Origin of the sequence: Chelatococcus asaccharovorans (assembly GCF_003201475.1) — a bacterium.
Taxonomy (GTDB): Bacteria; Pseudomonadota; Alphaproteobacteria; order Rhizobiales; family Beijerinckiaceae; genus Chelatococcus; species Chelatococcus asaccharovorans.
The window spans coordinates 115,344-173,014 of record NZ_QJJK01000005.1; the positions used below are offsets into that span (position 1 = coordinate 115,344).

General features: G+C 64.2%; 52 protein-coding genes (2 of these 52 cut by a window edge). 26 read left to right on the forward strand and 26 right to left on the reverse strand.

Going from position 1 to position 57,671, the window contains the following annotated elements; translation table 11 throughout:
• Both ffh and C7450_RS12765 read right to left on the reverse strand, forming a co-directional pair.
• On the reverse strand, positions 1-635 hold the beginning of the coding sequence (gene ffh, locus C7450_RS12760; RefSeq protein WP_110374840.1) for a signal recognition particle protein. Its footprint begins 931 nt before the window's first position; only the first 635 of its 1,566 coding nucleotides appear in the window; its start codon is at positions 633-635; the stop codon falls past the left edge of the window.
• 3 nt (positions 636-638) lie between these two features.
• A complete protein-coding gene (locus C7450_RS12765) occupies positions 639-860 on the reverse strand; it encodes a glutathione S-transferase (RefSeq protein ID WP_110374841.1) in 222 nt (73 codons plus the stop codon).
• 634 nt (positions 861-1,494) lie between these two features.
• On the opposite strand from C7450_RS12765, the gene C7450_RS12770 reads away from it, so the two are divergent.
• Together C7450_RS12770 and C7450_RS12775 are read left to right on the forward strand one after the other, a co-directional pair.
• Positions 1,495-3,648: a glycosyltransferase gene (locus C7450_RS12770; RefSeq protein ID WP_110374842.1), complete on the forward strand. Its 2,154-nt coding sequence runs from the start codon at positions 1,495-1,497 to the stop codon at positions 3,646-3,648.
• Positions 3,641-4,858, forward strand: coding sequence for a class I SAM-dependent methyltransferase (locus C7450_RS12775; protein ID WP_110374843.1), 1,218 nt, complete (start codon positions 3,641-3,643; stop codon positions 4,856-4,858). Before C7450_RS12770 ends, C7450_RS12775 begins: the two co-directional genes overlap by 8 nt.
• An 18-nt stretch (positions 4,859-4,876) precedes the next feature.
• Here the strand turns inward: C7450_RS12775 and C7450_RS12780 are convergent, their stop codons facing one another.
• On the reverse strand, positions 4,877-5,635 hold the full coding sequence (locus C7450_RS12780) for a GyrI-like domain-containing protein (RefSeq protein WP_245449682.1): 759 nt from the start codon (positions 5,633-5,635) through the stop codon (positions 4,877-4,879).
• A 263-nt stretch (positions 5,636-5,898) separates the two neighbouring features.
• On the opposite strand from C7450_RS12780, the gene dapF reads away from it, so the two are divergent.
• Both dapF and mtaB read left to right on the forward strand, forming a co-directional pair.
• The gene (dapF, locus tag C7450_RS12785) at positions 5,899-6,768 is read left to right on the forward strand and encodes a diaminopimelate epimerase (protein WP_110374845.1); all 870 of its coding nucleotides are present in this window, start codon (positions 5,899-5,901) and stop codon (positions 6,766-6,768) included.
• The gene (gene mtaB / locus C7450_RS12790; protein WP_110374846.1) at positions 6,768-8,030 is read left to right on the forward strand and encodes a tRNA (N(6)-L-threonylcarbamoyladenosine(37)-C(2))-methylthiotransferase MtaB; all 1,263 of its coding nucleotides are present in this window, start codon (positions 6,768-6,770) and stop codon (positions 8,028-8,030) included. Before dapF ends, mtaB begins: the two co-directional genes overlap by 1 nt.
• Before the next feature lie 15 nt (positions 8,031-8,045).
• Here mtaB and C7450_RS12795 read toward each other — a convergent pair whose 3' ends face one another.
• Positions 8,046-8,753 carry an RluA family pseudouridine synthase gene (locus C7450_RS12795; RefSeq protein ID WP_110374847.1) on the reverse strand — a complete coding sequence of 236 codons (708 nt, stop codon included), beginning with the start codon at positions 8,751-8,753 and terminating at the stop codon, positions 8,046-8,048.
• A 154-nt stretch (positions 8,754-8,907) separates the two neighbouring features.
• Here C7450_RS12795 and ftsY point away from each other — a divergent pair, with 154 nt between their 5' ends.
• On the forward strand, positions 8,908-10,152 hold the full coding sequence (gene ftsY, locus C7450_RS12800; RefSeq protein WP_110374848.1) for a signal recognition particle-docking protein FtsY: 1,245 nt from the start codon (positions 8,908-8,910) through the stop codon (positions 10,150-10,152).
• Positions 10,153-10,164: 12 nt separating this feature from the next.
• Here the strand turns inward: ftsY and C7450_RS12805 are convergent, their stop codons facing one another.
• From C7450_RS12805 to C7450_RS12815, 3 genes are all read right to left on the reverse strand, one after another.
• The gene (locus C7450_RS12805; RefSeq protein ID WP_110374849.1) at positions 10,165-10,497 is read right to left on the reverse strand and encodes a YnfA family protein; all 333 of its coding nucleotides are present in this window, start codon (positions 10,495-10,497) and stop codon (positions 10,165-10,167) included.
• 412 nt (positions 10,498-10,909) lie between these two features.
• Entirely contained in the window at positions 10,910-11,809 is a 900-nt protein-coding gene (locus C7450_RS12810; RefSeq protein WP_245449684.1) for a sigma-70 family RNA polymerase sigma factor, read from the reverse strand.
• Positions 11,810-11,816: 7 nt separating this feature from the next.
• The gene (locus tag C7450_RS12815) at positions 11,817-12,278 is read right to left on the reverse strand and encodes a carboxymuconolactone decarboxylase family protein (RefSeq protein ID WP_110374851.1); all 462 of its coding nucleotides are present in this window, start codon (positions 12,276-12,278) and stop codon (positions 11,817-11,819) included.
• Between the two features lie 254 nt (positions 12,279-12,532).
• On the opposite strand from C7450_RS12815, the gene C7450_RS12820 reads away from it, so the two are divergent.
• Positions 12,533-13,114, forward strand: coding sequence for a septation protein A (locus C7450_RS12820; protein ID WP_110374852.1), 582 nt, complete (start codon positions 12,533-12,535; stop codon positions 13,112-13,114).
• A gap of 116 nt (positions 13,115-13,230) precedes the next feature.
• On the opposite strand, the gene C7450_RS12825 is transcribed toward C7450_RS12820, so the two are convergent.
• From C7450_RS12825 to ccmA, 6 genes are all read right to left on the reverse strand, one after another.
• Positions 13,231-14,583 (reverse strand): adenylate/guanylate cyclase domain-containing protein, encoded by a 1,353-nt coding sequence (locus C7450_RS12825; RefSeq protein ID WP_110374853.1) that lies wholly within the window; start codon positions 14,581-14,583, stop codon positions 13,231-13,233.
• 67 nt (positions 14,584-14,650) lie between these two features.
• Positions 14,651-15,274, reverse strand: a complete 624-nt coding sequence (locus C7450_RS12830) for a DsbE family thiol:disulfide interchange protein (RefSeq protein ID WP_245449730.1) — start codon at positions 15,272-15,274, stop codon at positions 14,651-14,653.
• Positions 15,234-15,566: a heme exporter protein CcmD gene (locus C7450_RS12835; protein WP_110374855.1), complete on the reverse strand. Its 333-nt coding sequence runs from the start codon at positions 15,564-15,566 to the stop codon at positions 15,234-15,236. The genes C7450_RS12830 and C7450_RS12835 overlap by 41 nt, the downstream gene beginning before the upstream one ends.
• Positions 15,567-15,574: 8 nt before the next feature.
• Positions 15,575-16,384: a heme ABC transporter permease gene (locus C7450_RS12840; protein WP_425351187.1), complete on the reverse strand. Its 810-nt coding sequence runs from the start codon at positions 16,382-16,384 to the stop codon at positions 15,575-15,577.
• Positions 16,385-16,429: 45 nt separating this feature from the next.
• Entirely contained in the window at positions 16,430-17,098 is a 669-nt protein-coding gene (gene ccmB / locus C7450_RS12845; RefSeq protein ID WP_110374857.1) for a heme exporter protein CcmB, read from the reverse strand.
• Complete coding sequence (gene ccmA / locus C7450_RS12850) at positions 17,095-17,940, reverse strand: heme ABC exporter ATP-binding protein CcmA (RefSeq protein ID WP_425351188.1); 846 nt, start codon at positions 17,938-17,940, stop codon at positions 17,095-17,097. Before ccmA ends, ccmB begins: the two co-directional genes overlap by 4 nt.
• A gap of 89 nt (positions 17,941-18,029) precedes the next feature.
• Between ccmA and acnA the strand changes: the two genes are divergently transcribed.
• The 10 genes from acnA (at position 18,030) to C7450_RS12900 (ending at position 28,856) form a co-directional block, all read left to right on the forward strand.
• Positions 18,030-20,717 (forward strand): aconitate hydratase AcnA, encoded by a 2,688-nt coding sequence (gene acnA, locus C7450_RS12855; protein WP_110374859.1) that lies wholly within the window; start codon positions 18,030-18,032, stop codon positions 20,715-20,717.
• A 365-nt stretch (positions 20,718-21,082) separates the two neighbouring features.
• A complete protein-coding gene (locus C7450_RS12860; RefSeq protein WP_110374860.1) occupies positions 21,083-21,364 on the forward strand; it encodes an acyl carrier protein in 282 nt (93 codons plus the stop codon).
• A 96-nt stretch (positions 21,365-21,460) separates the two neighbouring features.
• Positions 21,461-21,934, forward strand: a complete 474-nt coding sequence (locus tag C7450_RS12865) for a 3-hydroxyacyl-ACP dehydratase FabZ family protein (protein WP_110374861.1) — start codon at positions 21,461-21,463, stop codon at positions 21,932-21,934.
• Complete coding sequence (locus C7450_RS12870; protein ID WP_110374862.1) at positions 21,924-23,063, forward strand: beta-ketoacyl-ACP synthase; 1,140 nt, start codon at positions 21,924-21,926, stop codon at positions 23,061-23,063. Before C7450_RS12865 ends, C7450_RS12870 begins: the two co-directional genes overlap by 11 nt.
• 14 nt (positions 23,064-23,077) lie before the next feature.
• Entirely contained in the window at positions 23,078-24,364 is a 1,287-nt protein-coding gene (locus tag C7450_RS12875) for a beta-ketoacyl-ACP synthase (protein WP_110374863.1), read from the forward strand.
• 10 nt (positions 24,365-24,374) lie between these two features.
• Positions 24,375-25,154, forward strand: coding sequence for an SDR family oxidoreductase (locus C7450_RS12880; protein WP_110374864.1), 780 nt, complete (start codon positions 24,375-24,377; stop codon positions 25,152-25,154).
• 93 nt (positions 25,155-25,247) lie between these two features.
• The gene (locus tag C7450_RS12885) at positions 25,248-26,270 is read left to right on the forward strand and encodes a zinc-binding dehydrogenase (RefSeq protein WP_110375119.1); all 1,023 of its coding nucleotides are present in this window, start codon (positions 25,248-25,250) and stop codon (positions 26,268-26,270) included.
• 176 nt (positions 26,271-26,446) lie between these two features.
• Complete coding sequence (locus C7450_RS12890) at positions 26,447-27,334, forward strand: lipid A biosynthesis lauroyl acyltransferase (protein WP_110375120.1); 888 nt, start codon at positions 26,447-26,449, stop codon at positions 27,332-27,334.
• A 49-nt stretch (positions 27,335-27,383) separates the two neighbouring features.
• Positions 27,384-28,151, forward strand: a complete 768-nt coding sequence (locus C7450_RS12895) for a DUF1223 domain-containing protein (RefSeq protein WP_110374865.1) — start codon at positions 27,384-27,386, stop codon at positions 28,149-28,151.
• A 60-nt stretch (positions 28,152-28,211) separates the two neighbouring features.
• Positions 28,212-28,856: a LysE family translocator gene (locus tag C7450_RS12900; RefSeq protein ID WP_110375121.1), complete on the forward strand. Its 645-nt coding sequence runs from the start codon at positions 28,212-28,214 to the stop codon at positions 28,854-28,856.
• 148 nt (positions 28,857-29,004) lie between these two features.
• Here the strand turns inward: C7450_RS12900 and C7450_RS12905 are convergent, their stop codons facing one another.
• The 3 genes from C7450_RS12905 to C7450_RS12915 form a co-directional block, all read right to left on the reverse strand.
• Entirely contained in the window at positions 29,005-29,319 is a 315-nt protein-coding gene (locus C7450_RS12905; RefSeq protein ID WP_110374866.1) for a hypothetical protein, read from the reverse strand.
• 121 nt (positions 29,320-29,440) lie between these two features.
• A complete protein-coding gene (locus C7450_RS12910; RefSeq protein ID WP_110374867.1) occupies positions 29,441-30,349 on the reverse strand; it encodes a DMT family transporter in 909 nt (302 codons plus the stop codon).
• 191 nt (positions 30,350-30,540) lie between these two features.
• Positions 30,541-31,047 (reverse strand): YciE/YciF ferroxidase family protein, encoded by a 507-nt coding sequence (locus tag C7450_RS12915; protein WP_110374868.1) that lies wholly within the window; start codon positions 31,045-31,047, stop codon positions 30,541-30,543.
• Between the two features lie 500 nt (positions 31,048-31,547).
• On the opposite strand from C7450_RS12915, the gene C7450_RS12920 reads away from it, so the two are divergent.
• Positions 31,548-32,357 carry an NAD-dependent epimerase/dehydratase family protein gene (locus C7450_RS12920; RefSeq protein WP_110374869.1) on the forward strand — a complete coding sequence of 270 codons (810 nt, stop codon included), beginning with the start codon at positions 31,548-31,550 and terminating at the stop codon, positions 32,355-32,357.
• Between the two features lie 60 nt (positions 32,358-32,417).
• The gene (locus C7450_RS12925; RefSeq protein ID WP_110375122.1) at positions 32,418-33,425 is read left to right on the forward strand and encodes a mannonate dehydratase; all 1,008 of its coding nucleotides are present in this window, start codon (positions 32,418-32,420) and stop codon (positions 33,423-33,425) included.
• Between the two features lie 205 nt (positions 33,426-33,630).
• Here the strand turns inward: C7450_RS12925 and C7450_RS12930 are convergent, their stop codons facing one another.
• From C7450_RS12930 to araD, 7 genes are all read right to left on the reverse strand, one after another.
• The gene (locus C7450_RS12930) at positions 33,631-33,918 is read right to left on the reverse strand and encodes a GIY-YIG nuclease family protein (RefSeq protein ID WP_110374870.1); all 288 of its coding nucleotides are present in this window, start codon (positions 33,916-33,918) and stop codon (positions 33,631-33,633) included.
• A gap of 90 nt (positions 33,919-34,008) precedes the next feature.
• Positions 34,009-35,268, reverse strand: coding sequence for a mandelate racemase/muconate lactonizing enzyme family protein (locus C7450_RS12935; RefSeq protein WP_110374871.1), 1,260 nt, complete (start codon positions 35,266-35,268; stop codon positions 34,009-34,011).
• A gap of 20 nt (positions 35,269-35,288) precedes the next feature.
• Positions 35,289-37,043, reverse strand: coding sequence for an ABC transporter ATP-binding protein (locus C7450_RS12940; protein WP_110375123.1), 1,755 nt, complete (start codon positions 37,041-37,043; stop codon positions 35,289-35,291).
• A gap of 29 nt (positions 37,044-37,072) precedes the next feature.
• Positions 37,073-38,239: an ABC transporter permease gene (locus C7450_RS12945; protein ID WP_410369471.1), complete on the reverse strand. Its 1,167-nt coding sequence runs from the start codon at positions 38,237-38,239 to the stop codon at positions 37,073-37,075.
• A 5-nt stretch (positions 38,240-38,244) separates the two neighbouring features.
• Positions 38,245-39,231: an ABC transporter permease gene (locus tag C7450_RS12950; RefSeq protein ID WP_110374873.1), complete on the reverse strand. Its 987-nt coding sequence runs from the start codon at positions 39,229-39,231 to the stop codon at positions 38,245-38,247.
• Between the two features lie 187 nt (positions 39,232-39,418).
• Positions 39,419-41,284, reverse strand: coding sequence for an ABC transporter substrate-binding protein (locus tag C7450_RS12955; protein WP_110374874.1), 1,866 nt, complete (start codon positions 41,282-41,284; stop codon positions 39,419-39,421).
• Positions 41,285-41,858: 574 nt separating this feature from the next.
• Positions 41,859-43,568 carry an L-arabinonate dehydratase gene (gene araD, locus C7450_RS12960; RefSeq protein ID WP_170147247.1) on the reverse strand — a complete coding sequence of 570 codons (1,710 nt, stop codon included), beginning with the start codon at positions 43,566-43,568 and terminating at the stop codon, positions 41,859-41,861.
• A gap of 379 nt (positions 43,569-43,947) precedes the next feature.
• Here araD and C7450_RS12965 point away from each other — a divergent pair, with 379 nt between their 5' ends.
• The 6 genes from C7450_RS12965 to C7450_RS12990 all read left to right on the forward strand — a co-directional run bounded on the left by C7450_RS12965 (position 43,948) and on the right by C7450_RS12990 (position 52,947).
• Positions 43,948-44,781 carry a DUF2092 domain-containing protein gene (locus tag C7450_RS12965; protein WP_170147233.1) on the forward strand — a complete coding sequence of 278 codons (834 nt, stop codon included), beginning with the start codon at positions 43,948-43,950 and terminating at the stop codon, positions 44,779-44,781.
• Between the two features lie 115 nt (positions 44,782-44,896).
• Positions 44,897-45,421: a hypothetical protein gene (locus C7450_RS34305; RefSeq protein ID WP_210206437.1), complete on the forward strand. Its 525-nt coding sequence runs from the start codon at positions 44,897-44,899 to the stop codon at positions 45,419-45,421.
• A gap of 300 nt (positions 45,422-45,721) precedes the next feature.
• Complete coding sequence (locus C7450_RS12975) at positions 45,722-46,900, forward strand: efflux RND transporter periplasmic adaptor subunit (protein ID WP_210206444.1); 1,179 nt, start codon at positions 45,722-45,724, stop codon at positions 46,898-46,900.
• Positions 46,901-46,924: 24 nt separating this feature from the next.
• Entirely contained in the window at positions 46,925-50,095 is a 3,171-nt protein-coding gene (locus C7450_RS12980; RefSeq protein ID WP_110374878.1) for an efflux RND transporter permease subunit, read from the forward strand.
• A gap of 1,256 nt (positions 50,096-51,351) precedes the next feature.
• Complete coding sequence (locus tag C7450_RS12985) at positions 51,352-52,056, forward strand: hypothetical protein (protein WP_110374879.1); 705 nt, start codon at positions 51,352-51,354, stop codon at positions 52,054-52,056.
• Positions 52,057-52,440: 384 nt separating this feature from the next.
• The gene (locus C7450_RS12990; protein ID WP_110375124.1) at positions 52,441-52,947 is read left to right on the forward strand and encodes a L,D-transpeptidase; all 507 of its coding nucleotides are present in this window, start codon (positions 52,441-52,443) and stop codon (positions 52,945-52,947) included.
• On the opposite strand, the gene C7450_RS12995 is transcribed toward C7450_RS12990, so the two are convergent.
• Together C7450_RS12995 and C7450_RS13000 are read right to left on the reverse strand one after the other, a co-directional pair.
• Positions 52,931-54,289 (reverse strand): SAM-dependent methyltransferase, encoded by a 1,359-nt coding sequence (locus C7450_RS12995; protein ID WP_110374880.1) that lies wholly within the window; start codon positions 54,287-54,289, stop codon positions 52,931-52,933. The two genes, C7450_RS12990 and C7450_RS12995, sit on opposite strands and share 17 nt — an antisense overlap.
• 83 nt (positions 54,290-54,372) lie before the next feature.
• Positions 54,373-55,038 carry a putative adhesin gene (locus C7450_RS13000; protein WP_110374881.1) on the reverse strand — a complete coding sequence of 222 codons (666 nt, stop codon included), beginning with the start codon at positions 55,036-55,038 and terminating at the stop codon, positions 54,373-54,375.
• A 266-nt stretch (positions 55,039-55,304) separates the two neighbouring features.
• On the opposite strand from C7450_RS13000, the gene C7450_RS13005 reads away from it, so the two are divergent.
• A complete protein-coding gene (locus C7450_RS13005; RefSeq protein ID WP_110374882.1) occupies positions 55,305-56,408 on the forward strand; it encodes a TRAP transporter substrate-binding protein in 1,104 nt (367 codons plus the stop codon).
• Positions 56,409-56,417: 9 nt separating this feature from the next.
• On the opposite strand, the gene C7450_RS13010 is transcribed toward C7450_RS13005, so the two are convergent.
• The gene (locus C7450_RS13010; protein WP_110374883.1) at positions 56,418-56,645 is read right to left on the reverse strand and encodes a DUF1674 domain-containing protein; all 228 of its coding nucleotides are present in this window, start codon (positions 56,643-56,645) and stop codon (positions 56,418-56,420) included.
• 169 nt (positions 56,646-56,814) lie between these two features.
• Between C7450_RS13010 and htpX the strand changes: the two genes are divergently transcribed.
• Positions 56,815-57,671, forward strand: the 5' portion of a protein-coding gene (gene htpX / locus C7450_RS13015) for a zinc metalloprotease HtpX (RefSeq protein ID WP_110374884.1). The gene runs 85 nt beyond the window's last position; the window shows 857 of its 942 coding nt (coding positions 1-857); its start codon is at positions 56,815-56,817; its stop codon lies off the right edge, out of view.

A 57,671-nucleotide genomic window follows, 5' to 3' on the forward strand; every position in this document is an offset into this window, starting at 1 on the left:
GCCACGGCCTTCACCTCCGCCGCCTCCAGCATCAGCGCCTCATCGAGCGTCACGCGGCCGGCGGTGTCGAGCATGACCACGTCGAAGCCGCCGAGGCGCGCCGCCTCCATGGCACGGCGGGCGATCTGCACGGCGGACTGGCCGGCGACTATCGGCAGCGTCTCGACGCCGACCTGCTTGCCGAGCACGGCGAGCTGTTCCATGGCAGCAGGGCGGCGCGTATCGAGCGACGCCAGCAGCACGCGGCGCTTGGCCTTTTCCGTCAGGCGCTTGGCGATCTTCGCCGTCGTGGTGGTCTTGCCCGAGCCCTGCAGGCCGACCATCAGGATACCGACCGGCGCCGGCGCCTCGAGATCGATGCCTTCGGCCTCGGCGCCGAGCATCGCCACCAATTCGTCGTGCACGATCTTCACGACCATCTGGCCGGGGGTCACCGACTTGATGACCTCGGCGCCGACGGCACGGCTGCGCACCTTGTCGATGAAGCTGCGCGCGACTTCCAGCGCCACGTCCGCCTCGAGCAGGGCGCGGCGGACCTCGCGGAGCGCGGCGTTGACGTCTTCCTCGGACAAGGCGCCGCGCTTGGTCAGCGCATTGAAAATGCCGGAGAGCTTATCGGAGAGATTGTCGAACAAAGTTCACTCCTCCATCTGTCCGGCGCGGGTCGCACGCCGAACGGCCAACGCCGCCGCGAAATGCTTGATGGCCGTCTCGAACTGGTCCCGGCTGTCGGGATTGCTGAAGCCGACGACCGCCCCCTCGTATCGGGTGAGGCTGTCAGCCGCGATCGGCTGCCCGGACCATGGGCACAGCGCGTTGATCGCGTCTTCAATCCTCAATGGCGTATCAGCCGATGCCATGCCTGCTCCTCGCGCAAGTCCGTCTGTTGCGGATTTGCTCCACTTAAAAATGAGCGAGCAAATTCACCGACGCGGACGGAGACAGATGCGTCCGTCCGCGTCGGATTTGCTCTCGTTCGCCCCGCCCCAAGACCGTCTTCAAGCGCGAACACGCCCGAGGGCGCACAGCGCTGTCGGACGTTGACCTCCGGTCTCTCGGACCAGTCGGCGGCTCTCGAACACGGCAAGGTTCGGGCAAATATGGGCGCCTTATGGGCCACGGGCACCGATGAGTCAAGATTTGCCGCTCGTTTCCCCCGTACGCCCTGTCCGCCATGGGCGCAGGGTGCACCCCTCGCCCGTGGATCCTGCATCCCACGCTGTCGCGGGCACGGCCGGCGCCCCATTTGTGGGTTAAGGTCTGGCGAGAATTTGCGCATTCCATCGCCCACCGCCATTGCCAAGATCAAAGAGCGCACCCGAGTTGGTTTACAAGAAACTCCACCGCGAAGCCCTCTTTTTTATATGTAATATTTTTCTATTATTTTCTGGATATAATATCCATTAAGTCACAATCATCGCGTAAAATTGACCACATCTCTGTGTTACGTTAGATCATCCGCGGAATTATGAATTTCTCTGAGGAAATATCATCGTGGAGCCTTTCCGGTCACTGGACGCGTCAATCATTCTGAATATCCATCGTGAAGCCGTCTTCCTGAAGCGCACCCTCCTGTCCTTGGATGCAGCACTTGCAGTCGCCCGCGCCGAGGGACTTGTCATCGAGCTCGTGGCCGTGCTCGATCGGAGCAACGATGCGACGCGCGCCGTTCTCGCTGGGCACGATCTTGGCAGCTACGGCCACGTAGAGATTATCGAAGTCGACAACGGTTCGCTTGGTTTGTCGCGAAATGATGGCATCGCACGAGCGCAGGGCGAACTGATTCTGACCGCCGACGCAGACGATCTCGTTTCGACCAACTTTCTGTTGGAGACCATTCGGGCAACGCGTCGCGCCGGCCCCGACTGTCTAATCTTTCCCGCATATCTCTTTGCCTTCGGCGCGAGCTATCATATCTGGGCTTATCGCGACCTGACCACGGTCACGCCGCTCGCCTTCGTCGATATGCATCCGTTCGTGTCCCGCGTTTGCGGACATCGTGAGATTTTCAGACAACTGCCGTTCGCGGATGTTCAGATCTCCGCGGGATATGCCTATGAGGATTGGCATTTCAACAGTCGGGCAGCGGCAGCAGGCTTTGACATGAGTGTTGCGCCGGGCACCATTCTTTTTTACCGGCAGCGGCCGGATAGCCTGCTCAGGCAGTCCGATGCCGGCTCCACGCGTCAGATTCCGCCGAGCCCGCTGTTCGATCCCAAAACCTATATCGAGATCTGCGCGCCCTATTACCGCGTTGTCGCGGATGCGCCAGGCGCCAGCAAGCCGGGAGACCCGCCCAACCGCAGCCTCGCCAGCCGCCCCGACATCAGCAGGGAAATCAACGCGGCCAACGCGATAGAACCCCTGATTGCGCTGCCCCATTTCGACGACTGCCCAATCGGCTCCAACTCGCTCCACGACCTGTCGGCAGGTGTCGCATATTACGAGCTATGTCAGGCGATCGGCGACACCTCTTTCGACGAAGTCTTTCTGCTGCCATTCATGGCGCGCGGCGGCGCTGAAAAATACGTCCTAGAGCTTCTCGATGCGATGTACACGAGCGATCCGCTCGCCAATACGCTTCTGATCTTCGGTGAGAATTGTCCGGCGCCTTCCTGGGAAGATCGCGTGCCACCCAACGCGACGATCCTGGATCTGGGAAGTCTGTGCAGTAAATTGTCACTGGATCAACGCTGCCTTCTGACGCTTAAGCTGCTGCAGTCACGGACGCCGAAGGCGCGTATTCACATGCGTGAATCAGCTTTCGTGGGGCAATTTCTCAAATATTTCGGACGCTTGGCTCGCAATTTCGAATGTATATACTATAATTTTACAGAAACTTATCAGGTGAGAAATGGCGAGATTTTCATCTGCCATAGCCCGCTCGACATGATTGCGCATAACTTCGACGCATTCTCGATGATCATCTGCGATAGCATGACGATGATCAACAACGATCGCCGCCGGGTGGGCTTTTGCGAGGACAAATGGCAATGCCTCTATGCCCCCGTCCGCGGACCCACCACCGCGGCTCCGCGGACCGCGGACGCGGCTTGCCATATTCTATGGGCATCGCGGCTCGATTCCCAAAAGCGTCCGGAACTTCTGCCGCTGATCGCCAGGCGTTTGGAGCGCCAGCTCCCCTCAGCGCATATCCACGTATACGGCGGCGCCGTCTTTGGCGGCCTCCCCCCGGCACGGCTTGAAGGGCTCAAGAACCTGACCTTCCACGGAGCCTACAACGGCTTCGATTCGCTCCCCACGAACAACTATTCGATATTCATGTATACGAGCTACTTCGACGGCATACCCAACACCATACTTGAGGCGATGAGCCATGGCCTGGCTGTGATCGCGCCCGCTGTAGGCGGCATTCCCGAGGTGGTGATCGATGGGGAAACCGGGCTCCTCCTGCCCAATATCGAGGACAACGAGGCCATGGCGGAGGCCTATGTCAGGGCATTGCTCCGTCTGCACCGTGATCCATCGCGGATCCAATCCTACAGCAATGGCGCTCTTGCGCTGATCGAGCGCCAGCATTCCTACAAGGCTCACCGCGCTCGCGTCGCCGAATTGTTCAGCCCTGCGCCGCGTCCTGCCCCGGCTGCATCGTCGGCTCGCCTCCCGGAGATCCTTTGTCATGGCTGAGCGATTGAGCTTCACCCCTGGAGCAATGCCCTACAACGCCATGCTCGCGGCAGAGCACGTGGCGCGCTACATCCTCGCGCAGCCATTGTGCGGTGGAAAGCGCGTGCTCGACATCGCCTGTGGCGAGGGCTACGGGACGAGCTTCCTGAAATCGTCCGGGGCCGCTTCGGTCGTTGGCATCGACATCTCCGGCGAGGCGATCGCTTCCGCCAAGGCACGCTTCGGACAAACAGGTGTCACATTCGCGGTCGGCGACGCGCTGAGCGCCAAAGCCGTGCGGCAGTTCGGACCGTTCGACCTTATCACCTGTTTCGAGACGATCGAACATGTGGCGGACCCCGGGCGTTTACTGGGCAATCTCCGTAACCTCATGGCGCCCGACGGCACGATCATCGTCAGTTGCCCCAATGACAGCCTCGAAGCGAGCCGCGGGATCAAGAACCCCTACCACCAGCGCACCTACACCCTGAAGGAGTTCAGGGAGACGGCGGAAGCCGTCCTGGGACCGGCGACCCAATGGCTTCTCGGAACGCCGCTGACAGGGCTCACGATCCTCGACTGTGACACGGACGAGCTGCGAAGCGCGGATACCGCTATGGACCTCGCCCTCCGGCCCGTGCCTCTCGAGCGCTCCTTCATGCTTCCTGCCCAGAAAGACCAGAGCGTCGAACCGGAAACTTCGACCTTCTTCGTCGGGCTATGGAACGCAACTGTGCCGACGACGCAGCTCGTGGCGCCGATATCGCGGCCGAGCTACCTTGAATACTGGCTCGAGGTCGAGCGCCTGCGGAAGGTCAATGCCGCGCAGAACGCGGAGATAGAGCATCTGCGGACTGCCGCGGCCGCCCAGAACGCAGAGATGGAACACCTGCGGGCGGCCGAGGCCGCGCGGAACGCGGAGATAGAAGGTCTGAAAAAGGTCGACGCGGAGCAGAAGGCAGAGATCGATTATTGCCGCGAACTCGCCCGCGTGTCGGAGGAGCGGGCCCGGGAAATCAGGCGCATCGCCGCCTTCGAGAAGGATACGCTCATCGCGGAGGTCACGAAGCTGCGGTATTTCCACGATGTCGCCTACCAGTCCCGGGCTCATCGCGCGGCCGCCGCTTATATCCGCCATGCAAGCGGCGACGGCTTCGTGGCGCGGATGCTACGGCTATTCCGCAACATCGCGGCCTCAGGCCGGCGCACGCTGCGCCGGCTGGCGCGGTGAGGTCAGCCGATCGCGCCCCTATTTGGGCTGCACGTAGACGTTGATCTCCAGGTCCGGATCATCCGGGTCCATGGTGCGCGACGAATATTCCTCGATGAAGGCATCCTTCGCGACCATGTTCTTCGAGTCGAGATAGGCGGTAATGGCCTCGTAGGTCGTATCGATTTCGTCGTAAGGGGCCTTGTGCACGAAGCGCAGGGCCCGTCCGGAAGGAGTCACGCCGGCCGTGATGCCGGGCGCGATCTCGCCTCCGCCGGGAAACGGCGCGGCCAAGGGCACCATGGCTTCGAAACGGAAATGCGTGTCGTCGGCCGACAGGAACACCGCGAGCGGTCGCCCAGCCGGCTTCAATCCCGCCTTCGCCAGAGCATCCTGAATGCGGGCAAAACTCTCGGTCAGATTCTTGAAGCCGTCGTCCCACGTGCTCTCACCGCCCCGCAGAACTGCGGCCGGCTTTTCCGGGAGCATCACGTCCTCCGCGTCGCCGCTGTTGCCCGTCAAGGGCACGAGGGCCGGCAAGTCCTCGGCGGCTCGTGACGCGGCCGGTGATCCGTCCGCCGGCGCCGGTGCAGGGGAGGACGTGGCGGGGGGTTGTGCGCCTCCTTGCGCAAAGGCACCGGGCGAAAGAGCCGTGGCTGCGACGAGGAGCGCCGCCATAACCAGCCCGGGCAAGATCCATGCGGCGACCGGCTTCGATGTTCCGGGTCGGCCAAGGCCACGCGCCTTGTGACGCGCACCCGGACGAGGCACGATTTGCGAGATTGTGACTTCTCCCAATGCCCGGCTCCCCATCATTGCCTGGCTCCTCGCCACCGCCGCGAATCGCAACCTCTTCGCTCGCCGCAACGATACGATTCTCCGCGTCCGCGAGCGAGAGATGCTTTGGTGGATGATCATCGCGATTTCGTGCTTATTTGCGGCAGAAGGCGTTATAGCTCGCAAATAACATAAAGCCATGACGCCACTGACGGATTGGCACCCTCTCGCAATCATTCTACAAGGCCCCTATCTCTCACCATGCTTGCACCACCGGCAAACCCATGAGCGCGCTCGCCAACCACCCCTTCGCCAAGATGAACGGCATCGGCAACGAGATCGTCGTACTCGATCTGCGCGGCGCGGGCCATGTCGTGACGCCGGCGGAAGCGCGGGCCATCGCCGGCCATCCCCGCTCGCGGTTCGACCAGCTGATGGTGCTGCACGCGCCCGTCACGCCGGGCACGGATGCCTTCATGCGCATCTACAACACCGACGGCTCGGAATCGGCGGCCTGCGGCAACGGCACGCGCTGCGTAGCCTGGCACCTCATGAAGGACGGCGACCGCGACAGCCTGACACTGGAGACCTCCGCCGGCCTCCTGCCCTCCACCCGCGTCGATGAACTCACCTTCACGGTCGACATGGGCGCGCCGCGGTTCGGCTGGGACGAGATCCCGCTGGCGGAGGCGTTCCGCGACACCCGAGCGATCGAATTGCAGATCGGGCCGATCGACGCGCCCATCCTGCATTCGCCGTCCGTGGTGAACATGGGCAATCCCCACGCAATCTTCTGGGTGGATGACGTGAAGGCCTATGACCTGCCGACCATTGGCCCGCTGCTCGAGAACCACCCCATCTTTCCCGAGCGGGCCAATATCTCGCTCGCCGCCGTGAAGGACCGTCGTCACCTCGACCTCTGGGTGTGGGAACGCGGCGCCGGCATCACGCGCGCCTGCGGATCGGCCGCCTGTGCCGCGGCCGTTGCGGCCGCGCGCAAGAACCTCACCGATCGTGAGGTTGTCGTCAGCCTGCCCGGTGGCGACCTCACGATCACCTGGCGGGAGAGCGACAGCCATGTCCTCATGACAGGCGCCGTCGCCTTCGAGTGGGAGGACCGCTTCCCACCGCAGCTCTTCGCGGGCGCCGCCTGATGGCGATCGACGTCGTCACCTTCGGCTGCCGGCTGAACACCTACGAAGCGGAGGCGATGAAGCGCCATGCCGACGCCGCCGGAGCCGACGACCTCGTCATCATCAACACCTGCGCGGTGACGGCCGAGGCGAGCCGTCAGGCCCGCCAGACCATCCGCAGGCTGCGTCGCGAACGGCCGGACGCCCGCATCGTCGTCACCGGCTGCGCCGCCCAGGTCGAGCCGGCGCGTTTCGCCGCCATGGCGGAGGTCGACCACGTCATCGGTAACGCCGAGAAGATGCAGGCCGGCACCTGGGCCGCGGTTGCTGGAACCTCTCTTGCCGGCGCAGTCCCCGCAGAGCGCATCCTGGTCGGCGACATCATGGCGGTGAAGGAAACCGCTGGCCATCTGGTCGATGGCTACGGGGGGCTGCCCCGCGCCTTCGTGCAGGTGCAGAACGGCTGCGATCACCGCTGCACCTTCTGCATCATTCCCTATGGCCGCGGCAACTCCCGCTCCGTCGCCATGGGCGCCGTCGTCGATCAGGTGCGGAGCCTCACGGAGAACGGCTGCGGCGAGGTCGTCGTGACGGGCGTCGACATCACGAGCTACGGCCGTGACCTCCCCGGCACGCCGACGCTCGGGCGCCTCGTCAAACAGATCCTCAAGCATGTCCCGGAGCTGCCGCGGTTGCGCATCTCGTCGATCGACTCCGTAGAGGCCGACGACGATCTGCTCGAGGCGCTCGCCACCGAGCCGCGCCTCATGCCGCATCTGCATCTCTCCCTGCAGTCAGGCGACGACCTCATCCTGAAGCGCATGAAGCGCCGCCACCTGCGCGACGATGCCATCCGCTTCTGCGCGGATATCCGCAAGCTGAGACCCGATGTGGTGTTCGGCGCCGACATCATCGCCGGCTTCCCGACCGAGACCGAAGAGATGTTCGCGCGCTCGCTCGCCATTGTCGATGAATGCGACCTGACACATCTCCACGTCTTCCCCTTCTCGCCCCGTCCCGGCACCCCGGCGGCGCGGATGCCGCAGGTCGACCGCTCCGTCGTCAAGGACCGTGCGCGCCGCCTCCGCGAAAAAGGCGCCGAGGCGCTCGCCCGCCATCTCGCGGGGGAGGTCGGCCGTCAGGTTCCGGTGCTCACCGAGAATGCAGAAATCGGCCGCACCGAGGGCTTCACGCTGGTGCGCCTCGCCGCCGCCGCCGTTCCCGGCCGCATCATGAACGTCACCATCGCCGGCCACGACGGGCACGAATTGCTCGCGGCCTGACCGGGGCGCCCCGCATCAATCCTCGTCCACGCCGAACTGCGCGAACTGCCGGCGCATGCGCAGCGGGATCGGCGCCTCCACGACGATCGGCGCACGCTTCGGGTAAAGCGGCACGCTCACGGCGCGGGCGTGGAGATGCAGGCGGCCGGCCGAGCGCGTTGCCCGGCCGTAGACACCATCGCCCAGGATCGGCCAGCCCATGGTGGCGCAATGCACGCGCAACTGGTGGGTGCGGCCCGTCAAGGGCTCCAGGGCGAGCCAGCTCTTGCCGTCGAGCCGCCCCAGCACGCGCCAGCGCGTGAGGGCCGGCAGGCCTGCGGGATCGACCTGCATGTTCCAGCCCTGGTCATGCTCGACCTGGCTTAAGGGAAGCGCGATCTCACCCGCGTCACCATCCGGCGTTCCCTCGACGATCGCCCAGTAGGTCTTCGTGACCTTGCCCTCGGCGAACAGCCGTCCGAGCCGCTCCAGTGCCTTGCGGTGGCGGCCGAGCACGAGACAGCCGGAGGTCTCGCGATCCAGCCGATGGGCGAGTTCCGGCCGGCGCGGCAGGCCGAAACGCAACACGTCGAGATGGTCGGAGAGGGTTTCACCCCCCTTGGAATCGCGATGAACGGCAAGACCGGCCGGTTTGTCGATGACGAGCATGAGCGCATCGCGGTAGAGAAGGCGGCGCATGATGTCCTGCGATGCATGCGTGCCGTCCGGCCTGTCTTCATTCATAACGTGGCTCCTGCTGTGGGCTAGCGTTTCAGGTGGCCCTCGGCAAGCGGTGTTTTTGCGGACGGGGCATGGATCCCAGTGTCATGGATCCCAGTGTCCGGGGCGGACGGCGGCGACATGTGCAGAATGGTGAGCAGTAGGGTAGAAGGCGACAATGGCTGAGAACGAGAAGCGGACGATGCTGGAGCGGCTGTTCGGCCGCCGCAAGGACCAGACCGGGCCGAATGTCGCCGATGTGCCGCCCGCACCGCAGGCGGACGATTCCCCCCTATCGCCGATCGTGCAGCCGCCGGCCGTGGCGGACACCCCGCCTGCCGGCGCGGCCGAACCCCGCCCCGTCGCGGAGACGGACGACACGCCGCCGGCGCCCTTTCTACCCGACGCGCCACGCGAGACCGCGCCCGAGGCTGCCGCGCCGGAATCCATGGAGCCAGAGCCTGAGCCCGCGCCGGCGGCCCCCGTCCCCGCTCCCGGGAAGCCCGCGAGCTGGTGGCAGCGGCTGACAGCCGGCCTGAAGCGGACATCCTCGTCGATCGGCACGGGGATCACCGATCTCTTCACCAAACGCAAATTCGACGCCGCCACCCTCGAGGAGCTGGAGGACATCCTCATCCAGGCCGACCTTGGCGTCGCCATGGCGGCACGCGTGACGGAGGCCATCGGCAAGGGCCGGCATGATCGCGCGATCGACCCGGACGAGGTGAAAGGCGTGCTTGCCCGCGAGATCGAAGCGGTGCTGGTGCCTGTCGCCAAGCCTCTCGTGGTCGCAGCGGACAAGAAGCCATTCGTGATCCTGATGGTCGGCGTCAACGGCTCCGGCAAGACGACCACCATCGGCAAGCTTGCCGCCAAATACCGCGCCGAGGGCCGCTCCGTCATGCTCGCGGCCGGCGACACCTTCCGCGCGGCCGCCGTCGAGCAGCTCAAGGTCTGGGGCACCCGCACAGGCGCGACCGTGGTGGCGCGCGACCAGGGCGCGGATGCAGCAGGCCTTGCCTTCGACGCCCTGCAGTCGGCGCGCGACACGGGAACCGACGTGCTGATCGTCGACACCGCCGGGCGCTTGCAGAACAAGGCGGGCCTCATGGCCGAGCTCGAGAAGATCGTCCGCGTGATGCGCAAGATGGACGCGGAGGCGCCCCATGCGGTCCTCCTGGTGCTGGATGCCACCACCGGCCAGAACGCGCTCAATCAGGCGGAGATCTTCGGCAAGACGGCCGGCGTCACCGGCCTCGTGATGACCAAGCTCGACGGCACGGCGCGCGGCGGCATCCTCGTGGCTCTCGCTGACAAGACCGGGCTGCCGGTGCATTTCATCGGCGTCGGCGAGGGCGTGGAGGATCTGGAACCCTTCACCGCGCGCGATTTCGCGCGGGCCATCGCCGGCCTTGACGCCTGAGCGACGGGCGGCTCACACGGCCCGGGGGCCAAGCAGGATGACCCCCGCCCCAAGGAGGCATATGGCGCCCCCGGCAATATCCCAGCGATCCGGAGCGATGCCTTCAGCACGCCAGAGCCAGATCAGCGACATCACGATATAGATGCCGCCGTAGGCCGCATAGGCGCGTCCGGCCGCGGCCGCGTCGACCAGCGTGAGGAAATAGGCGAAGGCGGCCAGCGACGCGACGCCGGGTATGAGCCAGAGCGCGCTGTAGCCAAGGCGCAGCCATGCCCAGAAGGCAAAGCAACCAGCAATCTCCGCCAGGGCGGCCAGGACATAGATGACGAGGGAGGGAAAAGGCATCGGCGAGATTGGTTAAGGATGAGGCAAAGGCTCCCGCCTTCGTGGCACCGGTTCCATGCCAATGTCAAAGGCCAGCGTCGATTTCCACGGCGGGTCATCCCGGGACGAGCATAAGCTCGGGCCCGGGATCCAGAACCGATACGGGCAGTGAGTGGCTGTTAGAGCAAATCCGGCTTAGATGGAATCGTCTGATACCATCCAAGCCGGTGAATTTGCTCGTTTATTTTGGAGTGCCGCCAAGTCCGCAACAGACGGACTTGCGCTAGCCTTTGCGCAATCTGCCTTCTTGGTGAAGATGCCTTTTTGCCGAATGGGCAGTGTTCATGGATCCCAGACAGCCGCTTTGCGGCTTCCGGGATGACGCGGAGGCTCCCGCGCATCCCCCGCACGAAGCACCGCATGTCGCCTGATCTCAGGACGCAAGCGGCGGAAGGCCCTCGGCCACATGCCTGAGCTTGTCGGGATTGCGAACGGTGTAGATCGCCTTGATGCGGCCCGCATCGATCGCCAGCGCCGTCGTCTGCAGAAGGCCCCGGCCGTCGATGGTCACGAAGCCGGGCAGCCCATCGATGACACAGCGCCGCAGGACGATCGTCGGCCCGTAGCCCTTCTTGCGGCTCAAGCCCTGGAAGAAGCGCGACACCTTGGCCGGGCCGAAGATGGGATTGAAGGTCGCGGCGACCTTGCCGCCACCGTCGCCATAAAGCACGACATCCTCGGCGAGGAGGGCCTGCAATCCCTGCATGTCGCCTTTGATGGAGGCGTTGAGGAAGGCCTCCGCGAGGTCCCGGCCCCGCTCGGGCGAAACCGGGAAGCGGGGGCGCGCCGCCTGCACATGCGCGCGGGCACGCCGCGCCAGCTGCCGGCAGGCTGCCGGGTCGCGCTTCAGCGACATGGCAATCTCGTCGAAGCCGACGCCGAAGACATCATGGAGCAGAAAGGCGGCCCGCTCGAGGGGTGACAGGCGCTCGAGCGCCAGCATCAGCGTGACGGTTATATCGTCCCCGCCGTCCTCGGCGAGCGGATCGACGATCGGCTCGGGCAGCCACGGCCCCACATAGCTCTCCCGCTTGACACGCGCGGACTTGAGCTGGTCGAGGCAGAGATTGGTGACGATCCGCGAGAGGAAAGCGGCCGGCTCGCGGATCCCTGCGGGTTCGCGATGATGCCAGCGGATATACGCCTCCTGCACGATATCCTCGGCCTCCGTGAGGGATCCGAGCATGCGGTAGGCCAGGCGGATCAGGCGCGGGCGCGCCGCCGTGAAGGCGTCGGCGCGCGCAGCATCCTGATCAGGAGCGCTGTCACTCACGGTGCGGTCACTCGGCGTCTTGCCGTTTCGGCATGGGATGGATGGCCCGGAAACCGATGGCAAAGCGGTTCCACGCATTGATCGTCGCGATCATCAGCGTCAGCTTGACCTGCTCCTCCTCCGAGAATTCCCGCTTCATGGCCTCGTAGTCCTCATCCGGCGCATGGGTCTTCGACACCAGGGTCAAGGCCTCGGTCCAGGCGAGCGCGGCACGCTCCCGGTCTGTATAAAGCGGCGACTCCCGCCAGGCGTCCAGCAGATAGAGCCGCTCCTCCGTCTCACCGGCGGCGCGCGCATCGCGGGTGTGCATGTGAATGCAGAAGGCGCAGCCGTTGATCTGCGACGCGCGCGTCTTCACGAGTTCGAGCAGGCTATGCTCAAGCCCGCTGCCAAACGCGCGCTTCTCCAGATCGAGCATCGCGCTCATCGTCTCAGGCGCGGCGGTATAGGGGTTCAATCTCGGCTTCATGTCTCGCTCCATGTCCTTTTGCCATGTCCTTTGCCGTGTCCTTTTGCCGTCTCCGGCCTTTGGAAACACTGCAATGCTGAGACGAGCGGGCGCTGTGGAATGTGACATGAACCGCCGAAAAATCTGAGCCGAGGATCCCGGGGTCGCGATGGATGGCGCAAGCCAGAGCACATTTGACGCGGAGCAAATCCGCAACAGACGGATTTGCTCCGCCGGAGTTGACGGCTTGTGGCGGAACAGGCAGACATCATCCCATGACCGATCCCAAGCGAAAGCCGCTCAACCCTTTGCTCAAGCTGGCCCTTGAGCTCGGCCCCCTCGTCGTGTTCTTTTTTGCCAACCAGCGTGCCGGCCTGTTCACGGCCACGGCCATCTTCATGGTCGCGACGGCGGTTGCACTCGCGGTTCACTACGCGCTGGTGCGGCACCTGCCCATCATGCCCATCGTCTCGGGAATCGTGGTGCTGGTCTTCGGCGGCCTCACGCTCGCGCTGCAGGACGAGTTGTTCATCAAGCTGAAGCCGACCATCGTGAACTGCCTGTTCGGCGGCGTGCTCATCGGCGGCCTTGCCTTCAACAAGCCGCTCCTACCCGTCGTCTTCGACAGCGTGTTCAACCTGGACGAGGACGGCTGGCGAAAGCTCACCTGGCGCTGGGGGCTTTTCTTTTTCTTTCTGGCAGGTCTGAACGAGGTGGTCTGGCGCACCCAGTCCACCGACTTCTGGGTGAACTTCAAGGTCTTCGCGACGATGCCGATCACCATCGTCTTCGCCCTGGCGCAGACCCCGCTCATCATGCGCCATTCTCTGCCCGAAAAGGATCAAACGAAGGCTTGACGGCGGCTGGAGCAAATCCGACTTAGGGAAAGCGTTGATACCATCCCGGTCGGATTGGCTCGCCATTGTCGAGCCGAGCAAGTCCGCAAGAGATGGAGTTGCTCTGGCGCTCGCCGTCAGGACGCGTGGATGGCAGGTTCGGCTTTGGGTGTCTCCCAGCCCGCAAGATCGGCAGGCGTGAACAGCTCGACGGATCCCGCCCGGCCACGCAGGCACTGCTCGCCGATATGGCGCCACGCGCGCCGATCGGCATGGGCGGCGTCGAGCGTTTCCCCCGAGACGAGGAAGGCAACCCGATGCAGCTTTGTTGCCTGCTCCAGGCGGCAGGCGACGTTCACGGCATCGCCCAGCACCGTGAAATCAAGGCGCATATCGTTGCCGATGGCGCCGATGAAGGCCTCGCCGCTATGTACGCCGATGCCGATCAGGATCGGCTCAAAACCATGCCGGCCCCGCTCCAGGTTCCATTGATCCATGCGCTCGAGGATTGCACGCCCGCAGGCCAGCGCCCGTGCCGCGTCATCCTCACCGGGCTCAGGCATGCCGAAGACGAGGAAGGCCCCATCACCGATGAACTTGTCGATGACACCGCCGTGCTCGGCGGCGGCGGCCATCACATGCTCGCGGAAGGTGCCGATGAGTTCCACGACGGCTGACGGCGACAGGCTCTCCTCCATGGCGGTCGAGCCCCTGATGTCCACGAACATGAGGGTCACCATGCTGCGGCGGCCGGCCTTGAGCTCGCTGATGCGCCCTTCCGCGAGCACCGGTGCGACTTCCGCCGGCAGGTAGCGGCCAAGATTGAGCCGGATGGTCGTCTCCTCCACCGCACGCACCAGCAGCTTGCGGCCACGCGCCGCCGCCAGGATGAGGATGCCGCCGGTGATCAGGAGAATGACCACACGCGCGAAATTGGGCTGCCAGCCGAACTGGTCTTCAACCATGAGCTCGGGCGAATGCGGAAGCGGCACGAATGCCGGCTTCGCATAGACGCCAACGACGACCAGCGACAGCACAAGCAGGACCGTGGTGTAGATCTGGACGCTCGGCCTGAGGCGCAGCACATTGCTCGCAAGAACGAGCGGCAGAGCCGCGACGATCGGGAACGACAGGATATACTGGCCCGTCAGGCCGGTTACCCAGACGTTGAGCCACATGTTGATGGCAACGATCAACATGTCGATCGTTGCCGTGACGAAGCTCATCCACCACCGCCAGAGGCGGATCCGCACCAGCCCGTAACTCACGAGGCCGGAAAGGAACAATGTGAACACGGTCATCTGGGCGTAGAGGATCTGATGCTCGCCGATCGGCGAGAAGTCGCTCTTGCGGTCCACGAAGGCGATCGCTGCCAGAAGGACGAGGCCCGTGACCATGCGGACGACGCTAGCCGTCCGCTCGGCGCTGAGCTCGGCGCTGAGCAGCAGGACGTCACTTTCCTTGGGAAGCTTGAAGGGGCGGGCGATCATGGATGGCCGTGGTCTTGGTATGCATGACCAATCGCGATGAATGGCCACACGGATGGGGAGCGAATCGTCAGGGCTGAGCCGCCTTGTCGATCGCTGCCTTGATACTCGTTTGCAGCGCCTCGGGGGTTAACGGCCCGATATGCTTGTGTCGAATGCGTCCGTCGCGGCTGACGATGAAGGTCTCAGGTACGCCGTACACGCCCCAGTCTATGGACGCCCGACCGGCCGCATCGACGCCGACCGCCGCAAAGGGATTGCCGAGCGCCCCGAGAAAGCGCCGCGCGTTCTCGGGATTGTCCTTGTAGTTGATCCCGACGAGCTTGACACGCGGATCCTGCGCCAGACTTGCCAGCAGCGGATGTTCCTGGCGACAGGGCACACACCAGGACGCCCATATATTCACGACCGTGACCGCGTTCGGGCCGGGCGGCAGCACGCTTTCGTGCGTCAGCCCCGGCACGGGCTGGCCGTCACGCAAGAGGCCCTCGAGCGGCGGCAGGGAGAACTGCGGCACCGGCCGCCCGATGAGGGCCGAAGGGATCTGTGCCGGATCGCCGGCGAACAGTCGCACGACGAACAACGCAGCCAGCGCGAGAAACAGCACGAGCGGCACCGCGAGCAGGATGCGGCGCCGTCGCAAGGAGGCGGCGTCAGCGGCGATCGCTCCGTCCGTCGTCGTGGGATCGCGCAGTACCACCCTCTTCGCCCTCGCCTCTGCCCGCGTATCCGGCACCCTGTGCCGATGATTCGCTTCCGACTGTGTCACGCCCATCGCTGATGGTCCGCACGGCACTTGCACCCTCAGGATGGCCGGACGATGGCACGCGGTGGCGGGCCACCCCACGCGCAGCCAATATATCCAGGGCCCTGTTCCGCATGCGGCTGTCGATGACGGCACGCAGAACGAGGCCGGCAATGACGATCGCCGCCGCCATATAGGCGGCCAGCACGAAGCCGATATGCGGACTATCGAGCGCGATCATCGCCCCCCTCACGCCGACCCGGCGCCGGCCGAACCGGCGCTGAGTGGAAGCGGGCGCTGACGCTCGGCGGCTCTGTCAGCCGCCTTCAAGGTCAGGCTGCGGGCGCGCCGCGCGAGGATTTCACTGCGCATGCCGGACATATGCAGGGTCAGGGCAAGCAGCGTGAGGCCGATCGCCATCGTGAACAACGGCCAGAGCATGCTGGCATCGATGGTGGCGCCGTCCATGCGGATCACCGATGCCGGCTGGTGCAATGTGTTCCACCAGTCCACGGAGAATTTCACGATGGGGATGTTGACGAAGCCGACCAGGGTGAGGATGGCGACGGCGCGCGCCGCCTGTCCCGGGTCCTCGATGGCGCGCCAGAGCGCCAGGATGCCGAGATAGATGAGAAAGAGGACAAGCACCGAGGTAAGCCGCGCGTCCCACACCCACCACGTGCCCCACATGGGCTTGCCCCAGAGGGAGCCGGTGACGAGGCAGAGCAGCGTGAACGCCGCACCGATCGGCGCCGCGGCCTTCTGCGAGACATCGGCGAGCGGATGCCGCCAGACCAGCGTGCCGAGCGCCGACAGGCTCATGATGGCGTAGAGCGCAAGTGCAAGCCAGGCCGCCGGCACATGGATATACATGATCCGGACCGTCTCGCCCTGCTGATAATCGGCGGGCGAGGAAAACAGCGCGAGATAGAGCCCGGCCGCAGTCACCACGGCGCTCAACGCCGCCATCCATGGCAGGATGCGGGCCGAGAGGGCCATGAAACGCGTGGGATTGGCGAGCCCCCACAGAAAGCTGGTCGGCATGGTGCTGCTCCGCATCACCGTGGTGTAGCGGCCGACAGTCTCGCCCGCAACGGTCTCATTCTATCCGCCTCCGCGTAACGCTGCCGCGGAGGCAACGGCGCCGGTCACGATCGCGACAAGGCTGAGCGCCGCGAGCACCAGGAAGGGCGTGAGGAAGGGCACGGTCCCCCCGATGGCCGCCTGCGCCGCCGAAACGCCAAAGATCAGGGTCGGAATCATCAGGGGCAGCACGAGCACGGCCAGGATGAGCCCCCCGCGCGGCAGGCTCGCCGTCAAGGCCGCCCCGATGCCGCCGATGAAGGTGAGGGCCGGCGTGCCGACCATCAATGTCGCCATGACGGCCAGCATCGCATCGGGCTCCTGGGCAAGGAGCAGGCCGAAGAGCGGTGACAGGAGCGCCAGCGGAAAGCCCGTGGTCAGCCAATGGGCGAGCCCCTTCACGATGACGACGAGCTCGAGCGGCACATGCGACATCCGCATGAGATCGAGCGAGCCATCCTCCTCATCGCCCTGGAACAGCCTGTCGAGGCCGATCAGCGTGGCGAGCACCGCCGCGATCCAGAGGATCGCCGGGCCGATGCGACTGAGCAGGTTGAGATCCGGTCCGAGCGCGAAGGGAATGAGCGTGACGAGCATCAGGAAGAACACGACGCCGAGCAGCCCGGAGCCGCCGACGCGCGCCGCGAGCTTCAGATCCCGGACAAGAAGGGCGCCGAGGGCGGCCATCATGCGCCGAACTCCCAGCCATCCGCAGCGTCGTGATACCCCGCCTGGCTCCCGAGAGTAAGCGAGCGCGCGCCTTCGAGCCCGAGCGGCAGGTGGGTCGCCGCGACGATGAGGCCCCCGCCCGCGAGATGCTGCCGCATGAGATGCGCGAGATCCTCCTGCGCCGCAGCGTCGAGCGCCGAGGTCGGCTCGTCGAGGAGCCACACGGGTCGGTCGACCGGCACGAAGCGCGCCAGGACGAGCCGGGTCAGTGCCACCCGCCGCCGCTGGCCTGCCGAGAGATAGCCCACGGGGATGTCAGCCAGATGGGCGAGCCCGAAAACATCGAGGGCCGCGGCCGCCTCGGCCGGTGTCGCCGGCGCCCCAAGCATGGCAGCGGCGAAAACGAGGTTTTCCGCGGCCGTGAGCGCGACTTTCAAACCGTCGCGGTGGCCGACGAGCACCGCCCGTTCGGCGAGTGGCGCGTCTTCCTCCCCACCTCTCCCTGCGGTGGCGTCGTCGCCGACGAGGCGGATCGTGCCGCCAGCCGGCTTGAGCCGGCCGGCCAGCGTCGCGAGCAGGGTCGACTTGCCCGCGCCATTGGGGCCTTTCACCACAAGGGCCTCACCACCGGCGATGGTGAGCGTGAGGTCATCGATCAGCAGCCGGCCCGCGCGGCGGCAGGAAAGGTGATCGATCGCAAGTTTCAAGATGAGCAGACCTCGGTGGCAGGGCACGGACGACGGGCAGCGAGAAGCGGCCACAGACAGTTTAGAACCACTATGATTCGTCTGGCGGTTCGCCGCGAAACTCTCTATATAGTGCGCAGGCTGCGCCGCGCGCGTGACGCGCGGGGACCTGGGCACCCCCGGGGCGGCGCGCGCTGTTGCGCAACAAGGCCGGCCTGTCTGTCTCAGCAGGACATCTGTGCCGTCCGTCCCCGAAGGATCACGCGATGACAAAATCCGTCGACAGTTTCTCCTCTCGCCGCACCATTGTCGCAGGTGGCAAGACTTACACTTACTATTCGCTACCGGAAGCCGAAAAGAACGGCTTGGAGGGAATTTCCCGCCTTCCCTTCTCCATGAAGGTGCTTCTCGAGAACCTGCTGCGCTTCGAGGACGGCCGCTCCGTCACGAAGAACGACATCATCGCCGTCAAGGACTGGCTGGTGAACCGCGGCACGGCCGAGCGCGAAATCGCCTATCGCCCCTCCCGCGTGCTGATGCAGGACTTCACCGGCGTTCCCGCGGTCGTCGATCTCGCCGCGATGCGTGACGCCATGGTCCATCTCGGCGGCGACCCCAAGCGCATCAACCCGCTGGTGCCGGTCGACCTCGTCATCGACCACTCGGTGATCGTCAATTTCTTCGGCAACAACGCCGCCTTCGGCAAGAACGTCGAGGAAGAATACAAGCAGAACCAGGAGCGTTACCGCTTCCTGAAATGGGGCCAGTCGGCCTTCGACAATTTCCGCGTCGTGCCGCCCGGCACCGGCATCTGCCATCAGGTCAACCTTGAGTACCTCGCGCAGACCGTATGGACCAAGACCGAGGACGGTGAGACCGTCGCCTACCCCGACACCTGCGTCGGCACCGACAGCCACACCACCATGGTGAACGGCCTCGGCGTGCTCGGCTGGGGCGTCGGCGGCATCGAGGCCGAGGCGGCCATGCTCGGCCAGCCGGTCTCCATGCTCATCCCCGAGGTCATCGGCTTCAAGCTCACCGGCAGGCTCAACGAGGGCATCACCGCAACCGACCTCGTGCTGACCGTCACGCAGATGCTGCGCAAGAAGGGCGTTGTCGGCAAATTCGTCGAATTCTTCGGCGACGGCCTCGACCATCTCTCGCTCGCCGACCGTGCGACCATCGGCAACATGGCGCCGGAATATGGCGCGACCTGCGGTTTCTTCCCGGTCGACGGCGAAACCATCGCCTATCTCGACGAGACCGGCCGCACCGACGATCGCATCGCCTTGGTCGAAGCCTATTCCAAGGCGCAGGGCATGTGGCGCGAGGCCGGCACGGCGGATCCGGTCTTCACCGACATTCTCGAACTCGACATCAGCTCCGTCCTGCCGTCCCTCGCCGGCCCGAAGCGCCCGCAGGACCGCGTGCTGCTCTCCGGCACCAAGGAAGGTTTCCTCGCCGCCCTCGAAGGCGAGTTCAAGAAGCCGGGCGAGGCGGCCAAGCGCTTCGCTGTGGCCGATGCCGACTTCACCATCGGCCATGGCGATGTGACCATCGCCGCCATCACCTCCTGCACCAACACCTCCAACCCGAGCGTGCTGATCGCGGCGGGCCTGCTCGCGCGCAATGCCGCGGCCCGGGGCCTCAAATCGAAGCCGTGGGTCAAGACCTCGCTGGCACCGGGATCGCAGGTGGTCGAAGGCTATCTCAACGCCTCCGGTCTCCAGACCGATCTCGACGCGCTGGGCTTCAACCTCGTCGGCTTCGGCTGCACCACCTGCATCGGCAACTCCGGTCCGCTGCCCGAGAACATTTCCGAGGCGATCAACAAGAACGACCTGGTCGCGGGCGCCGTCATCTCCGGCAACCGTAACTTCGAAGGCCGCGTCAATCCGGATGTGAAGGCGAACTACCTCGCCTCGCCGCCGCTGGTCGTCGCCTATGCCATCGCCGGCTCGCTGCAGATCGACCTGACGACCGAGCCGCTCGGCACGGGTTCGGACGGAAAGCCCGTCTTTCTCAAGGACATCTGGCCTTCCAACCAGGAGATCGCCAAGTTCATCCGCGAGAACGTCACCAAAAAGATGTTCCAGGAGAAATACGCGGACGTCTTCAAGGGCGACAGCAACTGGCAGAAAATCGCGGTGCCGACCGGCGAGACCTATGCCTGGGATGCGGGCTCCACCTATGTGCAGAACCCGCCCTACTTCGAAGGCATGGAGATGAAGCCGGAGCCGGTGACGGACATCGTCAAGGCGCGGGTGATGGGCCTGTTCCTCGATTCGATCACGACCGACCATATCTCCCCGGCCGGCTCGATCAAGGAAGCAAGCCCCGCCGGGCACTATCTCCGCGATCATCAGGTGCGCCCGCAGGACTTCAACCAGTACGGCACGCGCCGCGGCAACCACGAAGTCATGATGCGCGGCACCTTCGCCAACATCCGCATCAAGAACCAGATGCTCGGCGGCAAGGAGGGCGGCTTCACCAGGCACTGGCCCGACGGCACCGAGATGCCGATTTACGATGCGGCCATGCAATACAAGGCCGAAGGCGTTCCGCTCGTGGTGTTCGCCGGCAAGGAATACGGCACCGGCTCCTCGCGTGACTGGGCGGCCAAGGGCACCAAGCTGCTCGGCATCCGCGCCGTCATCGCCCAGAGCTTCGAGCGCATCCATCGCTCCAACCTGGTCGGCATGGGAATCGTCCCGCTGGTGTTCCAGGGGGAGGATTCCTGGCAGACACTCGGCCTGAAGGGCGACGAGATCGTCACCATCCGCGGCATCGAGGGTGATCTCAAGCCGCGCCAGACGCTGATCGCCGAGATCACCTTCGCCGACGGCACGATCAAGAACGTCCCGCTCACCTGCCGCATCGATACGCTCGACGAGCTGGATTATTTCCGCAACGGCGGGATCCTGCAGTACGTCCTGCGCAATCTCGCAGCCTGACGACGGCAGAGGCGGCCCAGCCGGGCCGCCATTCTTCCCGTTATCCAGCCAGCCGTTATCCAGCCAACCGTTATCCAGCCATGTGCGCGGCAGGCGGGTTTCAAGGGGTTCATGCAAGGCCCGCCCCGGCTTCCAGCCACCGGGCGGGTTTGTGTCCATGGTTCACGTCCATGGGCGTGCGTTGACGCACAATCCGCGATTTGGCGCAGAAGATCCGTCACCGAACCTTCACCCACGCTTGGACATGAGCGGGCGCTCATGTATAGGGAAACGCATCAAGGCCCCGCGCACGCCCCACGTGCCTGGGCGTTTTTTCTGTTGCACCCTATAAGGGTTGCGCGCTTCACGGACAGGAGAGCGAAGCGATGGCATCCACCTTCGAGACCGTCGCCGATATCATCGCCGAAACCGCTGACATTCCGCGTGACCAGATCACGCCGGAAAGCCACGCCATCGACGATCTCGGAATTGATTCGCTGGCCTTCCTCGACATCGCCTTCGCGATCGACAAGGCCTTCGGCATCAAGTTGCCTCTGGAAACCTGGACGCAGGAGGTCAACGACGGGAAGGTCCCGGCCGACCAATATTTCGTTCTGAAGAACCTTTGCGCCCGCATCGACGATCTCGTGGCGGCGAAAACCGCGTGATGCGCCCCTACAACGGGCATTCGGACCCGTGCGGGCTTGACGAAACGACAGGTGCTGGGTCGACCGGCGCGGCTGTCCGGCTCGGTAGCTCACCGTATGCGCCTTGAATATTTTCAGATGATCGACCGCGTCGTCGCTTTCGACGAAGCGGCTGCGCGGCTTGAGGCCCACTCCACAGTCCCTGAGGACAGCCCGGTTTTCGAAGGGCACTTCCCGGGCCACCCGCTGATGCCGGGTGTCCTTCTCACCGAGACGATGGCCCAGGCGTCCGGCTATCTGATCCTGGGGCTGTGCCGTTTCTCGCATATGCCGTTTCTCTGCGGCGTCGAGAAGGCGAAGTTCCGCACCTTCGTCGGTCCTGGCGCTCCGCTCGCGATTACCGCCACCCGCATCCACGAAGGCTCCGGCTACGCCGTGACAAAGGCGCGCATTGCCTCAGGCGGCAAGGCCATCTGTGATGCTGAGCTGATGTTCCGTACCATGCCGTTCCCCGAAGGCCTCGGGGCGCGGATGCGCGAACAGGCAGCATCCCTCGGCCTAGAAGTGGAGGACGTGCAGAATGACGCGTGAGGTCTGGATTACCGGCCTCGGGCTCCTCTCCAGCCTGGGCGAAGGTGCAAAGGCGCATCTCGGCGTTTTCGACGGGGACATCGATCCGGTCATCGACAGCGAGCGGTTTGCGCCCTTTTCCGTCCATCCCAGCGCCCCGCTGGAATGGGATCGGCAGATCCCGAAGAAGGCTGACCAGCGCCAGATGGAACCCTGGCAGCGCCTCGGTGTCTATGCCGCCGGCCTCGCCCTCGAAGACGCGGGCCTGAAGGGCGACGCCGAACGACTGGCGGCCATGCAACTCATCGTGGCAGCTGGCGGCGGTGAACGTGACTACGCGGTTGATGGGCAAATCCTGACCGGGCTGCGCACGGCCGAAAAGCCGGGCGTTTTCCTCAACGAACGGCTGATGAGCGATATCCGGCCAACCTTGTTCCTGGCTCAGCTGTCCAATCTTCTGGCTGGCAATATCTCCATCGTCCATGGCGTGACCGGTGCGACCCGCACCTTCATGGGCGAGGAGCAGGCCGGGGTCGATGCCCTGCGCATCGCCCACGCGCGGATCGCGGCGGGGCAAGGCGATACCTTCCTGGTCGGCGGCGCCTATAACGCCGAGCGGCCGGACGTCCTGCTGATCTACGAAATGGGGCAGCTCCTCTGGAAGAAGCCCTATGCCTCGGTCTGGGATCGGCCCGGCGAAGGCGGCGGATTCATCCCCGGCAGCGCTGCGGGCTTCCTGGTTCTCGAAGCGCGGGAGACCGCGGAGGCGCGCGGTGCAACCCCGGTTGCGTCATTGCAGGCGGTCGCGGCCGATCAGGTCACCCGTGGCATCGGTGCCGTCGGCGCCAGCGTCGAGGCCCTGTGGCAGCAGGCGGCCAGCGAATTCAGGCCGACCGGCGGCGCCATCCTCTCCGGTGCCACGGGTATTACCGGCATTACCGAGGAAGAGCGGGGTGCACTCGCCAAGCTCATGCCGGGTACAACCGTGCATGCCATGGGCGATGTCATCGGCCATACCATCGAGGCGCAATTTCCCTTGAGCGTGGCCATTGCGGCCGCGGCCATCCGCGACAGCTATCTCAGGCAGGCTGTTGTCACCAGCGTCGGTCACATGCGCGGCGAAGGCCTGGCCTTCCTGACGTCGGTCTAAGGCGGGGGAGCACGATGGCACAGCAACACCGCGACAGTTTTGGGCGGCCAATCGTCGCCGTCACCGGGATGGGCGTCGTCACCTCGCTCGGCGCGGGCAAGGACGAGAACTGGGCGGCCCTGACAGCAGGCCGCTCCGGCATTCACGCGATCAGTCGCTTTCCGACGGAGGGACTGCGCACGACCATTGCAGGCACCGTCGATTTCATCCCCGTCGAGCCTTTCTGCGCGCCACTCCTCTCGGAGCAGCTCGCAACGCTCGCCGCCGAGGAGGCCATCAGCCAGGCGGCCATCGGCTCCGCCGGCGATTTTCCCGGCAGCCTGTTCATCGCCGTTCCGCCGGTGGAGATGGAATGGCCGCAGCGGGTGGCTTTGGCGAAGGCCTCCGGCCAGACGGGCGACATCACCTATGCTGACCTGCTCAGGGCCGCCGGCTCCGGCGATTTCAAGCCCTGGCACAACCTCTTCCTGTTCGGAACCGTCGCGGATCGCATCCGCGAGCGCTTCGGCACCAAGGGGTCGCCGATTTCCCTGTCGACAGCCTGCTCGTCCGGCGCAACAGCCATCCAGCTCGGCGTCGAGGCGATCCGCCGCGGCGAGAACAAGGCCGTGCTCGCCATCGGTACCGATGGCTCGGTGCATGCGGAAGCCCTGATCCGCTTCTCACTGCTTTCAGCCTTGTCGACGCAGAACGATCCGCCCGAGGAAGCGGCCAAGCCCTTCTCGAAGAACCGCGATGGGTTCGTCATGGGCGAAGGCGCGGCCGCGCTCGTACTGGAAGATTATGATCACGCCATCGCGCGCGGGGCGAGGATCCTCGGCATCGTGGCCGGCGTCGGCGAGAAGGGCGACGGCTTCCACCGCACCCGGTCGAGCCCGGGCGGCGCGCCCATCATCGCCGCCATCCGCGAGGCGATCGCCGATGCCGGACTGACGCCCGATGACGTCGATTACATCAACGCCCACGGTACGGCGACACCCGAAAACGACAGGATGGAAGCGCACGGACTGACTGCCGTGCTTGGCGAGCGCATGGCTGAGGTGCCGATCTCCTCCAACAAGTCGATGATCGGCCACACATTGACGGCGGCCGGCGCCATCGAGGCTGTCGTGTCGCTGCTGACGATCGCCAACGGCCGGCTGCCGCCGACGATCAATTATCGGGTACCTGATCCGGCCATACCGCTCGATGTGGTGCCCAATGTCGCCCGTGACGCACAAGTCACCCGTGTGCTTTCCAATTCCTTCGGTTTTGGCGGGCAGAACACCTGCCTGCTGTTTACCGCTGAACCGGTGACGTGACGCAGAGACGATGACCGCACCATCCGAGACGACCGCTCCCGCCGAACCGCGACGCATTCTGGTGACCGGCGGGGCCAAGGGTGTCGGCGCCGCCATCGTGCGCGCGCTCGCGGCCGGCGGCTATGCCGTGGACTTCACCTATCGCAGCTCCGGCGATGCCGCGACGACGCTGGCGCGCGAACTCGCCGATGCCCACGGCGTCGCAGTGAATGCGCGCGCCCTCGACCTGTCCGATACGGCGGCGATCGAGGCCTTCTGCGCAGCCCATGAGGAGACGAGCTACTACGGCCTCGTCCACAATGCCGGCCAGTCCTATGACGCCTTGACCGCGGTGATGTCGCAGGACAAGGCCGAAGCGGCGATGCAGGTGAATTTCTGGTCGGTGACGCGGCTCGTCAAGACCTTCATCCGGCCGATGATCCGCGCCCGCTCCGGCCGCATCGCCGTCATCGGCTCGGTCACGGCGCTTCAGGCGAACGCCGGCAATGCGGCCTACGCGGCGTCCAAGGGCGCGCTCCTGAGTTATCTCAGGACACTCGCCATCGAGAGCGCCAAGCGCGGCGTGACGGCGAACTACATCGCGCCCGGCTTCATCGACACCGACATGATGGCCCCCTATGCGGCCTACCGCCCGCAGATGGAAAAGCAGATCCCGGCAGGCCGTTTTGCCGCGCCGGACGAGATCGCCGGTCTCGTTGCCTTCCTGATGAGCCCGCCGGCGGCCTATATCACCGGCGCGGTCATCCCGATCGACGGCGGCTTGACGGCGCAACTCGGCGTGCATCGCTGACCAGCAATACGGCCGTGACAGTTGATGCAGGCGGTGCGCCCTGCTACGGATCGCGTCATTCATAAAATCGGGTAGATTGTGACGATGCATTCCATGCGCGCCTTGCAACTTTTTGGTGACCGCGACCTGCGACTGGAAGAGGTGGCTGCACCACCGCATCCCGGCCCGGGCGAGGTTCAGGTGCGTGTCCACGCGGTCGGCCTCAATCACATCGATGTCTGGGGCTTCCGCGGTATGGCCTTCGCCAAGCGCAAGCTGCCGCTCGCCGTGGGAGCCGAGGCCTCCGGCGCCGTGGTGGCGGTGGGCGAGGATGTCACCCACGTGGATGTCGGCGATCGCGTCGTGATGTATGGGGCGATGACCTGCGGCCATTGCAAGGCCTGCCGCGAGGGCCGTGACAATCTCTGCGAGAATGTCGGCGGCGTACTCGGTTTCCACATCGACGGCTTTGCCCGCGATTTCGTCAACATGCCCCAGCGGCTCGTCGTGAAAGTCCCCGACGGCGTGAGCCTTCAGGAAGCCGCCTGCGCGCCGGTCGCCTTCGGCACCGTGCAACATATGCTGTTCGACAATGCCAAGCTCGAGCCCGGCGAGACGATTCTCGTGCATGCCGGCGGCTCGGGCATCGGCACCGCGGCCATCAAGATGGCCAAGGCCATCGGCTGCACCGTGATCACCACCGTGGGCGACGACGACAAGGGCGCCAAGGCCAAGCTCATCGGTGCCGACCATGTGATCAACTACCGCACCGACCGCTTCGAGGGTGTGGTGCGCAAGCTCACCGGCCGCAAGGGTGTCGACGTGGTGTTCGAACATGTCGGTGCCGACACCTGGAACGGATCCCTGCTCTGCCTGAAGCGCGGTGGCCGCCTGGTGACCTGCGGGTCGACCTCGGGTGTGTCGACGACCATGAACCTGATGCAGCTCTTCCAGCAGCAGTACAAGATCTTCGGATCCTTCGGCTGCACGCTGGCCAACATCGAGCAATCCCTGCACAAGATGGCGACGGGCATCACGCCCGTGATCGACGCGGTCTTCGATGTTGCCGACTATGCCCAGGGCCTGGAGCGTCTCGAAAGCCGCAAGGTCTTCGGCAAGGTCATCGTGACCCTGTAACGCGCCCTGCGCTCTTGACCCGGCGGCCTGCTTCGGGGAAGTAGGCATGGCAAGGGTTGGACGGTGCATGCGTCCTGCCGCGTAATGCTTGGAGCAGGACGACTTTGACAGCACGGCGTCAGACCTCGCTTGGCGGGATCGTTCGGCGATTGGCCTCGCGGGTCGCGGAAGTGACGATGATCGGGCTCGTCCGCGCTGTCTTCGCGCTATTCCGCGCCCTGGGCCCGGACCGGTCGAGCGCCCTGGGCGGCGCCGTTGCCCGCGCCATCGGGCCCCTCTTTCCCGCTCATCGTACGGCGATGACCAACCTGCGCGAGGCCTTTCCCGATAAGAGCGAGGCGGAACGGCGCGCGATCGCCCGGAGCGCCTGGGACAATCTCGGCCGTACCGGCGCGGAATATGCCCATCTCGCGGTCCTGTTCGACTATGACCACGACAACCCGCAGCCCGACGCGCGTGTCGAAGTCGATGGCATCGAGCATTTCATGGCGCTGCGCGACGACGGCAAGCCCGGGATCATCTTCTCCGCCCATCTCGGCAATTGGGAACTGCCGGCGATCTGCGCCGCACGCTATGGCCTGGCGGCGACGGCCGTCTTTCGCGCGCCCAACGATCCCGGCATCGCCCATGTGGTTCACGAGGTCCGCAGCCAGACCATGGGCGGGCTCGAAGCCGCCCGCCAGGGCGCTGCCTTTTCGATGGCGCGCGTCCTCGAAGAGGGCGGGCATCTCGGTATGTTGATCGACCAGCACTTTACACGCGGCGTGACCGTGCCATTTTTCGGGCGGCCGGCGCGGACGAATCCGATCCTGGGCAAGTTCGCCCGGCGGTTCGATTGCCCGGTGCATGGGGTTCGGGTCCAGCGGCTGCCCGGCGGACGGTTCCGCCTGCAGCTCACGCCCCCCCTTGATCTGCCGCGGGACAGGGAGGGACTGATCGATGTCGAAGGGGCCATGGCCGCCATGACGGCCGTCATCGAGACATGGGTGCGCGAGGACCCCGGCCAGTGGCTGTGGATGCATCGTCGCTGGCGCCCGGCCAGTGCAGCGCTCAAGGCAACGTGAGTATCGCCCGCGGCAAATTTGCGTTTCAGTGTTGGCGGAAACAGCCTCCATGACAAAAAGATTTGCCCTTTCATCCTCTTTGGCCTGCCTGATGGCGATTTCGTTCCCTGCTCTGGCCGGGAATGCGCCCCGCGGCGTGGTCGAACTTTTCACGAGCCAGGGCTGTTCGTCCTGCCCGCCCGCCGATGCCCTGTTGCGGGAGCTTGCCAAGGACACGAGCATCGTCGCGATCAGCCTGCCCGTGACCTACTGGGACTATCTCGGCTGGAAGGATACCCTTGCCGAGAAGGCCTTCAGCAAGCGCCAGCGAGGTTACGCGGAGGCGCGCGGCGATGGGCAGATCTACACACCTCAGGCGGTTATCAACGGATCGCGCCATGCGCTCGGATCCGACCGCAAAAGCATCGAGGCAGCCATCGCCAACAACGGCGCCGGCGAGAAGGGCAATCTCGACAAGTCGCTCGCCAAGACCGCCCTGACGGTTCCGCTCGACGTCAGCGATACGGCGGGAACGCTCAAGGTGTCGGTGCCGCGTGGCCAACCCGACCAGACCGCAACACTCTGGGTGCTCGCGATCAGCAGGAGCCATAGCGTGGCGATCGGCCGTGGTGAAAACACCGGCCGCAACGTCGTCTATACGAATGTCGTGCGGCGCATCACCAAGCTGGGCGACTGGTCAGGCGCCGCAATGACCGTCAATGTCTCGCCCGAGGTCGCTAAGCCGCCGGGGACCGATGGCTTCGTGATTCTGCTGCAGACGGTTGACAACGGACGTCCGAGTGTGATCCTCGGCGCTGCCAAAAGCGACGGCCTTTAAGCAACTGAGAGGCGATCCGTCTCTCGACGGGGCCGCGCAAGCACGGGCCCCGCGACGATGATGACGTTCCTGCCGTCGACCACGATCATCCTGACTTACACCCTTGCCTGTATCGTCCTCTTCGTGACGCCCGGGCCAGACATGAGCCTGATGCTCGCCAAGACTTTGTCCGGGGGCAGGCGGCAAGGCTTCGCGGCGCTCGTCGGCACCACGGCCGGCTGCTGCGTCCAGACGATGCTCGCGGCGCTCGGCGTATCGGCCCTGCTCGCCGCCTCCGTCACGGCTTTCACGATTCTGAAGATCGTCGGAGCGCTGTACCTCATGTGGCTCGCGTTCGAGGCGATCCGCCACGGATCGGCGCTGAGCGTCGACGCCAAACGGCCCGCCAAGCCAATGCCGCTGTGGCGTACCGCTCTCGTGGGGGTCGGCATCAATCTCACCAACCCGAAGGTCGTGCTGTTCTTCGTGACCTTCCTGCCGCAATTCGTGGAAGCGAGCGACCCGCATGCTTCGGCGAAGCTGTGGTTTTTGGGGCTCTATTTCGTCGTCGTCGCGACGCCGCTCTCGATCGCGCTGGTGCTGGCAGCGGACAGGGTCGTCGGCGCCTTGAAGCGCCGCCCCCGCGTCATGCGCGTCATCGACTATGGTTTCGCCAGCCTCTTCGGCGCCTTTGCCCTCAAGATGCTGACCGTCCAGGGTCGGTAGTCCCGCACCGGCGATTGCGCGCGCATCCGACCTGGATCGAAACAGATCATGCGAAAAGAGCCCGTCCTTAGAGACAGGCTCTCATGCCGATGACGCAGCCGCGCAGGAGACGGAAGCGCCTATTTCATCAGGAGCCCGTCGTTGACGATCAGCGCGCCGCCGGATCAGCCAGGGGCGGCGTCAAATAGACCTTGGGAAACGGGTTGCGGCCTGCACCGATTCGCGGCGGCAGCGCCTCGTACTGGGGCTGCGCGGCCATAGTCGGCGCCGGAGCCCTGAGGATGCTGCCGGCCGTCACATAGCCGGAGAGCGAGCCGACCGGCACGACCGTGCCGGGGTCGAGGAAGCTGCGCGGCTGGACGCGGATGGTCCGCGGCTGACGGTTCTGCGCCTCGGCTGCGGCCGATACGACGAGACCCGCCGCGAGTGTGATTGCAGTCAAGACGAGGGCCTGGGAACGCATGGGTCACATCCTGCGGTTCAGTTCAATATGGAGATATGATCTTACACCCTCAGATACAATCCAAAGGCGAATATTGTTCTTCCTACTTGGAAAACGTCCCATTAACGTTGATTTGGCGCAATCAGGCCGCACGCCTCCCCTGGGTTATCGCCAGGCGAATGCCGAGAGCAACGGCAACAAGGCCAACGACGAGATTCCAGGTGACAGGCTCATCCAAGAGGAGCGCCGCCAGCAGGCCGGCGACGACCGGATTGAGCGTCACCGTCACGACAACACGGGTCGGCGTGGTGTGGGTGAGGGCGTAGGCCCACAGGATAAACATGACAGCACCGCAAATGACCCCGAGATAGGCAAGCGTCCAGATCTGTGAGGCTGTCCAGATCTGTGAGGCGGATGCCTGCGCCAGCCCGGCGGGTGTGGAGGTGCCTGAAGTGAGGCAGAGCACGCAGGCAAGGGCTATGACCCCGACGCCCATGCCCGCAGCACAGAACGACAATGTGCCGGACCGCCTGACATAGGGACGAGACCACACACTGTAGAGCGCCATTCCCAAAGCGGCGCCCATCATGAGGAGATCGCCGCGCCATGCCCCCGGCGGCGCCCCCGACAACCCGGACACGAGCGACACGGCAACGCCGACCGTCGCCACCACCACGCCGGCTGTCTTGCGGCCCGTGAGCGGCTCGACCTTGAGGAGCGCGGCCACAAGCATCGTCAAGAGCGGCGCCGTCGCCAGGGCGAGAGCCGCCCTTCCCGCCGTCGTATAGATTACGGACAGGTTGAATAGGATGGGGAACACGCAGAAGAACAGGACCCCGAGCGCGATCACCGCAGGCCAGTCGCGCAACGACGGCCAGCGCTCACGGCGGAGAAGGGCAACAGGCAGGACCAGGGCAAATCCGACGCCAAAACGGATGATGCCGAGCATCAGCGCACCCACGTCCGCCGCGGCATGGCGGGACGCGACGATTGCCGTCCCGCCCAGCGCGCTAGAAAGCAGGGCCGCCCCGACGCCAGTAGCTTCTTTCACCCCAACGCCCCTTCTGCCGATAGCCCGAGTGCGAAAGGGCGACGGAAAGCCTTATCGCTTCATGGTCATCCGCTTTTTGGCCATCGCAGGCGGCAACGTCCAGCTCAATCTTGGCCCTTCTCAAGACCACACTGCGCCGGTGATACAACAACCCCGGCACAGCCCATTTTAACGCGTCCTTGTCGACAGCGTCATTCCGCCGCCTGCATATTGACGGTCCCGACAGCGAGCTTGGTCAGTTTCTTGTCAGTCGCCTTCTCCTCATCCAGATTCTGTTGGAGAACCTTGGCGCAGTCGGCCCGGCCGAGTTCTTTCGCCCAGGCGACGAGCGTTCCGTAGCGCGTCATCTCGTAATGCTCGACGGCCTGCCCGGCGGCGATGAGGGCCGCGTCGAGCACGCGCGGGTCATCGACCTCACCCACGATCTCCTCCGTTTCCGCGATGATGCCGTCGATCGCAGGGCATTCCACGGCCTTGGCCTTGGCACCATGCATGCGGAAGACTTCCTCCACGCGGGCTATGTGGTTCTTGGTCTCATCGAGATGGGCCTCGAAGCCCTTCTTAAGCTCGCCGTTCGTCGCCTTGTTCGCCATATCGGGCAGTGCTTTGGCGATTTTCTTCTCGGCATAATAAATATCCTGAAGCGTATGGACGAATAGGTCGTCCATAGTCTTTATATCCTTCGAGAACATACCCATCTTAGATCTCCTCATTATGGAATATGGATAAGCTTGAGTTATTCGCGCCGCGAAAATACCTACAGCTTTTGAAGTCCCAACGAACAACGTGCGAGAGCAGGCACTGTTCCACGTGAACTTGAGTATACGTCTCTGATATAGTCAGGCTTGCGCTCTTCCGATGGACCATGTACCGGCCTGACGCGCCTTACGGCGGGCATCGTGAGGGTGTGCGCTCGGCGGCGCAAGCGGCCGGTCTAGAGCAAATCCGGCTTGGATCGAATCAGCCGATGCTATCCAAGCCGCGAATTTGCTCGTTTATTTTGGGGTGGAGCAAGTCCGCAAAAGACGGACTTGCTCGAGGCGTGTTTCCCGTCGACATTCGTCTCGCCACCTTGCAGAATACGAAAATTCGTAGATCGGCGCGGCGGGCCTGAGCCGTCGCAGGTGCCATGATCGGGCAGGACAAGCCCGGCGCGGCACAACCGTTGGATAATGCAACGGAATCCGGAGGGGGAGGGATGGCGCGTAGAATCAATCGCGTTCTCATTACCGGTGCGGGCGGTCGCATCGGCGGGATGTTGCGAACCCAGCTCAGAGGCCGGTACGAGCGCCTTATCTTGTCTGACATCATTCCACTGAAGGACATTCAGCCCGGCGAAGATGTCGTCACAGTCGACCTTAAGGACGGCGAGGCTGTCAGGCGCGCCTGCCGCGATGTGGACGCCATCATCCACTGCGGCGGCAACCCGCGCGAGAGCCCCTGGCCGGAGATCCTGGAGCCCAACATCATCGGCTCCATCAATGTCTGGGAAGCCGCGCGTCATGAGGGCGTAGACCGCGTCGTCTATGCGAGCTCAAACCACGCCATTGCTTTCACCCGCCGTAGCGAGATGCTGGACCACAGAAGCGCGCATCGTCCCGACTGCCGCTACGGATTGTCCAAGGCCTTCATGGAGGATCTCGCTTTCCTCTACGCCTATAAATACGGCGTGCGCGGCTTCGGCATGCGGATCGGCTCGTTCACGCCGCGCCCGGTGGACGCGCGCGCACTGTCCACGTGGATTTCCCCCCGTGACATGGCGCAATTGGTGAGCGTCGGACTGACGGCCGATTACATCCATGAAATCGTCTTCGGCATATCGCGCAACAAGCGTGCCTGGTGGGACAACAGCAACGCCTATCGGCTCGGCTACGATCCGCAGGACGAAGCCGAAGCCTATGCCGACGAAGTCGGCCATATCGTTGGCGACGATCCGATCGCCGAAGAATTCCAGGGATCGCGCTTCGTCTCGATGGAGTTCACCGCCGATCCCAATGATGTCCCCTGAGCCTTCCGAGAGAGGCCGACACGGTAGCCCGCCCGCTTTCGCGCGACTGAGGAGTGGATGATGTTCGTAGGCACGCAGTTCAAGGCCCGCACGGATGACGATTTCCGGGTCATGGCACAGTTGGGCGTCCGCCATGTCTGCGCCGATCCGCCGGGCAATCCGCACGACTGGACGTTCGATGACCTCGAGCGTCACCGTGCCCACATCGAGAGCTTCGGCCTCGTGCTCGACATGGTCGAACTCCCGCTGAACTCCCGTCCGATCGAGGAAAGCCGCAGCCCGCATATCCTGCTCGGCAAAAGCCCGGAGCGCGACCGTGAGATCGATTCGATCTGTACGCTCCTGGACCGCGTGGCGCGCGCGGGCATCCCCGCCGTCAAATACAACATGAACATCATCGGCATTCCCCGCACCGCGCCGGAGGCCGGGCGTGGCGGGTCGATCAACGAGGCGTTCCGCTGGGACAAGGCCGATCACGAGGCTGCGCCGGGACGCGCCGGCATGCTGCCGGAAGACGAGAACTGGGAGCGGATCGATTATTTCCTCGCGCGCGTCGTACCCGTGGCGACCGCCGCCAAGGTGCGGCTTGCCTGCCATCCGCACGATCCCTACACCCCGCCGGGCTATCGCGGCGTCACCCGCGTGCTCGGCACGGTCGAAGGGCTCAAGCGTTTCGTGACGATGCATGAGAGCCCTTTTCACGGGCTCAATTTCTGCCAGGGGACAGTCGGCGAGATGCTGGACGATCCCGCGCGCGAAATCGGCGAGGTCATCCGCTGGTTCGGCGAGCGCGGCAAGCTCTTCAATGTGCATTTCCGCAATATCCGGGGGCGCCGCCTCGATTTCATGGAGACGTTTCCGGATGAGGGCGACATGGATATGGTCGCCGCGCTCAGGCTTTATGCCGACGTCGGGTACAAATACATGGTCATGCCGGATCATGCGCCGAAAGTGTCGGGTGCGGATCCGCAAGGCACCGCCTTCGCCTTCTGCTACGGCTATATCATCGGCGCCATGCAGGCGCTCGGGCTCGATCCCCATGGGCCCAAGAGAGCTCCACGCGATTGAAAGGCGGGGCGGTCGACAGCCTCGCCTGTCATCCCGGCCTCGTGCCAGGGACATCTGGTCGTCAGGTCATGGATCCCCTTCCCGGGCTGCTGCGCAACCCGCCGGGGATGACACGGAGCGATTCCTCGGTGTCATCCCCGGCGGCGCGTAGCGCCGGGAAGGGGATCCAGGGCGTCGCGACAACGTGGCAATCCGGCATGATCGCCTAAGCCGTTGCATCAAGATCGTGCCATTCCGGATTGGACCGCTCAATCAACCGGATCTTCCATGCCCGGTTCCATCCCTTGAGCTGTTTCTCGCGCGCAATCGCTTCGCTGATGTCTCGGAAACGCTCGAAATACACGAGATGAGACACACCGTATTTTTGTGTAAACCCTGGCACAGCCGCCGCACGATGTTGCTCGACACGACGTAGAAGATCGTTCGTTACACCAATGTAGAGCGTTCCGTTCCTGCGGCTCGCGAGAATGTACACAGCATAGCGGTCATCCATGGCGTCGCCGCCAGTTGGATCCCCTTCCCGGTCTGCTGCGCAGCCCGCCGGGGATGACACAGGGAGCGGAATCTAACGCGGCAAAAGCCCTCACCCGTCGGTGCGCCGCAACTTCGCCCGCCGCTTCAGCCGCGTCTGGAAATAGACGTTCTCGCTGACGGTGCCGGTCTCATAGGCCCAGCCATCCTCGGGCGGCATGTCGGCCACATTGCGGCGGCTCGGATAGCGCGCCACCTCCTCCTCCACGATATCGACGCCAAGACCGGGCGCGGTCGGCACCGGCAGGTGGCCGTCGACGACCTTCAGCACCGGTTCGACGACCTCGTAGCGCCCGGGCCAGTCGAACTCGACACGCTCCAGCATCAGCGCGTTGGGAATGGTCGCCATCACATGAAGGGCAGCAAATTCCGCCACCGGTCCGAGCGAGCCGGAATGGGGCGCCATGGTGATGAAATGGCCCTCCGCCATGGCGGCCATCTTGCGCATTTGGGTAATGCCGCCGGCACGGCCCGTGTCGGGCTGGATGACGTCGACCAGGTCGCGCTCGATATAGGGCCGGATGCCCCAGATGGTGCTGACGCGCTCGCCGGCGGCCAGCGGGATATCGACAGCGTCGCGCACACGCGCCAGGGCATCGAGACTCTCCGGCGCCACCGGATCCTCGTAGAAGAGGAGATCGAGCGGCTCCATGGCGCGGCCGACGATAATCGCATCCTGGGGCGTCATCCAGGACGGCCCATGCGCGTCGACCATCACGTCGACATCCGGCCCCACCGCCTCGCGCACCGCGGCCACGCAGTCGATATCGACGGCGCCGGTGAAGCCGACCTTCACGCCGGTGTATCCGCGGGCCATCAGGTCGCGCGCGCGCTCCGGGGTCTTGGCATGGCCGTAGACCCGGATGCGATCACGGAAGCGCCCCCCGAGCAGGTTCCACACCGGCTGGCCGAGCGCCTTGCCCTTGATGTCCCACAAGGCCATCTCGATACCGGTGAGGGCGCCGCCGCCGACCGTGCCGAGGATGCCGTGGCCCATCGAGGCGACATAAAGGCGGTGCCACAGCCGGTCGATATCGCCGGCCTCCTCGCCCACGAGGATCGAGGCGTAGTCCTTGACCGCCGTCTCGATGACGCGTGGCCAGCCGGAGCATTCCCCGACGCCGGTGATGCCCTCGTCGGTAAAGATCTTCACGAACAGCCAGTTGCGAGAGCCGCGGAAGTCGGCGTCGGCACCAAGGCCTGCGCTATCTCGTCCCGCACCATCCTGGGCTGCTCCCCCCTGCGAGGCACTCGTCGTTGTCGGACGCGAGCCGACCTGCATCAGATAGGTTTTGACGGCGGTGATCTTCATGGGACGACTAATCCACCCTTTTACGGTTCACGATAACGGAAGCGATGTGTCATGCCGCGGCGGCGCGGGTCGGCGACCGGCACGGCCGAGAGCAGGGATTGCGTATAGGCATGCTGGGGGTTGGAGCAGACCGTCTCCGTATCGCCCGTCTCGACGATGCGGCCGCGATGCATCACCGCGATGCGGTCGCAGAAATAGCGAATCACCGCGATATCGTGGCTGATGAAGATGAAGCTGAGATCGAGCCGCTCCTGCAGGTCGAGCATCAGATCGAGGATCTGCGTCCGCAGGCTCACATCGAGCGCTGACGACGCCTCGTCGGCGATGATGATGCGCGGATCGGGCGCGATCGCCCGGGCGATCGAGATGCGCTGCCGCTGCCCGCCGGAGAAGGCATGGGGATAGCGCTCTGCGGCTGAGGCCGGCAGGCCGACGAGCCCGAGGAGTTCCGCGACACGCGCCCTCAAGCCGGCGCCGCTCAGCGAGCCGTTGACGAGCAGCGGCTCGCCGATGATCTGGCCGACGGTCATGCGCGGGTTGAGCGACGAGAACGGGTCCTGGAACACCATGCGGATATCGCGCCAGGGCTCTTTCAACTGATTGTCAGTCAGGGGCGCCAGATCGATCGTCTTGCCGTGGCGGTCCGTGTAGAGAATACGGCCTGATGTGACGGGGTGGACGCGCTGCAGGCAACGGCCGAGCGTCGTCTTGCCGGAGCCGGATTCGCCGACGATGCCGAGATTCTCACCGGCCTTCAGCGCGAGGCTCGCATCTTCGACCGCAACGATGGAATCGTGCTTCAGCCCCAGGAAGCCGGTGGAGAAGGGAAATTCCTTGCGCATGTCCGACATGACGAGGATCGGCGCGCCGGGCGATGCCTTCGCCCGCATGGCGAGCCGCCGCTCGGATGGCCGGTCGAGTTCCCGCACGGCATTGAGCAGGTGACGGGTATAGTCGTGCTGCGGCTTCTCGAAGATTGAGAACACATCGCCGCGCTCGACCATCTTGCCGAAACGCATCACGGCAATATCGTCGGCGATCTCGGCGACGACGCCCATGTCATGGGTGATGAACATCACGGCCATGTCGCTGTCGCGCTGGAGCTGGCGGATCAGGGCCAAAATCTCGGCCTGAATCGTGACGTCGAGCGCCGTGGTCGGCTCGTCGGCGATGAGGACGGCCGGGTTGCAGGCCAGCGCCATGGCAATGACGGCCCGCTGCCGCATGCCGCCGGAATATTCGAAGGGATAGCGGTCGATCGCCACCTCCGGCCGGGGGATCTCGACCTTGCGCAGGAGCTCGATGGTGCGGTCGCGCGCTTCTCTCTTCGAGACATGCTCGTGCAGGCGGATGACCTCGCCGACCTGGTCGCCGATGCGATGCACCGGCGACAGCGAGCTCATCGGTTCCTGGAAGATCATGGCGACGTCGCGGCCGCGAATGGCGCGGATGGCCGACGAGCGCGGATCGAGGCTGACGAGATCGACCGTATTCTCCGCACCGCGTCCGCGCGCCGTGAGATGGCGGTGCAGCAGCACCTGGCCGGAAGCCACCCGACCGGGCGGATCGACGATCTGCAGGATCGACCGCGCCGTGACGCTCTTGCCGGACCCGCTTTCGCCCACCACACAGAGCGTGCGGCCGGGATAGAGCGACAAGGTCACATCGTCGACCGCCCGGAACACACCGCGCCGGGTGGCAAACTCGGTGACGAGATTCCTGACTTCCAGGACCGGCCGTGGCTCCTGGCCCGACCCCGCGGGGACGTTGGGCATACCGGCTGGACTATCGGCATTCCCGCTCATCAGCGGCCCTCCTGCGCATAGGGATCGGCCGCATCACGCAGCCCGTCGCCGAGGAAGTTCAGGGCGAGAACCGCGGCACAGACGGCGATGCCCGGGGCGAACAGCCACGGCGCCTGGGCGATGCTGCGGACGTTCTGGGCTTCCTTGAGCAACACGCCCCAGGAGATCGTTGGCGGCAGCAGGCCGAGGCCGAGGAACGAGAGCGATGTTTCGGCAATGATCATCACCGGAATGGCGAGACTGACCGAGGCGATGATATGGCTGACCATCGATGGCATCATGTGACGAAAGATGACGCGCGCCTTGCTGCCGCCGTCGAGCCGCGCGGCGACCACGAAATCCTCCGTCCGGAGCGCCAGGAAGCGCCCACGCACCACGCGCGCCAGCTCCGTCCAGCCGACGAGCGACAGGATCAGGGTGATGGCGAAATAGCGCGTCAGCGGCGCCCAGTCCTGCGGCAGAGCCGCGCTCAACCCCAGCCAGATGGGGATGGTCGGCAGGGACAGCTTGAGTTCGATGAGCCGCTGGACACCCGTATCGACCCAGCCACCATAGTAGCCGGACACCCCGCCGAGCACGAGGCCGAGGAGAAGGCTGACGGCGACGCCGGCGAGGCCGATCGACATCGATACGCGCGTCCCGGCAATGATGCGGCTCAGCATGTCGCGGCCCAGCCGGTCAGCTCCCAGGAGATAGAAGCGTTCGCCCGGCGTGACGGCGGCGATCAGCCGCTTCTCCATCGGGATCAGTCCCCACATCTTGTAGGGCGTGCCGTCGCCGAACAGGGTGAGATAGATCTTCTTGTCCGGATCCGGAGAAAAGGTCGTCTTGAGCGTGAAGCGATCGCGCGACAGCTTCATCCCGTTCACGTGGGGCCGGAATGCCCAGCTTCCGTCTGCGTTGGTATCGAACAGATGGATCATCTGCGGCGGATGGTAGACGTCGCGCGACGACGGCGCGTCCGGATCGAACGGCGCCAGGAACTCCGTGAAGAGCGCGACAAGGTAGAAGGCGATGACCACCACCGCACCCGTCATCGCCAGGCGATGCCGGCGGAAGGAGCCCCAGATCAGCCGCCATTGCGACGCGCTGTCCTCGCCGGCGATGGCCCGTGGATCGGCGTTCGGGTCGATATGCGGATCGGCGACAACGCTCATCTGTGCGATCTCCCTCACCGGTAGCGGATGCGCGGGTCGATGACCGCGAGCAGGATGTCGGAGACCAGCATCCCGACGACCGACAGGCAGCAGAGCAGGAGGATGAAGGCACCGGCCAGATACATGTCCTGCGCGAGCAACGCCTGCAGCAGAAGCGGCCCGGATGTCGGCAGGGACAACACGAAGGCGGTGATCACCGCGCCGCTGATGAGCTGCGGGAAGGCCCAGCCCAGGGTCGACACGAAGGGGTTCAGCGCCATCCGCACGGGATATTTGAGAATGAGCCGGAGTTCCGACAGCCCCTTGGCGCGGGCCGTGGTCACATAGGGCTTGTGCAATTCGTCCAGCAGATTGGCGCGCATGATGCGCGTAAGGCTGGCCGTCGAGCCGAGCCCGAGGATGACCACCGGCAGCCAGAGATGGGACAGGAGATCACCGATCTTCGCAAGGGACCACGGCGCCTTCTCGAACTCCTCGGAGAACAGGCCCGATACATCCGTGCCGAAGAACACCACGGCGATATACATGAGCACAAGGGCCACGAGGAAGCTCGGCATGGCAAGGCCGATGAAGCCGACCGCCGTGATCACATAGTCACCCAGGGTATATTTCTTCACGGCGGAATAGACGCCGATGGGAAAGGCGACCGCCCAGGTGAACAGCAGCGTCGACGTCGCGAGCGTCACCGACAATGCCATGCGCTCCCAGATGAGATTGGAAACAGGCTGCTGCCACTCGAAGGAAATGCCGAAGTCGCCGACCAGAACGCCGGAGATCCATTTCCAATATTGCACGATGAACGGCTGATCGAGCCCGTAGCGCTCGCGCAGCAGTTCAAGACGCTCCTGATCGACGACGTCGCCCGATTGAGCGAGCGTCGCGGCGAATGTCGTCAAGTAGTCGCCAGGGGGCGCCTGGATGAGCGCGAAGGCAATCAGCGACACGACGAAGAGAAACGGCACGGACCACAGGATGCGGCGAATGATATAGGTGATGAGCATCAGTGATCATCTCCAGCGATCATCGTCTGGCGCGCCCGACATCACTGCCGCGAGGGGCTGGGCGATACCTGTCGAAGGAAACCGCGCTGGCGGGGCTGTGGTTGGACGCTGGCCAGCGTAGTGTACGACATGGCGAAGTCCGAAAACCCGGACTTCGCCACACGGGACGTCACTTGTCCCAGAGACCTCATTTGGCCCAGAACCACGTCTGCGGCAGGGTGGGTGCCGGCGTCGGATAGTACCAGGAGCTCGGCATGGTGGCCGGGACGTTCTTCAGGTTCGTCTTGGCGATGCCATAGGTCGGCAAGGCCTTCGTCACCGAGAACACCTCGAACTCGTCGGCGGCGATATCGGCGATCTTCAGCATCAGCGCCCGCCGCTTCTCGGGATCCGTCGTCGCGCGCGCCTCGTCATAGAGCTTCATGCGCTCCTTCACCGAAGCCGGCGGCTCCTCGCCCTGTTTGCCACCCGTCTTGTACCACTGCACCCACGGGATGCCCCAGCGCGAGTCGTGATGCACGGGCACGATCTGTTGCGGGATCTCCCCCGGCACCCAGCTCGCCTGGCCGCCCCAGACCGCCGCGTCATGGTCGTTGCTGTTGGACGTCCGCTCGTAGAAGAACGTGCGCTCCAGCGAGTTCACATCCATGTCGATGCCGATCTTGGCCCACTGGCGTTCGATGAGCTGCAGCATATCCACCTGCTCGGGCTGCAGCGTGGGGATGACATCGATCTTGAACTTGATCGGCCTGCCGCTGGGCAGAAGGCGAGTGCCATCCGGGCCGCGTTTGGTGAGGCCGAGCCCATCGAGCAGCGCATTCGCCTTGGCGACATCGTATTCCAGATATTGCGTGGCGATGCGCTTATGGAAATTGGGATGATTCTCGAAGGGCCCGTTCTGCCAGGGTTCGCCATCGCCCAGGAGCGCCGTGTCGATGATCTCCTTGCGGTTCATGCCGTGCGACAGCGCGATGCGGAAGTCCTTCTTGTTGAAGAGCTCCCTCAATTCCTTGTCCTTCGCCATCAGGTTGAGGTTGATCACCATATTGGTGCCGCCCACGGCGGACGCCTCGAACATCTCGTAGCCGCCCTTGGTGCGGTTCTCCGCGAGCACGGCGCGATTGGCGGGGGCGTCGAGATGCCGGAGGCCGAAATCGATGCGGCCACCGATCGCCGCGAGAATCAGGCTTTCGACATCCTGCGCGATGGGCGCATTGAGCTCGTCGATATAGGGAAGCTGGTTACCTGCCGTATCGACCTGCCAGAAATAGGGATTGCGCTCCATGATGACCCGGGTCGCCCCGCCGGTATAGGGGTCCTTGACCACCCAGGGATCAAGCGTCGGGCGATCAACATTGCCCCAGCGTGCCGGAATTTCGATATCGCCGCATTTCTGCAGGAACAGGTTCTTCCAGTCGGTAGCGTTGTTCGCTTTGACCGTATCCGCAATATTGGCGTTGTACTTGGGATGGAACTGCGAACAATAGTGCTTCGCATAGAGGACCGGATGCTGCCCCAGCGGGCTTGCAAGCTCCGCGAGAAAGTCGCCATACGGCTCCGTGAAAGTGAACTTCACCGTCGCATCGTCGATCTTCTCGACCTTCATCGGCACGCCACCGGTCATATAGCGGGGCTGCGGCGCCGAGAATTCGGCGTTGAGGATGAGATCGTCGACATTGAAGAGAATATCATCGGCGGTGAAGGGCTTGCCGTCAGACCATTTCATGCCTTTGCGCAAGGTGAAGGTGAACACCTTGCCGTCCGGGCTGACATCGACCTTCTCGGCGACATTCGGTACGAGCTTCGTGTATGCGGGATCCCACCGCACCAGCCCCTGGTTGCCGACCATTCGCAGGATATGGTTGTGGTCCGAGGAGCCGCGCAAGCCGAAGCGCAGCTGTCCACCATAAGTGCCAATGGCATCCAGGGGCTTCACCACCTCCGGATGTTCCGGCAGACGCTGCTCGACGGGCGGCAGTTTGCCGGCCTTGGCGGCCGCGGCGAGCGCAGGCGCCTCTTTGTAGTCCGCCGCAAGGACAGGCAGCGCGGTCATCAACAGTGCGCCCGCCGCGCAAGAACGCAATAATGCTCTCGCCGTAAAGCTCATCTCGTCTCACTCCCCAGTGAATTTTTTTATTTAACGATAGCGACGATTTTGACAGAGATTATAGCAACATAAGCCTTTTATACGTTACCCACGCAGTTCAGCGTGTATAGCAACCTGCCGCGACGCCGGATCGAGAACCAAGCACCGCCGCAATCCCGACACCGCAGGGGCAGTCGGTGTTACCTGCCAAGCGCCGTGTCGTCCAAGTGGCGCGGGGCGGAACATCGCCAGATCGACACAAGCCGCGTTCCCGAAGTTGCTCATCTCCGAATCGCGCGTCTCCATGCCCGGATAGACAACCCGCCGGCTCGCACGAACCCCTCGGCTCATAACCTCTTGGGCCCTTCCAGCCGGTCAACCTGCGTCCGTGACCCTCCGTTCCCTGTTTTGCGGTACCGGACAGGAACCCATCTCGTATGTCATCTTACATCGATACAACTGGAACGCCAGCCCGACATGCCGATGTTCGACGAAAGCCTTAGATGGGGGCGCGGGCCATAAAGCCTGCGCCCTTACCGAGTCAGTGGATTTCCGGCTCTGGCGTCGGCGCGCCGGCGTGCAGGAAATCAAAGTCGCAGCCTTTGTCCGCCGAGGTGATGTGCTTGGCGAACATCGCACCATAGCCCCGCTCATAGTGGGGCTTGGGCTGCACCCACGCCGCCTTGCGGCGGGCGAGTTCCGCGTCATCCACATGCAGGTCCAGCCGGCGGCCGGGGATGTCCAGCGTGATGAGATCGCCGTCCTGCACGAGCGCCAGGGGGCCGCCCAGATAGGATTCCGGCGAGACATGGAGCACGCAGGCGCCGTAGCTCGTGCCGCTCATGCGCGCATCGGATATCCGCACCATGTCGCGCACCCCCTTGGCCAGGATCTTCTGCGGGATCGGCAGTTGTCCCCACTCCGGCATGCCAGGGGCGCCGAGCGGCCCGGCGTTCTGGAGGACGATCACGCAAGTCTCGTCGATATCGAGCGCCGGATCGTCGATCCGCGCGGCCATGTCGTCGTAATTGCGGAATACGCGGGCCTTGCCGGTGTGGACATGGAGATGCGGCTCGGCGGCCGGGGGCTTGATGACGGCGCCATTGGGCGCGAGATTGCCCTTCAGCACGGCAAGGCCGCTCGACTCGGTCAGCGGATTGTCGCGTGGACGGATCACCTCGTCATTATAGACCTCCGCCCCTTCCAGGTTCTCGCCGAGCGTGCAGCCATTGGCTGTCAGCGCGGTCAGGTCGAGGTGGCTCGTGATGCGGCTGAGAAGCCCGCGAAGCCCACCCGCATAATAGAAATCCTCCATCAGGAACCGTCCGGAGGGACGCACATCCGCCAGCACGGGGGTGCGCTTGGCGATCTCATCGAAGCGCTCCAGAGGCAGGTCGATACCCACGCGGCCAGCCATCGCCACAAGATGGATGATGGCGTTCGTCGAGCCGGACAGCGCGATATCCGCCGTGATGCCGTTGTCGAAGGCGGCCGGAGTCAGGATATCGCTCGGCTTCAGATCCTCGAGGATCATGTCGACGATCCGCCGGCCGCTCTCAGACGCCATGCGGGCATGGCCCGAATCGGGCGCGGGAATGGACGATGCACCCGGCAGAGTCATCCCCAAGGTCTCGACGATCGCGGTCATCGTCGAAGCCGTCCCCATGGTCATGCAGTGGCCGGGCGACCGCGCGATGCCCTCCTCGATCTCCTGCCAGGCCTGGTCGGAGAGGTTGCCCGCGCGCTTCTCCGCCCAGTATTTCCAGGTGTCGCTGCCGGAACCCAGCACCTTGCCGGCCCAGTTGCCGCGCAGCATCGGCCCGGCAGGCACGAAGATGGCGGGCAGGTTCATGCTGATCGCGCCCATGAGGAGCGCCGGCGTGGTCTTGTCACAGCCGCCCAGCAGCACGACACCATCCATGGGATGGCTGCGCAGGAGTTCCTCGGTCTCCATGGCGAGGAAATTGCGGTAGAGCATCGTCGTCGGCTTGACGAAGGGCTCGCTCAAGGACATCGCCGGCAGCTCGACGGGAAAGCCGCCTGCCTGCCAGATGCCGCGCTTCACCTCCTCGACCCGCTGCTTGAAATGGCTGTGGCAGGGGTTGATGTCGCTCCATGTATTGACGATGGCGACCACCGGCTTGCCCATGAAGTCGGCCCGCGTGTAACCCATCTGGAAGGTGCGCGAGCGATGGCCGAAGGCCCTGAGGCCGGGGTCGCCGTACCAGCGCTGGCTGCGCAACTCCGCAATCTGCCGCCGGGGACGGTCTTTTGCCTTCGCTTCAGGGCCGGGAAGGCCGTCATCTGTCGTCTTGGTCACGCGCTTCTCCCTCGCGCAGCGCAATCCATCCGGCACGCCGCGCTGTGTTGTAACGGACAGGTTATAAAGCTGCCGTCCGCCCCGCAAGGATCGAGAGGCCGATCGCGGCAAGGATCGCGATCACGACGAGCCCGGCGGCCGTCGCCGGCAATAGACACCGGCGGCCGATTATTAACCGCCGCGAACACTGTTCTTTACTTTATTCGCGACAGAAATAGCCCTTGGACCGTGTCAGGCTATTGACAGAAGAATGATGAACGCCGAAGGGTTTGCGTTAAGCAACGGGTCTAATTTGAGTGGGATAGCTTCAATGGCGCTTGAGCTGAATTGGGCGGGCCGCGTGCGTTTTGGCGCGATGCTCGCCCTGGGCGTGTCACTCCTGGCGCTGCCCGCCACGACGACGAACGTCTTCGCCCAGACTGCGCAGGGCACACCTCCCGGGTCTGCAGGCGCTGCCCCCGCGCCCGATAACGGCACGAAGCCGATCATGGATCAGGTGGTGCTCGATCTGTTGAAGAAGGCGATGACCCGGATCGCCTCCGCCCCATCCTTCTCAGTCGAGACTTTCGGTACGCGTGAGGTGCCGACAAGTCAGGGTCAGATGCTGACACTCTTCGACAGCGCCGATGTCGAGATCAAACGGCCGGACAAGCTGATGGCCGAGATCCGGGCCGGCGATAGCGAAATCGACGTCTACTATGACGGTAAGACCATCGCGCTCTCCGACGACAAGGCAAAGCTCTACGCCGTGGCGGATGCGCCGGCGACGCTCGATGCCTTCCTGACCGACGCAGCCAAGACGCAGGGCATTCACCTGCCGATGGCTGATTTTCTGGCGAGCGATCCCTATGCACAGCTCACCGCGGGCCTGACAAACGCCTATGATGCGGGAACGACCGACCTCAACGGGACATCGGTTCGGCATCTGGTTTTTGCCAAGCCGGGGGTGGAATATCAACTGTGGCTGGATTCCAAGACCGACCTCCCGCGCATGATGGCCGTCACCTATGTGGACGCGCCGCGCGCGCCGCGGTTCTCCGTGTCGTTCCGGGACTGGAAGTTCCGCGATCGGCCCGATTCGAAATTCCGCTTCTCGCCGAACAAGTCGGCCGCCAAGATCGATTTCCTGCCGGCCCCCAAATAGCCCAGTGATGCGACGCCCAGGCTGTTTACAACGAGAGAGATGTCCCATGCGGTGCGACATGACAGGCCAGGATGTAAAATGCCAGGACGCGATGGAAGCGAGCCGGGCGAAATCTTTGACATGCCCTAGCAGCCTGGAGGCACGGCGCCACCGGTCAAGCCTGCTGGCTGCTTTTGTCGGCGCGGCTCTGGCGCTGGTCGGCGCTGCATCGCCGGCCGCGGCCTGGGTTGCCTACCACGGCGGCGGCGCCTGGCGGGGCCCCGCCGGCGGTTTCCACGCCTGGCATGGCGGAGCGGCCTGGGGCGGACCCGTCGTTAGGCCCGTCGTTAGGCCCGGCTGGGGTTATGGCTGGGGTTATGGCGGTCCTTCGCCGGGTGCAGCGGCGGCAGTCGGCGCAGCGGCGGGCTTGGCAGCCGGCGCGGCCCTGGGCGCAGCAGCCAGCGCGCCTCCGCCAGTCTACTACGCCCCCCCGCCTGTCACACAGGGCGCACCGATCGGTGCTACCTTCGCGAGCCTTCCGGGTGGCTGCACCTCTGCAACCGTGTCAGGCGTGCTGTACTACCGCTGCGGCGCGATGTTCTACCGGCCCTACTACTCGAACGGGCGAGCCGTCTACCAGGTGGTGGCAAACCCGTTTTAGGGCGGTCGTGGGTACTGTCGCCGACGACGCATGATCCGGCCGCGATCTCGCATCGCGGCCGCTCTATAGATTGCGCGCTTGAACCGTCGACTGGACGGCAGGTGCTGCTGATTGGGCTGGCGACGCGCGCCGGCCCAAGAGACTTTGTTGTGTTGAGAGATTTCGTTGTGTTGGGGGTTTTGCATGGCGTCCGAAGTGCGTGCCACTGTTGCCAGTTCGTGGGCCAGCAATACCGGAAACCACGTCCCGTCGGGCGTCCGGAAAAAAGCGTCGCTGGGCGCTGTTGCCTTGGCGGTGCTGATGCTAGCGGCCTGCAACGACAAGAACGCTTATGTGCCGCCGCCACCGCCGCAGGTGTTCGTGGCACCGCCCGTGCAGAAGCCCGTGCAGCGCTACCTCGAATTCACCGGCAATACCGCCGCCGTGAATTCCGTCGATCTCGAGGCCCGCGTGCAGGGCTTCCTGGAGACGATCAATTACAAGGATGGCGCGCTCGTCAAAAAGGACACGCTCCTCTTCGGCATCCAGCGCGACCAGTATCAGGCGCAGCTCGACCTGCAGAAGGCCGAGCTGGCCTCTGCACAGGCGACTCAGGCCAATGCACAGATCGAGTACAACCGGCAGGCTCAGCTCGGCCGTCAGGACTTCGCCTCCCAGCGTGCGATCGATGACGCCAAGACCAATCTCGACAAGGCGATTGCGCAGATCGCCGCCGACCAGGCCAATATCCAGCTCGCGACGATCACCCTGGGCTACACGCAGGTCACGGCACCTTTCGATGGCATCGTGACGCGCCATCTCGTCGACGTCGGTGCGCTCGTCGGCTATTCCGGCCCCACGAAGCTGGCGACGATCGTGCAGGTGGATCCGATCTACACCTATTTCACGGTCAGCGAACAGATCGTCCTGCAGATCAAGGCGGAGCTCGCACGGCTCGGCCGCAATCTCACCGAGATCCATAATGTCCCGGTTGAGATCGGCCTCCAGGATCAGAGCGATTTTCCGTATCGCGGCACGATCGACTACATCGCCCCGCAGGTGGATCCGAGCACAGGTACGCTCGAAGTGCGCGGCGTCTTTCCCAATGAGAACCTGTCGCTCATTCCAGGCCTCTTTGTTCGCGTGCGCATCCCGGTCGGACAGCCTATTGATGCCTTGCTCGTCGATGATACCGCCATCGGGCGGAACCAGCTTGGCAGTTACGTCCTCGTCGTTGACGCCAACGGCGTCGTCCAGCAGCGCCAGGTCACGACGGGACGGCTCGAGGGCCAGCTCCGGGTGATCGAGAAGGGGATCGATCCCGGCGACAAGGTCATCATCAACGGCGTCCAGCGTGCCGTGCCCGGCAACAAGGTCAACCCCCAGGTCGGCACAATGGCGGCCGCTACGCCGGCGGCATCTCCCGCGGCCGCCACAGCATCGCCTCCTTCCGCCTCCGCGCCGGCGCCCGCCGCCGCGCCCGCTCCCACGAAGCCCTGACGCTCCGGCCAGAAGGCGGCTCCCATGATTTCCCGCTTCTTCATCGAGCGCCCGGTCCTCGCCAACGTTCTGGCGCTGGTCATGGTGTTGATCGGCGCGGTCGCGCTCTTCAACCTGCCGGTCGCACAATATCCCAACGTCACGCCTCCGACCGTACAGGTGACGACGCGCTATCCCGGCGCCAGCGCCAAGACGGTTGTCGATACCGTTGCCCTGCCCATCGAGCAGCAGGTGAATGGCGTCGACAAGATGATCTATATGCAGTCCACCAGCGCGAGCGACGGCTCCTACACGCTGACGGTGACCTTCGCGATCGGCACGGATCCGGATTTCGCGCAGGTGCTGGTGCAGAACCGCGTGAGCATCGCCATGTCCTCGCTGCCCCAGGCCGTGCAGGTGCAGGGCGTCACCACGCAGAAGAAATCCACGTCCATCCTGCAATTCGTGACGCTGTCTTCGCCCGATGGCCGTTATGACAGCCTGTTCCTGGCCAACTACGGCGTGATCAACATCCAGAACGAGTTGGCCCGTCTTCCCGGCGTGGGCAATATCACCGTGTTCGGCGCCGGCGAATACGCCATGCGCGTGTGGATGAACCCGCAGCAGATGCAGGCCCGCGGCCTGACGCCGTCAGACGTGATCCACGCCATCCAGCAGCAGAGCCAGGAAGTGACCGCGGGCGTGGTCGGCATGCCGCCGGCGCCTCCCGGGCAGAATTTCCAGTACACCATCAATATCAACGGCCGCCTCAACAACGCGCCGGACTTCGAGAACATCATCGTCAAGGTCGACAACGCCAATGGCGGCCAGATCACCCGCATCCGTGACATCGGCCGGGTCGAGCTCGGCGCCCAGACCTATAGCCAGTCCTTCACGCTGAACGGCAAGCCTGCGGCCGGAATCGGCGTCTACCAGCTCCCGGACGCCAATGCCATCTCGGTGGCGGAGGAAGTTCGCGGCAAGATGGAAGAGTTGTCGAAGAGCTTCCCGCCGGGTCTTGTCTATGGCGTGCCCTTCGACACCACGATGTTCGTGAACGCCTCGATCAGCGAGGTGTACAAGACGCTCTTCGAGGCCGGCATCCTGGTGCTGGTGGTCATCCTGCTGTTCCTGCAGGACTGGCGGGCGATGCTGGTGCCGGCCACAACCGTTCCCGTGACGATCATCGGCGCCTTCGCGGCCATGTCGGCCATGGGCTTCACCGTCAATCTCTCGACGCTTTTCGCCATCGTGCTGGCGATCGGTATCGTCGTCGACGACGCCATCGTCATCGTCGAAGGCGTCGCCCGCCACATCGAAGAGGGCATGCCCGGCCAGCCAGCGGCCGAGAAGGCCATGGACGAGCTCTTCGGCCCCATCATCGGCATCACGCTCGTCTTGATGTCCGTGTTCATCCCCGCGGCCTTCCTGCCAGGCCTGACAGGCCAGCTCTTCCAGCAATTCGCCCTGGTGATCGCGGCAACCGCCCTGATCAGCGCCATCAACGCGCTGACACTGAAGCCGACACAATGCGCCCTCTGGCTGCGCAAGCCCGTGCCGCCCGAGAAGCGCAATGCCTTCTATCGCGGCTTCAACGCCATCTATGACCGCTGCGAGCGCGCCTATTCCCACCTGATCGCGCGTATGGTCCATCGCAGCCCGCTGATGGTCGCGATCGCACTGGTGCTGATCGGCATCGCTGGCTGGTCGCTGACGCGGGTGCCGACAGCCTTCCTTCCGACGGAAGACCAGGGCTATGTGCTCATCGGCGCCCAGTTGCCCGATGGCGCCTCCCAGGAACGCACCAATGCCGTTCTCGCCAAGGTGTCGCAGATCGCCCAGGACACGCCGGGCGTCGAGAACGTCATCGGCATCAGCGGCATTTCCGTGCTGGACAACAACGCGACCCTCCCCAACGCCGCCGTTGCCTATGTCGTGCTGAAGGACTGGGGCGTCCGCGACAAGACGAAGGGCGAGGACCTCCTCGGCATATACGAACATCTCAACCGCGCGCTGCAGGCCGTGCCGGAGGCCACGACCTTCGTGCTCGTGCCGCCTGCCATTCAGGGCATCGGCAACGCCAGCGGCTTCACCATGCAGACCCAGCTCAAGGACGGCAGCTTCAACTACCAGCTGCTTGAGGCCGTGACGCGCCAGATCGTCGCGGCCGGATCGAGCCAATCCTCCCTGCAACACCTGAATACGTCCTTCCGCGCCGGCGTGCCCCAGTTCGAGGTCAAGGTCGATCGCGTCAAGGCTGAGACCCTTGGCGTAACGGTGGGACAGGTGTTCTCGGCCTTGTCCGGCTATGTCGGATCAAGCTACGTCACGCAGTTCAACGCCTTCGGCATGACCTTCCAAGTCTATACCCAGGCCGAATCGCCGTTCCGCGTCAATCCTCGCGATCTTCTCGATCTCAAGGTGCGTGCCGGCAATGGAACGATGGTTCCTCTCGGGACAATCGTCACCATCGAGCCGATGGTCGGCCCATCCCTCATCAGCCTCTACAACCTCTATCCCAGCGCGACCATCGTCGGCACGTCGGCGCCCGGCTTCTCATCCGGCCAGGCCCTGAGCCTGATGGGCCAGATCGCCACCAGCATCTTGCCACCCGGCACCGGTTATGAGTGGACGGCGATGTCCTATCAGGAGATGGCTGTCGGATCGCAGATCTATGTGGTGTTCGGGCTCGCCATTCTGCTCGTCTACTTCGTCCTTGCCGGACAGTACGAGAGTTGGATCCAGCCGCTGTCGGTGCTGCTCGCAGTCCCGCTCGCCCTGCTTGGGACAGTCGGCGCGCTCGTCGGCCTCGGCATCGCCAACAACCTCTATACCCAGATCGGTTTGATTCTGCTGATTGCGCTCGCGAGCAAGAATGCCATCCTGATCGTGGAATATGCGCGTGAGAAGCGCGCCGAGGGCATGGAGATCGCGGATGCGGCGGTAGAAGCGGCGCGCCTGCGCTTCCGGCCCATCATCATGACGTCCTTCGCCTTCATCCTCGGCGTGTTGCCTCTGGTGCTCGCCACCGGCGCCGGTGCGTCGGCCCGCAAGTCCATCGGCATCGCCGTCTTCTCAGGTATGCTGGCATCGACCTGTCTCGCGGTTCTGTTCGTGCCTTCCTTCTTCACCCTCCTGCAGCGGTTCGAGGAATGGCGCGCCGGCCGCTCGGCCAAACCGGCATCGGAAGCCGAGCCCGCGTCCGAGGCGCGATGACGCATCGGGGGCGCCCGAACCGAAGGTGCCCCATAGCTCAACCGCACGCGGGCTCGGGGTCATCGCGAGGCGGCCTTTTGCGCCGGCGCCCCATACGGGCGTCGCGCTGAACGACATACATGATCGAAGCGGGCTTGGGGTCGGGGTCTCCCCGGCCGCCGACCCGACCTGCGCGGCCATGGCGGCACGGCCTTTGGAGCAGGTCCGTCTGTTGCAGGCTCGCGCAGTTCCTCAAGAGACGAACACATTCACCGGATTGGATGGCCCCGACTGATTCGGTCCGAGCCGGATCGGCTCCGAACCTCCATCGGCGTGGAAGGCACTTCGCGCACCACGCCGTCAGCGCGGCCGGCGCGGGCGCCGACATAACGAGAAAGCGACCCGCATCCCTCCCGCAGGCAGCGCTCCGCCGTAAAGCGCCTCACGAAAACAAATCTGATGTAAAACGCCGCACTGATAAATATATCATTGAACATGCTATGGCGATCTCTTGCGATCGCAACAAATCGTCACAATATAAACCATCAAATGGGTTTCGCCCTCTCGCCCCCTGCCAATGGCAGCCGGCTGCCAATAAAATCATATACTTAATCTGGCTCGGCCGATCTCTATCGCCGGGATTGATCGACGTCGCCGGCCAGGCGGCCGACCGCGAAACAGGGCGTCGCGCGGTGATCATGCGCCCTGCTCCTTCCCCGCCCCCTGGAAAAGCCTGATTCCACTAACCATTATATCACTTGCGCATCGGCGACAGACTTGCTATTCGCTCATCGTCCAATGGCTCTTGCTGAACGCATTATAGGCTTCGATACCATCGCGCAGGGATTTCCTTGGTGCGAAGACGGAGAAGGGCTATGATTCGCGCGTGACTATTCGCTATACTCCGCGGGGGGAGATGGCGAATCAGAGCCGGCTATCGAGCAAGTTTGTGCGGGGGCACCAATTTGTCATTGAGCTTTGCGGCGGCTGCGGCTGTTAATGCTGTGGAACGCAATAGCGGATCGCTGAAACAATTATAACACTGAAGACAACCTTCAAGAGGACTTATGAGACGACAGTCGCGACCGTTTGTGGTCGAGGTTAAGCGCACGCGGAAGGCTCCAACGAATATTTGGGGATCTTCATCCCTTTTTCATGATGCGGAAGCGCCAACCAAAAGCGCTGGCGTAACATCGGCAAGTCTTGAAGGCCTCTTCAAGAAGTCACCGACGCAAGCGCCCCAACAATCCGGCAGCACTGGCTCCGCGCCACGCGTTTTGCCGAGCCTTCTCGCCGAGGAATCACCGGTTCTCGAGCGTATCGCGGCAGCCGATCACCGCGAATCGGATGATGCGGGCAACGACGACGACGTTTTCGCACCGCGAACAGCACCACGCCCGGCGCGCAAAATCTCCGCAAAAGCCCCGACCGGGCCGGAGACTCCTGCCGCGCGTGAGCCCTCAACGGAGGAGCATCGTCCCACCACGATACGCCCCTCCCTTGCCGGCCTCTGGGACGACCCGCTTTCGCAGGAGGCTTTTGCCGAACGCGCGAAGCCGGACAGCATCGAGGATGCGGCGCCTGCGATTGGCTGGCCCGTAAAGCCAGCGGTTGACGAGAGCGTCGCACCGTCCGAGCCGAAGGGTGCGAGCGATCTCTTCACCGGCCAGTGGCCATCGGAGGAGGCAGCGCCGCCATCCAAGGCAAAGCCGCGGCGCAAGGCGAAGGCCTCCGCGCCGAAGGCCCCCAAGCCCTCATCCGCTTTCGCCTTGCCCCTGGATAATCTGGGTGACGATGACTCGAGCGGGGATGACGAAACCCTGGACACGATGGACACGGCGCTGGACATCCAGCCACTTGGCGACGCGGTCCCCCGTCGTGAGGTCAGTGCTTCCGTCGTGCGCCGTCGCCGCAATCAGGCGACCGCCGCTCTGCCGCCAGGTCAGCGCTGGAAGCGCCGCCTGCCTTCGAGCTTGCGCTGACAGGGCCTCTGTCTGCCGACACAGGCATATTTATATCAATCAACGACTTTCGGGAGAGCGGCTGTTCCGTCACGCGGGCAGCCGCTTTTGCTTTCGCATCTCATCCGGCACCGCCAGACGTAAGACTCCGAAGCTCCGGATAAAGCCGCGCTGATAGCCACGGCATTTCAGATTTATTAAATCTGATTGCAATTAGTGCATCACCGCGCCCGTCAAAAACAGTATTCCTGATCGTCCGCAAGGATTACTTCAGCGCAGCCCTTGTTGAATGCCCTTCACCGCAAGACCGATGCGTGATGGGAAGGGATCATGGGTGAAGAGTTCTCGCGACCCCGCGGCTGGACACGACGGCGTGCCCTTCGCCTGCCCGTCCTTGGGCTGCCCATGGTTGGACTGCCCATCCTCGGCTTGACGTCGGCCACCACAGCACTATCGACGGATGCGATCGCGGCGCCCAGCCTCGCACCGTTCGCCGGCCCGCCACCGGGCTCGGTGGTGATACGCATGCGCGAGCGCAAGCTCTATCTCGTGCTGGACGGTGGCCAGGCCATCCGTTACCCCGTCGCCGTCGCGCGGCCAGACAAGCAATGGCATGGCACGGTGCACATCGATGGCAAATATATCGAGCCGGCCTGGATGCCGCCGCCGGACGTGAAGCGCGACAATCCAAGGCTTCCCGACTACATTGCCGGCGGCGCTCCCGACAACCCCATGGGTGCGCGCGCCCTGACCCTTTCGGGCGATCTCTACGCCATCCACGGGACCACGCGTCGCATGCGCCGCAGCATCGGCAGCTATGCCAGCTACGGTTGCATCCGCATGCTCAACGAGGACATCATCGACCTTTATCAGCGCGTGCGTGTGGGTACGCCGGTCACCGTTGTCCCGTGACATCCCCGTCAGCGTAAAGGTCGGCCCGCGTCGGCGGCAAGCCGGAGAGGCCGCGCGCACGACGCGTCGCGACCGTCTGGAAAATGCCGATGGTGCCACGCTCGAAGCCAAGTGAAACGCCCGCGAGATAAAGCAGCCAAAGCCGTGTCTTGGCGTCGCCGACCTCGCGGATGGCGGCCTCGCGCGCGGCATAGAGACGCTCGCACCAGCGCCGCGTGGTCAGCGCATAATGCTCGCGCCACGCCTCCACGTCGTGAATCTCGAAGCCGTGCCGCTCCAGGCTGGAGACGGACCCGCCGATATGGTCGAGCTCTGACCCGGGGAAGATGTAATTGACGATCGCCGCATATTCCGGCCGCTTCCGGCGAAAGGCGCGCGCGCTCTTCTTGGCCGGGCGCGTGATTGCGTGATTGAGCAGGATGCCGCGCGGCTTGAGCAGCTCACGCAGCTTCGTAAAATAGGCCGCGTGATTGTCGAGGCCGACATGCTCGAACATGCCGATCGACGCAATCTTGTCAAAGGTCCCCGTCACCTCTCGATAGTCGCGCAGCTCGACATGAACACGCCCCTCGAGGCCGAGACGGGCGATCTTCTCCCTGGTGAAGGCAAGCTGCGCCTCCGACAGGGTCACGCCATGGGCCTCGACCCCGTAGTGTTGTGCGGCATGGCAGACGAGCCCGCCCCAGCCGCAGCCGATGTCGAGGAAGCGCTCGCCGGGCTTGAGCCTGAGCTTGCGGCAGATCATGTCGAGCTTGGCGCGCTGCGCATCCTCCAACGAGCTCCCCCAGGTGGGGAAATAGCCGCAGGAATACTGCATCTCCGGGTCGAGGAAGAGCTGGTAAAAGGCATTCGACAGGTCGTAGTGGAACTGCACCAGGGCCTTGTTGTCACGTCCGCCCGCGTCCTTGTCGATCTGCTGGCCCTGATAAGCCTCGCTCCTGAGCGGCGTGGCCGCGGCATCGGCTTTCGCCGAAAACAGGAACGGCCAAAGCGCCCGCGCCAGGGAGAACTTGCTGATCTTCTTCCAGATGCCTTTGGTGCCGCCGCCGCGCCGTGCCGCGAGATCGAGCAGCGTCCCGCCGACGATGTCCACGTCGCCGGCCGCGGCGAGATCGATCAGCGTGGCGAGGCGCGGGCGGCGGATCAGCCGGCTCACGACAGCCGGGCTGTTCAAGGCCACAAGCAGATCGGTGCGGGCGTTGGGACCAAGCGCAATGACGTCGCCGTCCCACAGCCGGATGCCGAAATCGGCGTTGATATGGTCCGCCGCCTGCCGCAGCACGCGTTTCACGGCAACGAGACGCTTGTCCCCGCCGTTATCCGCCGTCGTGTCACTCGTCATCGCGCATTCCTATTCCGTTCGCGCGCGACATTAGACTGTTCAATCCGACATTGGCAGCCCGTGCCATCCCAATCCCGTTACGGTCAATAGGTATAGCGTCGCTCCGGTGAATAGACCGGCGCGCCGAAGAGCCACAGCGGGCTGCGGCAGAAATCGCAATGGATCGTCCGGTAGCGGTAACCGTGATCATACAGGATCTGCAGCAGGGTCGATAATCTCATTGCCAGCTTTGGATAGCGGTGTCTCACGGTGATGACGTCCATGTTCCACACTCCCCATCGCTCGACGAGGCGCTGGTAATCCTCACAATCCGTGTCGCGCATCCGATCGATCACCGCCGGATGGGGTCTCATGGGAGGCGACGCGTCCGGCGGCCGGATGGAATAGCGATAGGCAACTTGGAGGGGAAGGTTGCGCAGCATGTCATAGGTTTCGTACCGACCTTGGTACTTACTGAGAAAATAGTCGGGATAGCGCCCTCCGCTTCGTGTCTCGTAGGGCGCGTAGGCGCCCGTCAGCACGCCGACGATATCCGTACTGATCGGCTCGACGAGCGAAGCGCCTTCCGGTCCGTAGAACACCAGATCCACATCCAGCCGCACAAAGGAACTACCTTGGAAACGCACACCGTGGCTTGATATCACGCAGGTGTCGACGCCCGGCGTGGGACGATCATTGGCGAGCGTCCATGCATAAACATGCCGCCCCAGAGCATTCGCAGTGAGATTACAGCTGCTTTCGACAAACATTGCTCAACAGCACCGCTTGGATTTACATTTTTATAATATACATAAATGACAAATTGAACAGTTACCGACCGCAGCGTCGTCATACGTGCAAGATTGGTCGCAATGTGCGTAGTCGGGCGCGGTGCACGGAAGGAGGGCGCGCAACACGCGTCGCGACAAAGATAACGCTCGGGCTCATCTTGTATTTGCCAACGGCCGCGATGACGCACTATTAAGCCGGCGGGCCGACGGCCCATGCCTCAATAAATCTCCTGGGAGGATGCCGGATGAAGCGTCGTGATTTCCTGAAGGGTGCCCCCGGCGCTGTCGCGGCCGGTACGGTGGCCGCCGCAGGTGTGGCCATGCCCGCCATTGCGCAGTCGTCACCGGCCATCAAGTGGCGTATGACGTCGAGCTTCCCGAAGCCGCTCGACGCCCTGTTCGGCAACGCGGAAATGTTCGCGAAACTGGTCGGCGAAGCGACCGACGGACAATTCCAGATCCAGTGCTTCGGTCCCGGCGAGATCGTGCCTGCGCTGCAGGCCTTGGACGCAGCGCAAAACGGCACCGTCGAATGTGCCCACACGCCCATCTATTTCTACACCGGCAAGGAGACCGCGCTCGCCTTCGGCACGGGCGTGCCCTTCAGCTTCAATTCGCGCCTCCAATATGCCTGGCTGCTCAACGGCGGCGGCAATGCGCTGATGGACGAAGCCCTGGCTAAGTTCAACGTCGTAGGCTTCCCATGCGGTCAATCCGGAACCCAAATGGGCGGTTGGTTCCGTAAGGAGATCAACACGCCGGAGGACTGGAAAGGCCTGAAGTTCCGCATTGGAGGTTTGGGCGGCGACGTGCTGGCGCGCCTCGGGGTGGTGCCCCAGCAGATCGCCGGCGGCGATATCTACCCCGCGCTCGAGCGTGGCACCATCGACGCCGCCGAATTCGTCAGTCCCTACGACGACGAGAAGCTCGGCTTCGCGAAGGTGGCGAAGTATTATTACGCGCCCGGCTTCTGGGAGGGCGGCGCGATGCTCCACATGGTTGTCAACCGTGACAAGTGGAACGCGCTGCCCAAGCACTATCAAGCGATCATGCGTCAGGCCGCCGATGCCTCGACCAACTGGATGCTCGCGAAATATGACGCCTTCAACGGCCCGGCGCTGAAGCGCCTCATCGGGACCGGGACCGAGTTGCGGTTCTTCCCGAATCCGGTGCTCGATTCCGCCTGGACCGCGGCCCACCAGCTTTACGGCGAGATGGCTGCCAAGAACCCCCTGTTCAAGAAGGCGCTGGATTCGATGATCGCCTTCCGCACCGAGAACTATCTCTGGTGGCAGGTCAACGAATATGCCTTCGACACCCTGATGATCCGCAACCGCACCAAGACGTGAGAACGGGCCTCAGAAGTCGCTGGCAATGCCTTTGACTTCCCAATCGTTATAGCGCACGGGCTCCGGCCCGTTGCGTCCGTTGATCTCGCGCTGCGACGCCAGTTCCGCAGCGCGGGCATCGATCGCCGCGCGGCGCTCCGCGGCCTCGGCCAGCGCACGCTGCGCTGCCGGCGTCAAGGGTTTGCGGGGGGCCTCGGGTCCATTTGGGGCGGCATCCGGGCCGGGCGGGGGAAACATATCGGCAGTCGTCACGAGAATTACTCCATTCACAGGCGTTCCGCGCACTTGAAGGGCAGGCCTACCCTTCTCCACATATAGGCCACGATCCTATGGACGCCATAGTCAAGCAGGGATCGGGACCAGCGGCGGGCCTTTAGGGGAACCGGGCGGTCGGTGGAGGACTGGGATGAACTATCTGAAGACCGGAATGCTGCTCGCGGCACTGACAGCGCTGTTCGGTGTCGTCGGCTATCTCATCGGCGGCGCCGCAGGTCTTCTCATCGCGCTGGCGCTCGCCGCGGGCATGAATCTGTTCAGCTACTGGAATTCGGACAGGCTGGCGCTCGCCGCCTACAACGCCCAGGAAGTGGACGAGCGCGCCGCGCCCGAATTTGTCGGCATGGTCCGCCAGCTTGCCGAGCGTGCGGGGCTGCCGATGCCGCGTGTCTATATCATCGACAATCCCCAGCCCAACGCCTTCGCGACCGGCCGCAATCCGGAGAATGCCGCCGTGGCGGCCACAACCGGCCTCATACGCCTTCTGAGCCGTGAGGAACTGGCCGGCGTCATTGCCCACGAGCTCGCGCATATCAAGAATCACGATACCTTGACGATGACCATCTCGGCGACGATCGCCGGCGCCATCTCGTCAATCGCCCAGTTCGGGCTTTTCTTCGGCGGCGGCAACCGCAACAACAACGGGCTTGGGACCATCGGCACCATCCTGCTCGTCGTGCTGGCGCCCATCGCCGCCATGATCATCCAGATGGCCGTCAGCCGCTCGCGGGAATATGAGGCCGATCGGATGGGGGCGGAATTCTGCGGCAACCCTCTATGGCTATCGACCGCCCTCGCCAAGATTTCACAAGGCGTTGTCCATATCCCGAATGAGGATGCCGAAAGGCACCCGGCGACCGCACCGCTCTTCATCATCAATCCCTTGTCGGGACGGGCGATGGACAACCTGTTCTCGACCCACCCGGCCACGGAGAACCGCATAGCGGCGCTCGAGCAGATTGCGCGCGCCATGGGGATATCGCCGCA

Coding starts and splice junctions, on each gene's coding strand:
- C7450_RS12815 (WP_110374851.1), bottom strand. CDS start 12,278: ATGAAGCCGAGATTGAACCCCTATACCGCCGCGCCTGAGACGATGAGC.
- C7450_RS12915 (WP_110374868.1), bottom strand. CDS start 31,047: ATGGGTATGTTCTCGAAGGATATAAAGACTATGGACGACCTATTCGTC.
- mtaB (WP_110374846.1), top strand. CDS start 6,768: ATGGCGATCGACGTCGTCACCTTCGGCTGCCGGCTGAACACCTACGAA.
- dapF (WP_110374845.1), top strand. CDS start 5,899: ATGAGCGCGCTCGCCAACCACCCCTTCGCCAAGATGAACGGCATCGGC.
- C7450_RS12900 (WP_110375121.1), top strand. CDS start 28,212: ATGACGTTCCTGCCGTCGACCACGATCATCCTGACTTACACCCTTGCC.
- C7450_RS12965 (WP_170147233.1), top strand. CDS start 43,948: ATGGCGCTTGAGCTGAATTGGGCGGGCCGCGTGCGTTTTGGCGCGATG.
- acnA (WP_110374859.1), top strand. CDS start 18,030: ATGACAAAATCCGTCGACAGTTTCTCCTCTCGCCGCACCATTGTCGCA.
- C7450_RS12980 (WP_110374878.1), top strand. CDS start 46,925: ATGATTTCCCGCTTCTTCATCGAGCGCCCGGTCCTCGCCAACGTTCTG.
- C7450_RS12920 (WP_110374869.1), top strand. CDS start 31,548: ATGGCGCGTAGAATCAATCGCGTTCTCATTACCGGTGCGGGCGGTCGC.
- C7450_RS12765 (WP_110374841.1), bottom strand. CDS start 860: ATGGCATCGGCTGATACGCCATTGAGGATTGAAGACGCGATCAACGCG.
- C7450_RS12975 (WP_210206444.1), top strand. CDS start 45,722: ATGCTAGCGGCCTGCAACGACAAGAACGCTTATGTGCCGCCGCCACCG.
- C7450_RS12935 (WP_110374871.1), bottom strand. CDS start 35,268: ATGAAGATCACCGCCGTCAAAACCTATCTGATGCAGGTCGGCTCGCGT.
- C7450_RS12865 (WP_110374861.1), top strand. CDS start 21,461: ATGCGCCTTGAATATTTTCAGATGATCGACCGCGTCGTCGCTTTCGAC.
- C7450_RS12805 (WP_110374849.1), bottom strand. CDS start 10,497: ATGCCTTTTCCCTCCCTCGTCATCTATGTCCTGGCCGCCCTGGCGGAG.
- C7450_RS12890 (WP_110375120.1), top strand. CDS start 26,447: ATGATCGGGCTCGTCCGCGCTGTCTTCGCGCTATTCCGCGCCCTGGGC.
- C7450_RS12930 (WP_110374870.1), bottom strand. CDS start 33,918: ATGGATGACCGCTATGCTGTGTACATTCTCGCGAGCCGCAGGAACGGA.
- C7450_RS12885 (WP_110375119.1), top strand. CDS start 25,248: ATGCGCGCCTTGCAACTTTTTGGTGACCGCGACCTGCGACTGGAAGAG.
- C7450_RS12875 (WP_110374863.1), top strand. CDS start 23,078: ATGGCACAGCAACACCGCGACAGTTTTGGGCGGCCAATCGTCGCCGTC.
- ftsY (WP_110374848.1), top strand. CDS start 8,908: ATGGCTGAGAACGAGAAGCGGACGATGCTGGAGCGGCTGTTCGGCCGC.
- C7450_RS12860 (WP_110374860.1), top strand. CDS start 21,083: ATGGCATCCACCTTCGAGACCGTCGCCGATATCATCGCCGAAACCGCT.
- C7450_RS12840 (WP_425351187.1), bottom strand. CDS start 16,384: ATGCGGAGCAGCACCATGCCGACCAGCTTTCTGTGGGGGCTCGCCAAT.
- C7450_RS12835 (WP_110374855.1), bottom strand. CDS start 15,566: ATGATCGCGCTCGATAGTCCGCATATCGGCTTCGTGCTGGCCGCCTAT.
- C7450_RS12925 (WP_110375122.1), top strand. CDS start 32,418: ATGTTCGTAGGCACGCAGTTCAAGGCCCGCACGGATGACGATTTCCGG.
- C7450_RS12820 (WP_110374852.1), top strand. CDS start 12,533: ATGACCGATCCCAAGCGAAAGCCGCTCAACCCTTTGCTCAAGCTGGCC.
- C7450_RS12905 (WP_110374866.1), bottom strand. CDS start 29,319: ATGCGTTCCCAGGCCCTCGTCTTGACTGCAATCACACTCGCGGCGGGT.
- C7450_RS12870 (WP_110374862.1), top strand. CDS start 21,924: ATGACGCGTGAGGTCTGGATTACCGGCCTCGGGCTCCTCTCCAGCCTG.
- C7450_RS12995 (WP_110374880.1), bottom strand. CDS start 54,289: ATGACGAGTGACACGACGGCGGATAACGGCGGGGACAAGCGTCTCGTT.
- C7450_RS12950 (WP_110374873.1), bottom strand. CDS start 39,231: ATGCTCATCACCTATATCATTCGCCGCATCCTGTGGTCCGTGCCGTTT.
- C7450_RS12895 (WP_110374865.1), top strand. CDS start 27,384: ATGACAAAAAGATTTGCCCTTTCATCCTCTTTGGCCTGCCTGATGGCG.
- C7450_RS12795 (WP_110374847.1), bottom strand. CDS start 8,753: ATGAATGAAGACAGGCCGGACGGCACGCATGCATCGCAGGACATCATG.
- C7450_RS12825 (WP_110374853.1), bottom strand. CDS start 14,583: ATGATCGCCCGCCCCTTCAAGCTTCCCAAGGAAAGTGACGTCCTGCTG.
- C7450_RS12940 (WP_110375123.1), bottom strand. CDS start 37,043: ATGCCCAACGTCCCCGCGGGGTCGGGCCAGGAGCCACGGCCGGTCCTG.
- C7450_RS12955 (WP_110374874.1), bottom strand. CDS start 41,284: ATGACCGCGCTGCCTGTCCTTGCGGCGGACTACAAAGAGGCGCCTGCG.
- C7450_RS12775 (WP_110374843.1), top strand. CDS start 3,641: ATGGCTGAGCGATTGAGCTTCACCCCTGGAGCAATGCCCTACAACGCC.
- C7450_RS13000 (WP_110374881.1), bottom strand. CDS start 55,038: ATGTTTGTCGAAAGCAGCTGTAATCTCACTGCGAATGCTCTGGGGCGG.
- ccmB (WP_110374857.1), bottom strand. CDS start 17,098: ATGATGGCCGCCCTCGGCGCCCTTCTTGTCCGGGATCTGAAGCTCGCG.
- C7450_RS13010 (WP_110374883.1), bottom strand. CDS start 56,645: ATGTTTCCCCCGCCCGGCCCGGATGCCGCCCCAAATGGACCCGAGGCC.
- C7450_RS13005 (WP_110374882.1), top strand. CDS start 55,305: ATGAAGCGTCGTGATTTCCTGAAGGGTGCCCCCGGCGCTGTCGCGGCC.
- C7450_RS12880 (WP_110374864.1), top strand. CDS start 24,375: ATGACCGCACCATCCGAGACGACCGCTCCCGCCGAACCGCGACGCATT.
- C7450_RS12990 (WP_110375124.1), top strand. CDS start 52,441: ATGGTTGGACTGCCCATCCTCGGCTTGACGTCGGCCACCACAGCACTA.